Annotated in this window: 49 protein-coding genes (1 of these 49 running past the window's edge); 19 read left to right on the forward strand and 30 right to left on the reverse strand. The window is 57.8% G+C overall.

Translation table 11 applies throughout. The features are described from left to right. The first annotated feature begins 181 nt into the window (after nt 1-181). From ACXAG1_RS12915 to ACXAG1_RS12945, 7 genes are all read left to right on the forward strand, one after another. The gene (locus ACXAG1_RS12915) at nt 182-1,738 is read left to right on the forward strand and encodes a S1C family serine protease (RefSeq protein ID WP_475119910.1); all 1,557 of its coding nucleotides are present in this window, start codon (nt 182-184) and stop codon (nt 1,736-1,738) included. 45 nt (nt 1,739-1,783) lie between these two features. Next, nucleotides 1,784-2,245: a DUF4124 domain-containing protein gene (locus ACXAG1_RS12920; RefSeq protein WP_475119911.1), complete on the forward strand. Its 462-nt coding sequence runs from the start codon at nt 1,784-1,786 to the stop codon at nt 2,243-2,245. Between the two features lie 131 nt (nt 2,246-2,376). Beyond that, complete coding sequence (gene hslO / locus ACXAG1_RS12925) at nt 2,377-3,255, forward strand: Hsp33 family molecular chaperone HslO (protein WP_475091146.1); 879 nt, start codon at nt 2,377-2,379, stop codon at nt 3,253-3,255. A 362-nt stretch (nt 3,256-3,617) separates the two neighbouring features. Continuing rightward, a complete protein-coding gene (locus tag ACXAG1_RS12930; protein WP_475119912.1) occupies nt 3,618-5,177 on the forward strand; it encodes a phosphoenolpyruvate carboxykinase in 1,560 nt (519 codons plus the stop codon). Between the two features lie 166 nt (nt 5,178-5,343). Beyond that, nucleotides 5,344-6,024, forward strand: a complete 681-nt coding sequence (locus ACXAG1_RS12935; protein ID WP_475091148.1) for a D-Ala-D-Ala carboxypeptidase family metallohydrolase — start codon at nt 5,344-5,346, stop codon at nt 6,022-6,024. Nucleotides 6,025-6,064: 40 nt separating this feature from the next. After that, a complete protein-coding gene (locus tag ACXAG1_RS12940; protein ID WP_475091149.1) occupies nt 6,065-6,787 on the forward strand; it encodes a D-Ala-D-Ala carboxypeptidase family metallohydrolase in 723 nt (240 codons plus the stop codon). Between the two features lie 76 nt (nt 6,788-6,863). After that, a complete protein-coding gene (locus tag ACXAG1_RS12945; RefSeq protein WP_475091150.1) occupies nt 6,864-7,988 on the forward strand; it encodes an AI-2E family transporter in 1,125 nt (374 codons plus the stop codon). Here the strand turns inward: ACXAG1_RS12945 and ACXAG1_RS12950 are convergent, their stop codons facing one another. The 6 genes from ACXAG1_RS12950 to glnA form a co-directional block, all read right to left on the reverse strand. After that, nucleotides 7,989-8,786 (reverse strand): bestrophin-like domain, encoded by a 798-nt coding sequence (locus ACXAG1_RS12950; RefSeq protein ID WP_475091151.1) that lies wholly within the window; start codon nt 8,784-8,786, stop codon nt 7,989-7,991. Between the two features lie 92 nt (nt 8,787-8,878). Next, nucleotides 8,879-9,214: a zinc ribbon domain-containing protein YjdM gene (locus tag ACXAG1_RS12955; RefSeq protein WP_475091152.1), complete on the reverse strand. Its 336-nt coding sequence runs from the start codon at nt 9,212-9,214 to the stop codon at nt 8,879-8,881. A 138-nt stretch (nt 9,215-9,352) separates the two neighbouring features. Next, entirely contained in the window at nt 9,353-10,771 is a 1,419-nt protein-coding gene (gene glnG, locus ACXAG1_RS12960) for a nitrogen regulation protein NR(I) (RefSeq protein ID WP_475093902.1), read from the reverse strand. A 68-nt stretch (nt 10,772-10,839) separates the two neighbouring features. Further along, nucleotides 10,840-11,913 carry a nitrogen regulation protein NR(II) gene (glnL, locus tag ACXAG1_RS12965; RefSeq protein ID WP_475091153.1) on the reverse strand — a complete coding sequence of 358 codons (1,074 nt, stop codon included), beginning with the start codon at nt 11,911-11,913 and terminating at the stop codon, nt 10,840-10,842. Nucleotides 11,914-12,223: 310 nt separating this feature from the next. Further along, the gene (locus ACXAG1_RS12970; protein WP_475091154.1) at nt 12,224-12,907 is read right to left on the reverse strand and encodes a DUF4124 domain-containing protein; all 684 of its coding nucleotides are present in this window, start codon (nt 12,905-12,907) and stop codon (nt 12,224-12,226) included. Between the two features lie 227 nt (nt 12,908-13,134). Then, on the reverse strand, nt 13,135-14,538 hold the full coding sequence (gene glnA / locus ACXAG1_RS12975) for a glutamate--ammonia ligase (RefSeq protein WP_475119913.1): 1,404 nt from the start codon (nt 14,536-14,538) through the stop codon (nt 13,135-13,137). A 390-nt stretch (nt 14,539-14,928) separates the two neighbouring features. Here glnA and thiI point away from each other — a divergent pair, with 390 nt between their 5' ends. The 6 genes from thiI to ACXAG1_RS13005 all read left to right on the forward strand — a co-directional run bounded on the left by thiI (nt 14,929) and on the right by ACXAG1_RS13005 (nt 25,202). Next, nucleotides 14,929-16,395: a tRNA uracil 4-sulfurtransferase ThiI gene (thiI, locus tag ACXAG1_RS12980; protein WP_475119914.1), complete on the forward strand. Its 1,467-nt coding sequence runs from the start codon at nt 14,929-14,931 to the stop codon at nt 16,393-16,395. 191 nt (nt 16,396-16,586) lie between these two features. Next, nucleotides 16,587-17,195 carry a hypothetical protein gene (locus tag ACXAG1_RS12985; RefSeq protein ID WP_475091157.1) on the forward strand — a complete coding sequence of 203 codons (609 nt, stop codon included), beginning with the start codon at nt 16,587-16,589 and terminating at the stop codon, nt 17,193-17,195. Between the two features lie 133 nt (nt 17,196-17,328). Continuing rightward, nucleotides 17,329-17,706 carry a VOC family protein gene (locus ACXAG1_RS12990; protein ID WP_475091158.1) on the forward strand — a complete coding sequence of 126 codons (378 nt, stop codon included), beginning with the start codon at nt 17,329-17,331 and terminating at the stop codon, nt 17,704-17,706. A gap of 256 nt (nt 17,707-17,962) precedes the next feature. Next, nucleotides 17,963-19,771 carry a translational GTPase TypA gene (gene typA, locus ACXAG1_RS12995; RefSeq protein WP_475091159.1) on the forward strand — a complete coding sequence of 603 codons (1,809 nt, stop codon included), beginning with the start codon at nt 17,963-17,965 and terminating at the stop codon, nt 19,769-19,771. Between the two features lie 182 nt (nt 19,772-19,953). Next, complete coding sequence (locus ACXAG1_RS13000; RefSeq protein WP_475119915.1) at nt 19,954-24,330, forward strand: Lcl domain-containing protein; 4,377 nt, start codon at nt 19,954-19,956, stop codon at nt 24,328-24,330. Nucleotides 24,331-24,404: 74 nt separating this feature from the next. Continuing rightward, nucleotides 24,405-25,202 (forward strand): helix-turn-helix transcriptional regulator, encoded by a 798-nt coding sequence (locus ACXAG1_RS13005; RefSeq protein ID WP_475091161.1) that lies wholly within the window; start codon nt 24,405-24,407, stop codon nt 25,200-25,202. 14 nt (nt 25,203-25,216) lie between these two features. Here the strand turns inward: ACXAG1_RS13005 and ACXAG1_RS13010 are convergent, their stop codons facing one another. From ACXAG1_RS13010 to ACXAG1_RS13020, 3 genes are all read right to left on the reverse strand, one after another. Continuing rightward, nucleotides 25,217-25,783 (reverse strand): glutathione S-transferase family protein, encoded by a 567-nt coding sequence (locus tag ACXAG1_RS13010; RefSeq protein WP_475119916.1) that lies wholly within the window; start codon nt 25,781-25,783, stop codon nt 25,217-25,219. A gap of 127 nt (nt 25,784-25,910) precedes the next feature. Beyond that, the gene (locus ACXAG1_RS13015) at nt 25,911-26,657 is read right to left on the reverse strand and encodes a VIT1/CCC1 transporter family protein (RefSeq protein ID WP_475119917.1); all 747 of its coding nucleotides are present in this window, start codon (nt 26,655-26,657) and stop codon (nt 25,911-25,913) included. Between the two features lie 31 nt (nt 26,658-26,688). Further along, complete coding sequence (locus ACXAG1_RS13020; protein ID WP_475119918.1) at nt 26,689-27,204, reverse strand: macro domain-containing protein; 516 nt, start codon at nt 27,202-27,204, stop codon at nt 26,689-26,691. Nucleotides 27,205-27,312: 108 nt separating this feature from the next. On the opposite strand from ACXAG1_RS13020, the gene ACXAG1_RS13025 reads away from it, so the two are divergent. Next, nucleotides 27,313-28,404: a GGDEF domain-containing protein gene (locus ACXAG1_RS13025; protein WP_475091165.1), complete on the forward strand. Its 1,092-nt coding sequence runs from the start codon at nt 27,313-27,315 to the stop codon at nt 28,402-28,404. Nucleotides 28,405-28,434: 30 nt separating this feature from the next. Here the strand turns inward: ACXAG1_RS13025 and ACXAG1_RS13030 are convergent, their stop codons facing one another. Beyond that, on the reverse strand, nt 28,435-28,824 hold the full coding sequence (locus tag ACXAG1_RS13030; RefSeq protein ID WP_475091166.1) for an acyl-CoA thioesterase: 390 nt from the start codon (nt 28,822-28,824) through the stop codon (nt 28,435-28,437). 235 nt (nt 28,825-29,059) lie between these two features. Here ACXAG1_RS13030 and ACXAG1_RS13035 point away from each other — a divergent pair, with 235 nt between their 5' ends. Then, the gene (locus tag ACXAG1_RS13035; protein ID WP_475119919.1) at nt 29,060-30,739 is read left to right on the forward strand and encodes an NAD-dependent malic enzyme; all 1,680 of its coding nucleotides are present in this window, start codon (nt 29,060-29,062) and stop codon (nt 30,737-30,739) included. A 57-nt stretch (nt 30,740-30,796) separates the two neighbouring features. Here the strand turns inward: ACXAG1_RS13035 and ACXAG1_RS13040 are convergent, their stop codons facing one another. The 4 genes from ACXAG1_RS13040 to ACXAG1_RS13055 all read right to left on the reverse strand — a co-directional run bounded on the left by ACXAG1_RS13040 (nt 30,797) and on the right by ACXAG1_RS13055 (nt 36,994). After that, the gene (locus tag ACXAG1_RS13040; protein ID WP_475091168.1) at nt 30,797-32,683 is read right to left on the reverse strand and encodes a DUF885 domain-containing protein; all 1,887 of its coding nucleotides are present in this window, start codon (nt 32,681-32,683) and stop codon (nt 30,797-30,799) included. Nucleotides 32,684-32,785: 102 nt separating this feature from the next. After that, entirely contained in the window at nt 32,786-33,625 is an 840-nt protein-coding gene (locus tag ACXAG1_RS13045) for a mechanosensitive ion channel family protein (protein ID WP_475119920.1), read from the reverse strand. A 171-nt stretch (nt 33,626-33,796) separates the two neighbouring features. Then, on the reverse strand, nt 33,797-34,807 hold the full coding sequence (locus tag ACXAG1_RS13050; RefSeq protein WP_475119921.1) for an NAD-dependent epimerase/dehydratase family protein: 1,011 nt from the start codon (nt 34,805-34,807) through the stop codon (nt 33,797-33,799). A 48-nt stretch (nt 34,808-34,855) separates the two neighbouring features. Beyond that, a complete protein-coding gene (locus ACXAG1_RS13055; protein WP_475119922.1) occupies nt 34,856-36,994 on the reverse strand; it encodes a prolyl oligopeptidase family serine peptidase in 2,139 nt (712 codons plus the stop codon). Between the two features lie 96 nt (nt 36,995-37,090). Here ACXAG1_RS13055 and dtd point away from each other — a divergent pair, with 96 nt between their 5' ends. Beyond that, complete coding sequence (dtd, locus tag ACXAG1_RS13060; protein ID WP_475119923.1) at nt 37,091-37,537, forward strand: D-aminoacyl-tRNA deacylase; 447 nt, start codon at nt 37,091-37,093, stop codon at nt 37,535-37,537. Here dtd and ACXAG1_RS13065 read toward each other — a convergent pair. Further along, on the reverse strand, nt 37,468-38,553 hold the full coding sequence (locus tag ACXAG1_RS13065; RefSeq protein ID WP_475119924.1) for an aminopeptidase: 1,086 nt from the start codon (nt 38,551-38,553) through the stop codon (nt 37,468-37,470). The two genes, dtd and ACXAG1_RS13065, sit on opposite strands and share 70 nt — an antisense overlap. A 625-nt stretch (nt 38,554-39,178) precedes the next feature. Here ACXAG1_RS13065 and ACXAG1_RS13070 point away from each other — a divergent pair. Continuing rightward, nucleotides 39,179-41,326: an Ig-like domain-containing protein gene (locus tag ACXAG1_RS13070; protein WP_475119925.1), complete on the forward strand. Its 2,148-nt coding sequence runs from the start codon at nt 39,179-39,181 to the stop codon at nt 41,324-41,326. Between the two features lie 84 nt (nt 41,327-41,410). On the opposite strand, the gene ACXAG1_RS13075 is transcribed toward ACXAG1_RS13070, so the two are convergent. The 9 genes from ACXAG1_RS13075 to ubiE form a co-directional block, all read right to left on the reverse strand. Then, entirely contained in the window at nt 41,411-42,178 is a 768-nt protein-coding gene (locus ACXAG1_RS13075) for an alpha/beta hydrolase (RefSeq protein ID WP_475119926.1), read from the reverse strand. Nucleotides 42,179-42,317: 139 nt separating this feature from the next. Continuing rightward, nucleotides 42,318-43,058, reverse strand: coding sequence for a twin-arginine translocase subunit TatC (tatC, locus tag ACXAG1_RS13080; protein WP_475119927.1), 741 nt, complete (start codon nt 43,056-43,058; stop codon nt 42,318-42,320). Then, nucleotides 43,055-43,768, reverse strand: a complete 714-nt coding sequence (gene tatB / locus ACXAG1_RS13085) for a Sec-independent protein translocase protein TatB (protein WP_475119928.1) — start codon at nt 43,766-43,768, stop codon at nt 43,055-43,057. The genes tatC and tatB overlap by 4 nt, the downstream gene beginning before the upstream one ends. A 51-nt stretch (nt 43,769-43,819) precedes the next feature. Then, nucleotides 43,820-44,065: a twin-arginine translocase TatA/TatE family subunit gene (tatA, locus tag ACXAG1_RS13090; RefSeq protein WP_475119929.1), complete on the reverse strand. Its 246-nt coding sequence runs from the start codon at nt 44,063-44,065 to the stop codon at nt 43,820-43,822. A gap of 78 nt (nt 44,066-44,143) precedes the next feature. Then, nucleotides 44,144-44,491, reverse strand: a complete 348-nt coding sequence (locus ACXAG1_RS13095; RefSeq protein ID WP_475091179.1) for a phosphoribosyl-ATP diphosphatase — start codon at nt 44,489-44,491, stop codon at nt 44,144-44,146. 8 nt (nt 44,492-44,499) lie between these two features. Beyond that, nucleotides 44,500-44,907: a phosphoribosyl-AMP cyclohydrolase gene (hisI, locus tag ACXAG1_RS13100; protein ID WP_475119930.1), complete on the reverse strand. Its 408-nt coding sequence runs from the start codon at nt 44,905-44,907 to the stop codon at nt 44,500-44,502. A gap of 54 nt (nt 44,908-44,961) precedes the next feature. Continuing rightward, nucleotides 44,962-46,596: a ubiquinone biosynthesis regulatory protein kinase UbiB gene (ubiB, locus tag ACXAG1_RS13105; protein WP_475119931.1), complete on the reverse strand. Its 1,635-nt coding sequence runs from the start codon at nt 46,594-46,596 to the stop codon at nt 44,962-44,964. 1 nt (nt 46,597) lies between these two features. Beyond that, entirely contained in the window at nt 46,598-47,263 is a 666-nt protein-coding gene (locus ACXAG1_RS13110) for a ubiquinone biosynthesis accessory factor UbiJ (RefSeq protein WP_475119932.1), read from the reverse strand. A 220-nt stretch (nt 47,264-47,483) separates the two neighbouring features. Then, nucleotides 47,484-48,233, reverse strand: coding sequence for a bifunctional demethylmenaquinone methyltransferase/2-methoxy-6-polyprenyl-1,4-benzoquinol methylase UbiE (gene ubiE / locus ACXAG1_RS13115; RefSeq protein ID WP_475091183.1), 750 nt, complete (start codon nt 48,231-48,233; stop codon nt 47,484-47,486). Between the two features lie 381 nt (nt 48,234-48,614). Here ubiE and ACXAG1_RS13120 point away from each other — a divergent pair, with 381 nt between their 5' ends. Further along, a complete protein-coding gene (locus tag ACXAG1_RS13120) occupies nt 48,615-51,488 on the forward strand; it encodes a TonB-dependent receptor domain-containing protein (protein WP_475119933.1) in 2,874 nt (957 codons plus the stop codon). A 112-nt stretch (nt 51,489-51,600) separates the two neighbouring features. Here the strand turns inward: ACXAG1_RS13120 and ACXAG1_RS13125 are convergent, their stop codons facing one another. From ACXAG1_RS13125 to hslV, 4 genes are all read right to left on the reverse strand, one after another. Continuing rightward, nucleotides 51,601-53,214 (reverse strand): alkaline phosphatase, encoded by a 1,614-nt coding sequence (locus ACXAG1_RS13125; protein ID WP_475119934.1) that lies wholly within the window; start codon nt 53,212-53,214, stop codon nt 51,601-51,603. Nucleotides 53,215-53,317: 103 nt separating this feature from the next. Then, complete coding sequence (locus ACXAG1_RS13130) at nt 53,318-53,695, reverse strand: gamma-butyrobetaine hydroxylase family protein (RefSeq protein ID WP_475119935.1); 378 nt, start codon at nt 53,693-53,695, stop codon at nt 53,318-53,320. Between the two features lie 63 nt (nt 53,696-53,758). Continuing rightward, complete coding sequence (hslU, locus tag ACXAG1_RS13135) at nt 53,759-55,072, reverse strand: ATP-dependent protease ATPase subunit HslU (RefSeq protein WP_475091187.1); 1,314 nt, start codon at nt 55,070-55,072, stop codon at nt 53,759-53,761. Nucleotides 55,073-55,279: 207 nt separating this feature from the next. Beyond that, nucleotides 55,280-55,819 (reverse strand): ATP-dependent protease subunit HslV, encoded by a 540-nt coding sequence (hslV, locus tag ACXAG1_RS13140; RefSeq protein ID WP_010132036.1) that lies wholly within the window; start codon nt 55,817-55,819, stop codon nt 55,280-55,282. Nucleotides 55,820-55,939: 120 nt separating this feature from the next. On the opposite strand from hslV, the gene ACXAG1_RS13145 reads away from it, so the two are divergent. Then, a complete protein-coding gene (locus ACXAG1_RS13145; RefSeq protein WP_475091188.1) occupies nt 55,940-56,173 on the forward strand; it encodes a DUF2798 domain-containing protein in 234 nt (77 codons plus the stop codon). Nucleotides 56,174-56,183: 10 nt separating this feature from the next. Here the strand turns inward: ACXAG1_RS13145 and ACXAG1_RS13150 are convergent, their stop codons facing one another. Together ACXAG1_RS13150 and ACXAG1_RS13155 are read right to left on the reverse strand one after the other, a co-directional pair. Continuing rightward, nucleotides 56,184-56,750, reverse strand: coding sequence for an SPOR domain-containing protein (locus ACXAG1_RS13150; protein ID WP_475091189.1), 567 nt, complete (start codon nt 56,748-56,750; stop codon nt 56,184-56,186). An 80-nt stretch (nt 56,751-56,830) separates the two neighbouring features. Then, nucleotides 56,831-57,671 carry the final stretch of a primosomal protein N' gene (locus tag ACXAG1_RS13155; protein ID WP_475091190.1) on the reverse strand. The gene runs 1,403 nt beyond the window's last position, so the window shows 841 of its 2,244 coding nt (coding positions 1,404-2,244); its start codon lies off the right edge, out of view — the gene reads right to left on this strand; its stop codon occupies nt 56,831-56,833.

Here is a 57,671-nt window from a genome sequence, read left to right on the forward strand (position 1 = left end):
CCGCCGACGCAGCGTACAGGGATGTATTCACAGCGGTCCTGAAAAGGGTCACCCGGCGCCTGGCCGCCACCCAACTCCAAAAGAACGAACCCCACAACCCAATACCACCACAACAGAGCACAAACCCGCCAAAGTGCTAAACTGCCCCAGACCAACAAATAATCAAAGACCCGACGCCGTAATGAAACACCTGCTGAAACCCTGCCTGTTCAAACTGGGCCTGCTGATTCTCTGCTTCTCCCAACTCGCCCATGCCGACAGCCGCGAGCGGGAGCAGCTCAAGCGCTCGATCATCAAGATCTACACCACCGCCGCCGCCCCCGACTACTTCAACCCCTGGGCCCTGCTCAACGCCCAGCAACTGTCCGGCTCCGGCGCCGTGATCAAAGGTAAGCAAATCCTTACCAACGCCCACGTCATCGCCAACGGCAGCTTTATCCAGGTACAGCGCCACGGCGACGCGCAGAAATTTCGCGCGCGGGTCAAATTCGTCTCCCACGACGCCGACCTCGCACTACTCACCGTCGACGACGAAGCCTTCTTCGACGACACCCGCGCACTCACCTTTGGCAGCCTTCCCGAGCTGCAGGAAGAAGTCACCGTCTACGGCTACCCCATCGGCGGCAAATCCCTGTCCATCACTCGCGGCGTGCTATCCCGGGTGGAACACCAGTATTACGCCCACGCCGAAAGCTACCTGATGGCCGGCCAGATCGACGCCGCCATCAACCCCGGCAACAGCGGTGGCCCGGTGATCTCCAACGGCAAAATCGTCGGTGTCGCCATGCAGACCAACAACAGCAACGGCGCGGAAAACCTCGGTTACTTTGTTCCGCCGAGTGTCATTGACCATGTTCTGGAAGACGCCAAAGACGGTGTACACCAGGGCTTCCCGGAACTCGGCGCGGTAACCCAGAGCCTGGAGAGCCCCTCCATGAAGGCCGCCGCGGGTCTGGCGCCGGATCAGGAAGGTGCACTGGTGGTGCGGGTTTTTGAAGATGCCCCGGCAGCGCAGGTCTTGAAGCCCGGGGATGTACTGCTGCAGGTAGACGGTTTCGATATCGCCGCCGACCGCACCATCGAGTGGCGCGAGCACCAGCGCACCAACTACCACTACGCGGTGGACAAGTACCATGTAGGCGACCAGCTGCCGGTGCGCTTTGCCCGCGACGGCAAGATCTACAACGAAGAAATCACCATCGCCGCCACACCGCCCTCGCGCTCACTGGTACAGGGCGAAAAGTTCGATCAGCGCCCGCGCTACTACATCTATGGCGGCGTGGTGTTTGTGCCGCTGAATATGAACCTGATCAAGCGCTGGGGGGGCAACTGGCACTCCAAGGCACCGATCGAGTACCTCTACTCGCGCAATCAGTGGTCGAGCCCGGAGCAACGGGAGCTGGTAGTCGCGCTGAAAGTGTTGCCGGCACCGGTCAACCTCGGCTACCACGACTGGAAAAACTGGATCATCGAAACCGTGAATGGTGAGAAAATCCGCGACTTCCAGCAGTTTGCGCAGTTGATGGAAAGCAGCGAGCGTGAATATATCGAACTGAAGGACGGCGCCGGCTACCGCATGGTGCTCGACGGCGCGGCAGCGCGGGAGCAGCAACCGCTGATCCTGCAGACTTACCAGATTCCCGAGCGCCACTCTCTCGGGCTGTTTGGCACCCTGGCGGATGCCAATGACAATGGCGAAGTCGCTTCCGATGAAGCGGAGCTGGGCCAGGTTCAATAACCACAAGTACCGACAGATCAGATAGCAACTGGGGACGGGGACGCGATGAACTGGCGAGGCACTGGATTAATCCGGCTGACACGGGGCGTCATCCTGCTGGCCATGCTGGCAGGTCAGCAGGTATTGGCCGGCGAGCTATACCGCTGGGTCGACAAGGACGGCAAGGTGCACTTTGGCGACCGCCCGCCAGCCGCGGCCGAGGCAGAATCTCTGGACAGCCAGTTAAAGCCGGTCAACGGCGCCGACCCTACAAGGCGTCAGGACTTCCCCGAAACCCGCCGCAGCAACCAGATCGATCAGGAATACGCCGCGCGCAAGCAATCCGAGCAGGCCCAACTGTTGCGGCAGCAGCAGCTCGCCTGCCAGCGCGCTCGCAAGCAGCTTTCCATACTGCAGGGGCCGGTGTACTTCGTAGATGCGGAGGGCAAGGAATCCACCATCAGCGAGCGCCAGCGAGTGGCGGAGGCGCGCAAGCTGGAGGCGCAGATCCGTCAACTGTGTGGCTAGGCACCGCCTGTGCGGTTGTCCAGATCGCGCACTACCATGGAAGGCTATCGCATTTCCGCTGGGCAGCCCCTAAAATCGCCTCCCCCCGTACCCCACCCCATACTCCACCGATAGTCAGCGAGGCACACATCATGTCGGATCAGTTGGAACGCTTTATCTTCTCCAAGCACGATATCCGTGGTCAGCTGGTCACGCTTACCGATGCCTACCGGGAAGTACTGACGCAAAACCAGCTGCCGCTGCCGGTACAGAAACTATTGGGCGAATTCCTCGCCGCTTCCTGCCTGCTCGCCACCACGCTCAAGTTCGAAGGCATGCTGATGCTGCAGGCCCGCGGCGAGGGCGATGTGCCCCTACTGGTGGCCGAGTGTACCCATCAAAGTGACGTGCGCGGCCTGGCGCGTGTGGCCGACGGTGCCGAGATCAAGGAAGGCGCCACCCTGCGCGAGCTGGTGGGCAACCGCGGTGCGCTGGTGATTACCGTGGATCCGCAGGACGGCGAGCGCTACCAGGGCATTGTGCCGCTGGAGAAGGATACCCTCGCAGAGTGCCTGGAGGACTACTTTACCCAGTCCGAACAACTGCAAACCCGCTTCTGGATCGAGTCCAGTGCCGATACGGTGGGCGGGATCATGCTGCAGGTACTGCCGGGAAACAACGCGGCGACTGCCGTGGAGAATGAAGATGCCTGGGAGACCGGGGTGCAGCTGGCTTCGACGGTCACCGCCGAGGAGCTGCACAACCTGCCCCATGACGAGCTGCTGTTCCGCCTGTTCCACCAGATGGAGCCGGCGAGCCTGGGCACGGCGAATATCCGCTTCAAGTGCAGCTGCTCTGCGGAGCGCAGTGCGCGGGCGCTTATTGCGATGGGACCGGAGGATGTCTACCAGTTGCTGGAAGAGCAGGGCGGCGAGATTACCGCGGACTGCCAGTTCTGCAATCAGACCTACCGCTTCGATCGCGACAAGGTCGAAGAGCTGTTTAACGCCCCGCCACATACTCTGCACTGAATCTAAAACGCGCCAAACGGCGCGTTTTTTGTGCCCGCCGGTCCAGCCAAACGGCAACCGTCTCGGATAATCCGACTGTAGTAAAAACTACAGAACACCCAATATTCCCCAAAATTATGAAGTAAAAAAACTACATCATAATTTTGAATAAATTTCCGCGAAAAAATTCCCATATAACCCCATTTTTGCTCAAACTTTATACACACATTCCTGTGATCGGGATTTGAAGTTTGTAATAATGCGCGCGCCAGCAGCCTGGGGCGCCAGTTTTATCGCGGTTCCATCTCGCATCTGTTTAGCAACTCCGGGCGGCACCCCCTACTATTTATTTCAGTGATACAACTTTCATGGGTAATAAGCGAATGGCACAGCAAAACGAGTCGGTGCAGGCGTTCTCCAACCTTTCCGCGGCACAACTGGTCGAACAGGCGCTGCAGCGCGGTGAAGGTCACCTCACTCACACCGGTGCACTTCTGGCGGTAACCGGCGCGCGCACCGGTCGTTCTCCTGCGGACCGTTTCGTGGTGGAAGAACCGTCCACCGCCGACAGCATCGAATGGGGCAACGTAAACCGTCCTTTCCCCGCGGAAAAATTCGACGCTCTGTGGAGCCGCGTTGAAGATTTCGTGGCCAGCCACGACCGCTTCGAGCAGCAACTGCACGTGGGCCAGGATGAAGACCACTATATCCCCGTGAAAGTCACTACCCAGACCGCCTGGCATAACCTGTTCGGTCGCAACATGTTTATCCGCGCAGAAAAGTACAACCCCAAGGGCAAGGAAGAGTGGCGCATCCTGCACGCGGCCAACTTCGAGTGTGACCCGTCCCGCGACGGCACCAACTCCGAGGGCTGCGTGATCATCAACTTTGCCCAGCGCAAGGTGCTGCTGGCGGGCATGCGCTACGCCGGTGAGATGAAGAAGGCCATGTTCTCTGTGCAGAACTTCCTGTTGCCGGAAAAAGACGTGATGCCGATGCACTGCGCGGCCAACGTGGGCAAAGAGGGCGATGTGTGCCTGTTCTTCGGCCTGTCTGGCACCGGCAAGACCACCCTGTCTGCGGACCCGGATCGCTATCTGATCGGCGATGACGAGCACGGCTGGGCCAAGGGCGGCGTGTTCAATATGGAAGGCGGCTGCTACGCCAAGACCATCAATCTGAGCCAGAAGAACGAACCGGTGATCTGGGATGCCATCCGCTTCGGTGCCATCGTGGAAAACGTGGTAACCGATGACGCCGGCGTACCGGACTACGATGACACCAGCCTCACCGAGAATGGCCGCTGCTCCTACCCGCTGGAGCACGTGGAAATGCGCCAGCTGGAAAACCGCGCTGGCGAGCCGAAAAATGTGATCTTCCTGACCTGCGATGTCACCGGCGTTCTGCCACCGGTTTCCGTCCTGTCCAAGGAAGCGGCCGCTTACCATTTCCTGTCCGGCTACACCGCCCGCGTGGGCTCCACCGAGCTGGGCGCGGAAGCGGGCATCCACCCGACCTTCTCCACTTGCTTCGGCGCACCGTTTATGCCGCGTGCACCGCGCGAATACGCGGACCTGCTGATGAAGCGCATCGAGGACTTCGGCTCCAAGGTGTACCTGGTCAATACCGGCTGGACTGGCGGCTCTGGCGGCTCTTCTCAACATCAGGGCAAGCGCTTCCCGATCCCGGTTACCCGCGCGGTGGTTGCGGCGATCCAGAGCGGCGCGTTAGAAGGCGCCCAGACCGAGAAGCTGGACACCATGAACCTGGAAATCCCCACCGAAGTACCGGGTGTGGATAAGTCCTACCTGAATCCGCGCAACGCCTGGGCGGATCAGGATGCCTACGACGCGGCCGCCAAAAAACTGGCCGGCCTGTTTGCCGAGAACATCGAGAAGTTCGCGGTAAGCGACAGCATCAAAGGCGCCGGCCCCAAGGCATAACTGCCGGCCAGAGTGTTTGATCCACGGCGGTGTCGCGACCGCCCCCCAGTAAAAGGCGATCTTCGGATCGCCTTTTTTTGTGCCTGACATACCGATACCAGCAGCCTGAGTAGAGACGGCTATAGTCAATAAAGGATCAGTTTTTACGGGCGAGCGGCTAGCGCACATGCCATCGGGCAATCCATTTTCCAAGGCAAAACGTCAGTACGATCATCTGCCACCGGACCAGCAAACCAACTGGTGGGTAGTGGCGGGGGTTGTCGGCTTGCTGCTGGTGCTGCTAGTGGCGCTGTGGTTGTATCTGCAGTACAAGGCCGCAGAAAAGCCCTACTACGAACTCAAGGGCTATCGGGTCGCCACCCACGCTACTCTCAATCAGTTTCTGCGCCAGGGGCGCAACCGGCGTGAATTCGGGAAGCTGGCACGCTTCCTCAAACAGGCGGGCGTCGCCGACGCCACAGAGCCCGAAAACCTGTTGCGCCAGGGTTCTGATTGGCTGGATATCAACGAGCCTCCCTTCGCTATTCCACCCGAGGAATACTGGCCGAATATGGTCGCCACCCTGAAGCTGATCCGCGACGAACTGGTGCCCGCCATCGGTCCGGTGGACATTGTCTCCGCCTTTCGCAGCGATGAATACAACCGCAAGGCGGGTGGCTCCAAGAAAAGTAAGCACAAGACATTTTGCGGGGTGGACCTGGTGCCGCAATCAAATATCAGCCGCAAGGAATTGATTGAGGAGCTGCGCAGCCTGCACGCTCGTCTCGGACCCAAAAGCCATATGGGCCTCGGGATATACAGTGGTGTGCGATTTCACGTGGACACCTGCGGTTTCCGCCGCTGGTGATTATTTAATACCTTTGTCTGTTTAGTAGTAAGTCGATTCTATGGATATCAAAGAAAGTGAAGACCACGAATTTATTGACATCCATATCGAGCGACGGCGGGTCATATGGATTGTCGCACTGGTTCTCGCTGCTTCACTGGTGCTGGTAGTGCTCACGGTTGAAAAGGTAAAGCAGCTGGCCGAGCGCATCGTCTCTCCGGTCGCCCATATCGAGCCGGAACCCGTCGACCCGGACGTCCCGCTGATCTACCGCATCAAAGGGTATACCGCAGCAACTCCGCTGGCGTTTGAGAAATTTCTCGACGAGGGGGACAACCGCGCGAAGTTTGAAAAGCTCGAACGCTTTCTGGAAATCAACCACGTAAATGAAGTGGTGCCGCCGTTTGAACTGATGCGCCAGGGCACCGACTGGCAAGAGATCGACGAGCCCCCCTTTGCCATTCCTCCGGAGGACACCTGGGAGACCATGGTGGATACCCTCAAGGTCTTAAAGGAATACATCATTCCGGCCATTGGCCCGGTTATCGTGCTGTCCGGCTGGCGCACCGCCGGTTACAACGCCAAGGCAGGCGGCGCGCGCACCAGTAAACATATGCACTTCTGTGGACTCGACATGATCCCGGAGGACGAATACACCCGTAAACAGCTGCTACCCAAATTGCGCCGTATTCACAAAAAGTACGGCCGCAAGTGGAACATGGGGTTGGGTATCTACAGCGGCATCCGCTTCCATGTGGATACCTGCGGCTATCGACGCTGGTAACCGCTGGCAAAGCGCCAGTCTATCTGTTTTCATTGCGCCTAGATTCTTTTGATAACAAGAAAGCAGGGACTCCCAGGTGCAGGAAAGACTGGAAAGACGCTCGTTCATATTTACCCTGGCGATGGTCACCGTGGCCTTTGCCTTTCTGCTCAAGCCATTTTTTACCGCCATCTTCTGGGCCTGTGCGGTCGCGCTGATTTTTCATCCGCTGTACCGCTATCTGCTGAACCGCTTTCCCAAGTGGCCCAACCTCACCGCTTTGACCACGCTGATCCTGTGCATCGTGGTGGTGGTGATTCCGGTGCTGCTGGTGGCCAGTTCGTTTATCAGTGAAGTAGCCGCCCTGTATCAGAAGGTCCAGTCCGGTGAAGTCAATCTCGGCGCCAAAGTAGAACAGGTACGCCAGGCGTTTCCCGGTGTCAACGCCGCCCTCGAGCGCTTCGGGCTGGATTTCGATGGATTGAAAGAGCGCCTGCTGGGCGGGCTGATGACCGCCGGCAGCCTGATCGCCAAAAACGCGCTTGCGCTGGGTCAGAACACCCTCAATTTTTTCGTCAGCCTCGGCCTGATGCTGTACCTCACCTTCTTCCTGATCCGCGACGGCAACTCACTGGTGGCGCTGCTGATTCGCGCCCTGCCACTGGGTGACGAACGTGAAAAACTGCTGCTGGCAAAATTCGCCGAAGTGACCCGCGCCACCATCAAGGGCAACCTGGTAGTGGCGGTAACTCAGGGCACTCTGGGCGGTCTGATTTTCTGGGTGCTCGGGCTGCCTGCGCCGCTGCTGTGGGGGGTGGTAATGACGGTGCTGTCACTGCTGCCGGCAGTGGGTGCCGCAATCATCTGGTTCCCCGCCGCGCTGTACCTCTACGCCACCGGTGATTCCGTCAAGGCAACGGTGCTGATGATCTACGGTGTCGCGGTAATCAGCCTGGTAGACAACATTTTGCGCCCGATCCTGGTAGGCCGCGACACCAAGTTACCGGACTATATTGTGCTGTTTTCCACCGTTGGCGGCCTGTTGATGTTTGGCATTAGCGGCTTTGCGATCGGGCCTCTGTTGGCCGCGCTGTTTATGGCGTTCTGGGAAATCTTTATGCGGGAGTTTATTGCCGAAGATGAGCCCTTGCTGCCTCCGGACGACGAGTCTGCACTGACACTGGATGAGCCGCAAAACCTCAGCGACAAACCAACCGGTTAGTCAGCGCAGGGCCTCCGACGCGCGCAGGATATCCCGCATTTCCGCCATGGGAGTCTGGTCGACGATGATCACTCCCTCCAGCGCGCGGTCCAGATCGGCAATTAAAAGAATCACGGTGCCGAAGGTCAGCCCCAGAGTCACCGCCAGCTGCACCGAGCCGCTGCGGCTGACGCCAAACTGGAAGCCAATCGCCAGCATCGCCAACCCGGTCAGAAAGTAGAGTGCCAGCCAGATGGGGCCGGGAATCCGATACTCCATCCCGATAACCACGCGTGCGTTGTGCGCATTAATGATATCGGTCACCGGATCTACAAACTGCCGCAAATACGCGCCCTGGTAACCCTCTGCCACGTGCGCCCGCACCTGCGCCCACAGCGCCTCGTGAATCACCACACTCCTGTCCAGCACCTTCTGCGGTACCCCCTCCCGTTTCGGGTCGAAGTACCGCAGCGTGGCGTATTCCAATAGCAAGTCCTGTGTTGCGCGCGCCGCCTGAGGCTTGAGAAAGTCGGCGTGCAGATACGCGGTGTGAATCGCATTGACCTCATCCAACAGTAACGCTTTGCGCTTGTTGTAACGGTCCGCGGTCATATTGAAGGTAAATGCGAGTAGAAAGGCCAGAAGCCCCAGTGTTGCGGTAACGGCACTGCCAATGGAAGGCTCTTTATCAGAACCCAACCGTCGGATATATCGCCGCCCCAGCGCCAGCCCCAGCCATAGGGCAGCGATCACCCAGAACACGGTAAAGAAGTAAACCGCTGGCAGAGGTATGGCGTGGAAGAAGTTGTCGGCTAACATCGGCTGACCCCAGAACTTTCACTAAGTCTGGTCCAGAATGCCATCGCCGACCATGGAGGGAATGCGGGCGCCGCCGGTGGCGCCCGGTCGCATCACGCTTTTTTGACGAACTCCGACTTGAGCTTCATGGGCCCGATACCATCGATTTTGCAGTCGATATCGTGATCGCCCTCCACCAGGCGAATGTTTTTTACTTTGGTACCCACTTTTACCACCGCGGACGAGCCCTTCACTTTCAGGTCCTTGATCACGGTAATGGTGTCGCCATCTGCCAGCGGATTGCCGTTGGCGTCCTTGATATTCAGCCCCTCCTCTTCCACTGGATCACCAGCGCTCCATTCGTGGCCACACTCGGGGCAAACGAACAGGTCGCGGTCTTCATAGGTATACGCGGATTGGCACTGGGGACAATTGGGCAGTTCACTCATGGTTCTGGACACTTAATGGTGGCAGCGGTGATAGGTTTGGCGGCACCCCTGGCTGGGCGCTGTCGCCGGGAATCAGAACCAAGTATAACCAAAACGGGCACCTAGTGGCGCCAGTTATAACCATTTTTCTATGAATGCTCAGTCGTCAGCCCCGTTCATACCCAATTCCTTGAGCTTTCGGGTCAGGGTATTGCGCCCCCAGCCCAACAGTTCCGCGGCATCGCGCTTGCGACCGGCGGTATGCTTTAGGGCGATTTCGATCAGTGCACGCTCGAACGCGGGAACCGCTTCGCTGAGGATCTCCCGCTGACCGGTAGCCAGCGCCTGATCCGCCCACAATCGCAGGGCTTTCTGCCAGTCCTGGGGTGCTTCGCTGGTGGCGCCCTGCTGGTGAAGCTCGGGCGGCAGATCGTCGATGTGCACTTCGCGGCCGGAAGCCATGACGGTGATCCAGCGGCAGGTGTTTTCAAGCTGGCGCACGTTGCCGGGCCAATCCAGACCAGACAGATATTCTTCGGTTTCTTTGGTAAGAATTTTGGGCTCGACGCCCAGATCTTTGGCGGCGCTGTTGAAGAAGAATCGCACCAGGCGCGGGATGTCTTCGCGGCGATCTGCCAGGCGAGGGATGTGAATACGGATGACGTTGAGGCGGTGGAACAGGTCTTCGCGGAATTTGTGTTCTTCTACCAGGCGCTCCAGGTCCTGGTGGGTAGCGGCAATAATGCGGACATCGACTTTAACCGGGGTGTGGCCGCCCACCCGATAAAACTCCCCGTCTGCAAGCACCCTCAGCAGACGGGTCTGCGTCTCCGCGGGCATATCCCCGATTTCATCCAGAAATAGAGTACCGCCGTTGGCCTGCTCGAAACGGCCGGCGCGTTGAGCGCTGGCGCCGGTGAACGCGCCTTTTTCGTGACCGAACAGCTCGGACTCCATCAGGTCCCTGGGAATGGCGGCCATGTTCAGGGCAATAAACGGCTGGTTTTTACGCGGACTGTGGTTGTGCAGCGCCGCTGCGACCAGTTCTTTACCGGTACCAGATTCGCCATTAATCAACACCGTAATATTGGAGTGCGACAGGCGACCGATCGCCCGGAATACCTCCTGCATCGCCGGCGCTTCACCGATGATTTCCTTGTTGCCGGTGCCGTTCTCGATTACTACCGGCTCTTCCGGCTGCTGCTCGTTGGCCAGCGCCAGAGCTCGGCGGGTAACCGCCACCGCTTCATCGACGTCGAATGGCTTGGGCAGATATTCAAAGGCACCACCCTGGTAGGCGGCGACCGCACTGTCGAGATCCGAGTGTGCGGTCATGATGATGATGGGCAGCGACGGGCGTTCCGCCTGAAAACGCTGGAGTAGCTTAAAGCCATCGGAGCCGGGCATGCGAATATCGCTGATCACCACATCCGGTGATTCACTGTAGAAATCGTCCAGGGCGCGATCGCCGTTCTCATAACAGGTGGTATCGATCCCGGCGCGGGATAGCGCGCGCTCCAGTACCCAGCGGATGGAGCGGTCGTCATCAATGATCCAAACGCGATTGTTCATAGTAATTTTCCGGCCTGCGTTTTAATTCAACTCGTTCTTTCGGTCTTCAACCTGCCCTGGTAAAAACGTCGCGGCTAGTCCGTGGCCAGCGGCAGATAAATCTGGAATTCGGTCTGTCCCGGCTGGCTCTCACATTTAATGAGCCCCCGGTGTTGGTTAATGATGTGCTGGGAAATAGAAAGTCCCAGTCCGGACCCTTCTGCTCGTCCGGAAATCATCGGATAAAAAATCCGCTCACGGATGTCTTCCGGAATCCCCGGGCCGTTGTCGACGATGTCGATTCGGCACACCAGCGAGCAGTGGCGGCGGCCAATGGTGAACTGGCGCTGCACCCGCGTGCGAATGGTCAGACTGCCCTCCGCCAGGCCAATATTTTCTTCGATGGCTTGCATGGCGTTGCGCGCGATATTCAATACCGCCTGGATCAATTGCTCGCTGTCTGCCGGAATATCCGGTATCGAGGGATCGTAATCCCGCTGGATAATCAGCTCGCCACTGCACTCGGCTTCCACCAATTGCGCGACGCGCTCGGTGATGGTGTGCACGTTCACCGGCTCCAGCCTTACTGGAATCCTTGGCCCCAACATGCGGTCCACCAGATTACGCAGCCGATCGGCTTCTTCGATGATGATCTGGGTGTACTCCCCAAGCCCTTCATCATCCAGCTCACTCAGCTCTCTTTGCAGTAACTGTGCCGCTCCGCGAATACCACCGAGGGGATTTTTGACTTCGTGCGCCATGCCACGCACCAGATTGCGGGTGGTCTCCTGCGCAGAGATCAGTGCATCCTCGCGCGCAATGCGCAGCAGGCGGTCCATCGACTGTACTTCCAGCAACAGCAGCCCCAATTCGGTAAGCGGGGTTACCGAGTAGTCGACGGTGCACTCTTCCAGGTTGTGCAAAAACCACAGGGCGCGACGCACGGTGTATTTCTCACCACTGGCCAGTGACGAGCGCAGCGCCTGCAGGGCCGCGGGGTTTTCCCGTACCACCTCCTCGAGGGGCTGGCCACAGGCGCGGGCGCTGGACGCCGCCACCAGGTCTTCCGCGGCGGAGTTCAGATAGCAGAGGGACAGGTTTTCATCGAGCACCAAAACGGCCGAGGTGAGGTTGTCCAACAGCAGGCGCAACTGGCGGTCATTGAGCATTCGCGGTTCCGAAGTAATTCACAAGTCCGGTTCGCTTAATGGCAGTGCAAGAAGCAAACCAAAATGGCGCAAAAAATCGGGCCCATATGAAGATTTACGAGCCACTGGCGGCTGCAGCCAATATCGATCGCACCATTATTGTGCGCAGAGCAAAAAATGGCCAGCGCCGAAGCACATTGTGGGGCGTGGGTACGGGCGAGTGAGTCAGTGCGGGGCGCAACTGCAAACCGAGAACAAACCGAGAAAGAATGAAGCCCCCGCTGCGGACGCTGGCGAGGGCTGTGTCGGAGGGGCAGGTATTGTGCCTGCCTCAGCGCGGCTGGGGCTTGATTGGCTTCGCCACTCCGGGGGCCTGCGGCAAGCGCGGCATCTGTGGGGCCTGCTCGGCGGGGAAGTCCGGCACCTGACCGCCGGGGCGCTTAACGTGTACCTGGATGGTCTGGGACTGCGCCAGGGGCTCGCCGCTGGCACCGAGCAATACTGCCTGGATGGTGTGAGTGCCGCGTTCCAGCGCCGATATATCCAGGCTGGTACCGGAGGAGCTGCCGGACCAGCGCTGGCCATCAATGACCGCAAAAAACTGATATCCGTCCCGCGGCACCGGGTTCAGCGCCACTTCGAGCACAATAAAGCGCTGCCCCGGGGGAATAGTCGCATCGTTGGCTGGGCTGACAATGGCAAAATTCACCGGCCCCAGTTCGGCGCGCTCACGCTCTGCTTCACTGCGCGGCGACAGTTTGCGCGTGGGGAGACCCTCCCCGGGGGTGGCCGGCTGGACATTGATAGGGCCGATTTCCACTTTTTCGGCCTTTTCTCCAGCGGGAGGGTTGTCGCTGAATGTCACGCGCCCATCGGGGCCGACAATCTTGTAGACGGCGCTACCGGAGGAATTCCCCTGGGCGGCGGATTTGTCGTCACTGTGCTCCTGGGCCAAACCCGGCATTGCCAGTAGTGCAAGCCAGAGTATGGACAACTGCGCGGTGGATCTGATCATGGGCGCTCCCGCAATCTTCTTTGCAACATTCCGTTCTCTAAAGGCTAGTGTACTCGCGAACGATATAACCGCATAAATACTCCAGCCATATACCACCGAGTTCGGCGCATAAAAAAAGCCCACACCTGTCGGTATGGGCTTCTCGTCATCTTTGCACCTTCTCATCGGCCCTTCAAAAGAACCGGCGGGGGCGCAGAGATGATACCTGCTAATTGGCAGGACTTACATTAGCAAGAGTAGTAAAGCTCGAACTCAACCGGGTGCGTGGTCATCTGCAGACGCTGTACTTCTTCTTTCTTCAGTTCGATGTAGGCGTCGATGGCGTCGTCAGTGAATACACCACCTTCGGTCAGGAAGGCGCGGTCCTGATCCAGTGCTTCCAGGGCCTGATCCAGGCTGGCAGCAACGGTCGGGTACTCGGCCAGCTCTTCCGCCGGCAGGTCGTACAGGTCTTTGTCTGCAGCGTCGCCAGGGTGGATCTTGTTCTTCACGCCGTCGAGGCCAGCCATCAGCAGTGCAGCGAAGGCCAGGTACGGGTTGGCGGTCGGATCCGGGAAGCGGGTCTCGATACGCTTGCCTTTCGGGCTCGGCACGAACGGGATACGGATGGACGCAGAGCGGTTACGCGCGGAGTAGGCCAGGATTACCGGCGCTTCGAAGCCCGGAACCAGACGCTTGTAGGAGTTGGTAGACGCGTTACAGATCGCGTTCAGGGCGCGTGCGTGCTTGATGATACCGCCGATGTAGAACAGGGCAGTTTCAGACAGGCCAGCGTAGGCGTCGCCCGCGAACTGGTTTACGCCGTCCTTGCTGAAGGACTGGTGTACGTGCATACCGGAACCGTTGTCACCTACCAGCGGCTTGGGCATGAAGGTGGCGGTTTTGCCGTAAGCGTGCGCTACGTTGTGTACCGCGTACTTCAGGATCTGAACTTCGTCAGCCTTTTTGGTCAGGGTGTTGGCGCCAACGCCGATTTCACACTGGCCAGCGGTGCCCACTTCGTGGTGGTGTACTTCGATCTCCAGGCCCATGGCTTCCATGGCGGAACACATGGCGGCACGGATGTCGTGCAGGGAGTCGACCGGCGGAACCGGGAAGTAGCCGCCCTTAACGCCCGGGCGGTGACCCATGTTGCCTTCTGCGAAAGAGGCGCCGGAAGACCAGGCCGCTTCTTCAGAGTTGATTTTGTAGAAGGCGCCGCCCATTTCGGCACCCCAGGTGATGTCGTCGAATACGAAGAACTCGGGCTCCGGGCCCATCAGCACGGTGTCGCCCAGACCGGTGGACTTCAGGTATTCCTCGGCGCGCAGTGCGATGGAACGCGGGTCGCGCTCGTAGCCCTGACCGGTGATCGGGTCAACGATGTTACAGCGAATGATCACGGTCGCTTCGTCGGTGAACGGGTCAATGAACGAAGTTTCGTCATCCGGCATCAGGATCATGTCGGATTCGTTGATGCCCTTCCAGCCAGCGATGGAAGAACCATCGAACATCTTGCCTTCTTCGAAGAACTCACCGTCAACTTCCTTAGACGGAATGGAAACGTGTTGTTCCTTACCTTTGGTATCGGTGAAGCGCAGGTCTACCCATTTGGCTTCGCTCTCTTTGATCAGGTCGAGCGTCTTTGACATTACAGTCCTCCAAGAATGAAAAGTTATGTTCGCGCCGATTCGCTTTATCTTGTGGCAACAGTAAAAGCAAAGAGTGTGCCAAATTGGGGCAAACCGGTAACAAAGTGATTCGGGTCGTAAGAAATGGCCACCCGGGGGAGCAATCGGGTGCAAAACAACCAAACCCCACGGCTTTTTGAGCGCCAGCACTCCCTCTCGGATCACGATAGTCCCAATATTGGTGCTCTCAAACCTCTATTTGCACTATTTTGGGGCCGAAAGGTCACAGTAGGCACCAACTTGGTGCCACAAGCAAATTCCTGATAGCGAGTTTATAATTCGCCACCTTTTCCGGGAAGCCGACAAACGGGCTCCTGGCCTCCAATTCAACCGCGGTTCCGGCACACGTCTATGCACTTCGTCGTCAAGTTTTTCCCAGAGATCACCATCAAGAGCAACCCCGTGCGCAAGCGCATGTCGCGCCAGCTCGCCGATAACCTGCGCAAGCTGATGCGCCAGCTGGATGACCGTATCAAGGTGCAGAAAGACTGGGAGAAAATCGATGTGATCGCGCCAGATGCAGTATCCCACCTTTCCGACCGTATCGAAGAGGTACTGGCGCACACCCCGGGCATCGCCAACTTTGCCCGGGTACAACAGTTTCCCCTCGGTGATCTGGACGATATCTACCAGAAGACACTGGCCATCTGGGGACCACAGCTCGCGGGTAAAACCTTCTGCGTGCGGGTAAAGCGCACCGGCAAGCACGACTTCCAGTCCCTCGACGTGGAACAGTATGTGGGCGGCGGCCTGAACACTAATACCCAAGCCGCCGGGGTAAAACTGAAAAACCCGGATATCACCGTCAAGCTGGAAGTCCGCCACGACAAGCTGAACGTGATCGAGGAGCTGCACCAGGGCCTCGGCGGCTTCCCGCTGGGCACACAGGACCCGGTGATATCGCTGGTGTCCGGTGGCTTTGACTCCACCGTGGCCAGCTACCTCACCATCAAGCGAGGTATCCGTACTCACTTTCTGTTCTTCAACCTGGGCGGGCGCCAGCATGAACTGGGGGTAAAAGAAGTCGCCTTCTACCTGTGGGACAAATACGGCGCCTCTCACCGGGTAAAATTTATCACCATTCCGTTCGATGAAGTGGTCGCAGAAATCCTGGAACAGGTGGACGACTCCTATATGGGTGTGACGCTCAAGCGCATGATGTTGCGCGCGGGCTCCATCATTGCCAAGGAGCTGGAAGTGGATGCACTGGTCACCGGTGAAGCCATCGCCCAGGTATCCAGCCAGACCCTGAAAAACCTGTCGGTGATCGACAGCGTCACCGATACCCTGGTACTTCGCCCGCTAATCACCTCGGACAAGACCGACATCATCCGCACCGCGCGCGAGATCGGCACCGAGGAATTTGCCGCAAATATGCCGGAATACTGCGGCGTGATCTCGGTAAAACCCACCACCCGCGCAAAAATGGAAAAGATCGAACACGAGGAAACCCGCTTCGACTTCACCGTCCTCGACCGCGCCATCGGCAACCGGGTGATGCAGAATATCGATCAGGTGATGGACGACCTCGGCGAGGATGCACCGCCGGTGGATATTTTCAGCGAGCCCGGCGATGCCATCATCATCGACATCCGCCATCCCACCGAAGAAGAAGTGAACCCGTTGGAGCTGGAAAATGCAGAAGTGGAAACCATCCCCTTCTATCGTCTCAGCACCGCCTTCCAGAAACTGGATAAGGAAAAGCAGTACCTGTTGTACTGCGCGCGCGGGGTAATGAGCCAGTTACATGCTTCGCATCTGCTGGATGAGGGTTATCGGAATGTGGGGGTTTTTCGGCCGCAGAAGCTCAAGAAGTAGGTCGTGCATATTCCAAACGCAAAAAATGCGCCACTTGAAAGACCGCTCCCTACAACAACCAGGCACATACAATCACAAACTGCTGCAGACAAACAATTCACCCTGCCTCAATTTATTTTGTCAGCTGTTTCTTTCTAATGCTGCATAGAGTCGTGCACTATTAGCTTAGATAAAAACCAGAGGGAATTGACATGCCACAAGCACGACCGCAGTACTATATAAATCCATTTTTGCAAAATATTGATAACGTTCTTGCAACGAGTCTCACCAAATACAGGTTGAAAACCAATTGCACAACTGTAGATACCACAGCGTGGCACTGTCTTAACAACGTGGAGAGGGAGGCAACAGTCCTGATCAGTGGGCACGGTGCGCAAGCTGGCTTTAACCAACCTGTCAGTGGAATTAGCAATGGCCTGCGTGGTGAGCAACGGATTTATTGCAGCCCCGCTCAGCTCGCAAACTGGCTGCATAGTTTCTGGGCCCTGCCTGTATCTCACGTGAAAATTCGCTTGCTGGGATGTGAACTGAACCATGTCGCTCAACAGTTGGCGATAGAACTCGGTCATTTGGGTTATGTAGACATTGTGGTGGGAGGGTATATTGACTCTGTGATATATGATGGATTCGACGCGCAAACCGGTCGGGGCTCTGCATACTCTTTGGTTGACCTAAACACTGATAAAAAACTTTTTCACAAATCTGCGCTAGCGGCAGCAGGAGTAGAGCGGTTAGAGTGGTACAACGCAAAAGGTAAAAAAGTGACCAAACCCTTTTTCGATAAAAGATTCACCGTATAGAGTTTTCAACAATACCCGGCCTAGTGACCTCGTAAACAGGAGGCCTGTACAGCCCCCATGGTTTATTTTCCTTTACGCCTCACAGTGCAGGGCATGTATACCGCCCTTACATATAATGCAAAAAGGACTAAAGATGTTCAGCCACATCATGCTCGGCGCCAACGATATCCAGGAATCCAAAGCCTTTTACGATGCCATCCTCGGCGAGCTCGGCTACAAGCCCGGTGTTATCGATCAAAAAGGCCGCTGCTTTTACTTCACCGACACCGGGGTATTTGCGATTACCAAACCCATCGACGGCCAACCGGCGAGCTGTGGCAATGGCAGTACCATCGGCTTTGCGGTGGAGAGCCCGGAACAGGCCGACCGCTGGCACGCAACCGGTCTCGCCAACGGCGGCGCTCCCTGCGAGGACCCGCCCGGGGTACGTGAGGGCGGCGGCTTGAAGCTGTATCTGGCCTACCTGCGTGACCCGGCGGGCAACAAAATCTGTGCGATGCGCCGCCTGTAAAGTCTGAATTCCACGGATAAGTGCACCGGTTTACCCGCTTCAAACCGCCTTTCCAGCCGGGCCAGGGCCCGGCAGCCCTCAAAACCGCACAAATTTCCGCCAATCCGACTCCCAATTGCCACACTTCACCTCTATAATGCGCGCGCTTTGGCCGGATAGCCGCTGTTTTACCTCTCAGCCCAGCCCCCGCCTGACCTAATTCTCTGGTGCGACCCACTGGTCGCACCCAATCACGCATTACGCCCAGAGGCCCCCAGTGATAGACAATCTTCGCAATATCGCGATCATCGCCCACGTTGACCACGGCAAGACCACCCTGGTGGACAAGCTGCTGCAGCAGTCCGGCACCCTCGACCGCCGCAGCGCCGACTCCGAGCGCGTGATGGACTCCAACGATCAGGAAAAAGAGCGCGGTATTACCATCCTCGCCAAGAACACCGCGATCCGCTGGAACGACTACCGTATCAACATCGTGGACACCCCCGGGCACGCCGACTTCGGCGGTGAGGTAGAGCGCGTACTGTCCATGGTGGACTCTGTACTGCTGCTCGTAGACGCGGTAGACGGCCCCATGCCGCAGACCCGCTTCGTCACCTCCAAGGCCTTCGAGCAGGGCCTGAACCCGATCGTGGTCATCAACAAGATCGACCGTCCGGGCGCCCGTCCGGACTGGGTAATGGACCAGGTGTTCGACCTGTTCGACAGCCTCGGCGCTACCGAAGAGCAGCTGGACTTCCCGGTGATCTACGCCTCCGCCCTGAACGGCATCGCCGGTCTGGACGAAACCGATATGGCGGACGACATGACTCCGCTGTTCCAGATGATCGTCGACAAGGTCAAGCCGCCGCAGGTGGACAGCGACGGTCCTTTCCAGATGCAGGTTTCCGCACTGGACTACAACAGCTACGTGGGCGTGATCGGTGTTGGCCGTATCACCCGCGGCACCCTGAAGCCGAACCAGCAGGTAGTGATCCTCGACCGCGACGAAAAGTCGCGCAAGGCGAAGGTCCTGCAGGTCATGGGTTACCTCGGCCTGGAACGCGTGGAAGTGGAACAGGCCAGCGCCGGCGACATCGTGTGTATCACCGGTGTGGGCGAGCTGAACATTTCCGATACCCTGTGCCACCCGGACCACCCGGAAGCACTGCCGGCACTGTCTGTGGACGAGCCCACCGTGAGCATGACCTTCCAGGTGAACGATTCCCCGTTCGCCGGTAAAGAAGGTAAGTACGTGACCTCGCGCAACATCAAGGACCGCCTGGACCAGGAGCTGATCCACAACGTGGCACTGCGTGTGGAGCAGGGCGATTCCCCGGACAAGTTCAAGGTATCCGGCCGCGGTGAACTGCACCTGTCGGTGCTGATCGAATCCATGCGCCGCGAAGGCTTCGAGCTGGGTGTATCCCGCCCGGAAGTGGTACAGAAAGAAGTCGACGGCGAGATCCACGAGCCCTACGAGCAGGTGGTGATCGACGTTGAAGAGCAGCACCAGGGTCCGATTATGGAAGAGCTGGGTCTGCGCAAGGCCGACCTCACCAATATGGAACCGGACGGCAAGGGCCGAGTGCGCCTGACCTTCATTGTACCGTCCCGCGGCATGATCGGTTTCCGCAACCAGTTCCTGACCATCACCAGTGGTTCCGGCATCATGACCAGCATCTTCGACCACTACGGTCCGGTGAAGCTGGGTGATGTGGCCAAGCGCATCAACGGCGTACTGGTGTCCATGACCAAGGGCAAAACCCTGGCCTACGGCCTGTTCGCCCTGCAAGACCGCGGCCGCCTGTTTATGGGCCACGGTGAGGAAGTGTACGAAGGCCAGGTCATCGGCATTCACTCCCGCGGTAACGACCTGGTGGTAAACCCCACCAAGGCCAAGCAGCTCACCAACGTGCGCGCTTCCGGTACCGACGACGCGCTGACCCTGTCACCGCCCATCCGCCACACCCTGGAGCAGGCACTGGAATTCATCGAAGACGATGAGCTGGTGGAAGTGACTCCGGAAAGCATCCGGATTCGCAAAAAGATCCTGCAGGAAAATATGCGCAAGCGCGCGAAGAAGTAATTCTTCGCAATCAAATAAAAAACGGGGCCATTGGCCCCGTTTTTTATTTGCCGCCAATGTATTTTAAACTCCACATTCCCGCTTATTCCCCACGCAGTACCTGAATAGGGAATGGACACTTCGCGACCATCTGATAGTTTCCCGCCGAAAAGTATCGCTAGATATATAAATTTGGGGAACGCATGTTCATTCGCAATTGCCTTGTTCTACTCCTGTTGGTCCTGACGCTGCCCGCCTGTGATCGCGGGCTGAACTTCGACAGCCGCCGGTATCTGCCTCCACCGACATCCGACTCTTCTCCGGAAGCACCTGATGACGGCGAGGAAGACGCAGCGGAAGACGACGAGGAAGACCAACAGGAAGGGGAGGGCGATCAGGAAGAAGCCCCTGGAGAAGAACAGAAGGAGGATCCGGTCGAGGAGGATATCCCGCCTTCCCAGCCCGCGAATCTGATCAAGCTCACCGCCAGTGGCGCCCCCTTACAAACCCAGACCGAGCCCTGGAGTGATACCGGCAGTGAAACGGAAGGCACTCAATGGGCCTGTATTGAAGACCGCGAAAGCGGGCTGGTGTGGGAGGTAAAGCGCCCCGGCTCTGGCCATCACCATGCCGCCGACAGCAGTTTCAGCTGGTTCGACCCAGAAAGTGATACCAACAGTGATGCCAACGGCCAGGGGCAGTGCTACGTCGACGGAACTCTCACCAGTGGTGCCGACTGCAACAGCCGCGCATTCGCAGATCGCGTTCGCGCGGAAGGGCTGTGTGGCCGCAGCAACTGGCGGGTTCCCAGTGCGGATGAACTGCACACTCTGGTGGAGCAACAGGCCGCAGGACAATACCACCACACAGGTATCGGGGTATTCCCCAGCGTGGAGGCCAAAGGAGGCACCCCCTATTGGAGCGCCGACAGCGCCGACGCACAGACCGCCTGGGCTCTGGACTTTGCCAGTGGCGAGGCCGTCGCGACAGTCCCATCGACCGCATTGAACCTGCGGCTGGTCAGTACGAATCAGGTTCCCCAGGCAAACGCCCAACGGGTGGACCGTGCGGTGGAAGAAATTCCCAGCACCGATGCCGGTGATCAGTACGTTGTCAGCGTCACCCTTACCGGAGAAGACCCCGAAAGCGACGAACTAACCTACTCACTGGCCACCGCACCAACAAATGGTGTACTTGTTGGCGATCCACCCCATCTTGAGTATCGCGCCGCACTCGACTTTACCGGAGAAGACGAGTTTACCTTTACCGTCAGCGACAACTACCAGACCTCCGCGCCCGCCACCGTAACCATCGCGATAGCGCCCGGAGTCAGCAGCGATCCGGTAAACCCCACCGCGCTGACACCGGAGCAGCTCAGCGGCGACAAACCTCAGTCTTTTATCCTCAAGGACCTCAAACCCGACGATGGTCAGGTAAACGGATACTGGCAGATCGCGCTGCCGCAGAACAACGATCTTATGCGCGACCTGTATTACACCGTGCGGCTTCACGGTTCGCGCTCTGATCAGCCTTCCCCATTCCGCTTGGGACTTTTTGAATCACCAGAGTTTGCCGGCGCGCCGGTTTACGAGGTTACCGCCTCCGGAGAACTGCAGCTGAAAGCCGCACACCACAGCGAAAAAAACCTGTACCTAAGCATTTTCGCAGATGTCGATACACCTGCACCGGTGTATTTTGAAATTAACGGTTCCCGTCATCTTCAGGAAAATACCCTGCATCAATACTGTGAGAAATTCGAGCACCCTGAGCTTTTGCCCGATGTACTGTGCAATGGGGATACGACGTGGGAAATCAGTTGCGACGACGATTCCTGTAGCGCGGTCAATTACTCGGAGTCGGTAGATCTCAAGTTCGAGTGCGCCTATCGAGACTCGCCAGAACCCGGGCAGGTTATGCGCTGCCACGCCTACGAAGCTTCCAGTAATGAATTCCTGTATGAGATATGCCCGGCACCCCATGATTGCCTGATCCCTCCTGAGGATCCGCAGGATCCAGATCCCGTCGACCCCGAAGACCCTATAGCTCCGGGAGAGGCACACCTGGTGAAGCTTGGCGCCGACGGTTTACCACTGGCAGTGCAAAACCTCGCCTGGAGTGACTCGGGCAGTGAAGCCGACGGCAGCCAGTGGGCCTGTGTGCAAGACACCACTACCGGTCTGGTCTGGGAGGTCAAACAGCCCGGCGTTGAAGAGGGGCTACACGCTGTCGCGAGCACCTTCAGCTGGCACAATCCAGACAGTGAAACCCTGAGCAAGGGCACAGGTGTAGGGCAATGCAATGTAGACGGGAACTTGACCGGCGGATCCGACTGCAACACCCGCGCTTTTGCCGAGCGCACCCAAGAGGAAAACCTGTGTGGTTTAAACGACTGGCGTGTTCCAGGTAAGGATGAACTGGCAACTCTGTTCAGCCAGGATGACAATGGCAGCGGCCAGCATATTGGTGCGTCCGAATTTCCCGGGCTAAACGAGGTGCCCGGATCGCAGTACTGGAGCAATGACGGCGGCGACAAATGGCACGCCCAGGCATTGGACTTTAGCACCGGACAGGCCGTACTCAGGAAAACCCACGAAGCCCTGAAACTCCGCCTTGTCAGCGGCAATCAGGCACCGGTAGCAATTCATCAACACTTAGGCACGACGCCAATCGACGAATACTTTGGTTTTGGTCAGCTGGATATAACCCTCACCGGTAAAGATCCCGAGGGTAACGAGCTGACCTATACCGTGGTTTCTGACCCGCAACGTGGAGAACTGAAGGGCACTCCACCGAATCTGGAATATTCCTACCGTGGACAAAGTGGTGAGGACAGCTTCAGTTTTACAGTAAGTGATGGCCACTACACCTCAGAGCCGGCTACAGTGAGGATCAGTATTGGGGCGATGATCAGCACTAACCCGGCGACCCCAACACCGGTCGACCTCAGTGAACTGGTTACAGGCTCACCCGTACTTGCGGGACCACCTGTTCAGCCCTTCCTGCTGGAAGACATCATTGCCAACGACGGTCAGGTACAGGGCTACCTGAGTATCCGGGTGCCAGCGAACCCCATTCTCAAGCAGGACCTCCGGTTTCTACTGACAGCGCAAAATATCCGTTCAGAATACGCTACCCACTACACCTTCGATCTGTTCACCGAAGCTGACTTTTCAGGCGCTCCGCTAACACAGGCCACCGCCAGCGACGGAGCATCTTTCGAAGCGGCAATCCGCGAGGAAAAAACGCTGTATGTCCGACTGCGGGCAAGCTTCGACGAAAAGGGACCTGTTTATCTAGAGCTGGCAGGCAGTAGTGAGGCGCAGAAAAATCGGCTAGATCACTACTGTCGTGAATATGAGTATCCAGAATTGGTCCCCTACAATCTGTGCAACTGGGAGTTTGGCTGGGATATCGGATGTGATGAAGAGCGATGTATTGCGGTCAACAGCGCCCCGGAGGTCGACCTTAAATACGAGTGCGATTACCGGTTCGCCAGTCTCGACTCGAAAATCATGCGTTGTCGTGCTTACACAAGTTCAACGGGTAGATTCCTGCACGAAATATGCCCGGAGCCACACCGCTGCCTAAGAACATTTCCCGATCCGCCCGACACGGTGCCTCCAATCACTATTCCAGATCCAATCGAGATTACCTTTAATACGCCGGGCATCGTGGTTGAAGTGCCCCAAACTCCGGCCTACGGCGTCAATCTTGATTGGCCACGATTACGTCGCGTGATTGAAAGCCCCACCAGCCAGCAGATAATCAATGATTTTCTGGCAAGTTTTCACAACAGTTTGGAATCTGGCGCCGCCGAAACTCCCGAACTTGGGCCGCTGTTGGAATATATCGATGCACCGCTCGGCTCAGAAGAGCCTCCCGCTGAAATTTTTACACAATTGATAGAAGACACCCGCAGCGGAAGTGAAATTGCAGGTGCCATTCTGCTGGCCACCATGAATAACCTGATGTTTGAGCTTGCCAAACAGGATCACACCGTGCTAAACAATGACGAAATCTGGCTACTGACCATCCTTATGGCGCATATCAATGATCGTCGGGCGCTGCTGGTAACTACCGGCGAACAGAAACTGGAGGAATATTTCAACAATATTAACTGCATCAGTTTTAGTTGCCTGTTTACCACCGCAGGCTTTCCCGATGTCATTCTGACATCCATTTCTGAAACAGATGCCGATCTCGCCGCACTGGGAACCGCTGGGGGAACGGCGGTAATCACTGGCGCCGGCACCTATTTCGCCGCTACATCCTCCGCGGTACTGGCTGTGGTCCTTCCCCATGGTGGCGCAGCAATTGCCAGCGGGGCCGCGATTGCAACGGCCGCCAGCCTGGCAGCGTTACCGGTCGCGGTTATCGGTATCGCCGTGATTTCCACCGTCATGACGGTTTCAAATTTCATGGAAGCGAATGACAACAGGGCGGCCTACGACACCTTCATTTCAGAAAACCTCGAGCGCTTCGAAACCGTGGAGACCTTTACCAGCACCGAACATAGCGACCGTGTTCAGGGTGAAATTCTGAATGCCTCCATTAAAATGATTGACGAAATGTTCCGATAAACCCAACCTGTTCCCTGTGCTAAATTAGCCGGCTGACTCTCCGAATAGCCAATTCCTACACAGGGAACAGGACTGTGACATCGACTTTATCTATTGAAGCTGGCAAGCAGCGGATCTGGGATCACCTCGCTGAATTTCCCGCGTCCCGGTTTCCCACTGAAGGGTTGCACTTTCTCCTCGAATCCATCAGCACCCTGATCGGCGCCGACCACGGTTACTGGCTGAGTGCGGTGTGCCTGGAGCACCTGAATCCCGAGCGGGACTACATGCTCGGGTGGCGCCCGGGGCCGGTGTTTTTTTACCGGGAGCTGCCCTCTGATCGCCAGCTGCACAAGCACTACACCAGAGAGGTGACGGCGGGGAAATATGAAGTGGATGAGAGTACCCTCAATCACATTCGCCAGGCGGGTCAATTTCGCGGCACACTGATGCGCGATCACGTATCTGCAGCCTTCTACGACACCGCGCACTACCAAGAATTTTATCGGGAAAAGCGAGTGACCGATACGCTGTTTGTGGTAGCGCCTTCTGGCGGGGATGCGGAATCTTACTACTGTTTCAATCGAATGGATGGTGAGCCACCTTTTGCAATGGCAGACTTGCTGCTGGCGATGGAAATACTGCGCCCCCTCGGCTGGTTCCATCGCAAGCTGCTACTGGTCCACGGCCTGCTGGTAGCGGAAAACCCAGTGACCCCCACTGAGAAGAAAGTGCTGCACTGGCTCCTGACCGACCTGACGGAAAAAGAGATTTCCTCCAGACTCGACCTGAAGCCAGACACCACCCACAAGCACGTAATGAATATCTACCGCAAATTCAATGTCACCAGCCGCGCAGCGCTAATGGCGCTGTGGCTGGGACACAACGGCTGAACCTCCCTTCCCCCCTAGGCGGAAGGGGGAGCTGTCTTGGCAAAGGCGGCATCGTTACCGGCAATGGCCAGTAGCTGCTGCAGATTTTTGTGGTCATCGATGGAGAAGCGATTGCGGAACACACCCCAGGCCACGCCGACGGCTACACGATAATCCGCATCGTTCATTTTCCCCGACTCTGGCAGTGGCGCCGAATCCAGCTCACTGAGAATTCGCTCTACCCGAGCCTGCTGGCGACGGGTGTAGACATTTTCCTCGATATCCAGACCGCTGCGCTCCAGCAGGAACAGGTTGATTGCCGTATCCAATAGCGTATTGGCAAGGCAATAGCGGTCCATATCCTGTGCACTTGAAATAAAGACCCCTCCGGATTTCTCACGTACGTACTGAACGATAGAAGTGGAATCCGTCAGTTTTACCTCGCCGTCTTCCAGAAAGGGGACACGCATGGTGGGGGTATCCGGATTTTGGCTGCTGTGGATATCCAGCTCTACCATTTCCCAATCGAGGCCAGATTGCATAAGCGCCAAGCGGCAGTGGCGAACAAATGGTGAGGTCAGGCTGCCGAAAAGTTCTATCACGTGGCTGCTCCCTTGTTTTAGCTGTTTTCGCTTGCCATCCGCACACGCTGGCTGATGGACTGACGCCAGTATACAGGCGCGGGCAACCAGGCACAGTCGCGGCGAGAGTAACCAGTCACACCAGTGGCTACACCAGTGCGCCCAACAATTTGCCGACAAAATAGGCCACCGCGGCGGCGAAGATACCTAGGGCAAAGGTGCGTATTCCGGCGCGCAGCAGCGAGCTGCTGTGTACCCAGCCTTTCACCAGGCCGATCAGGAAAAATACCAACGCCGCCAGCAAGGTACTCAACAGAAATTGCCGCGGCATGGATAATCCACGGAACAGGAAAGGCAGCAGAGGCACCATGCCCACGGCAACAAAGGAGCCAAAGGTCCAGCAGGCAGATGCCAGAGGGTTCGGTGGGATGTCGGACAGGCCGTACTCCTCTCGCAGCATGGTCTCTATCCACAGTGTGCGGTTGGCGGTAACGGTGCTGACGATATTTTCCAGGTTCTCGCCGCTGAACCCCTTTCTGGCGAAAATCTGGCGAACTTCTTCCACCTCCCCCTCCGGTACCAGACGAATATGCTGCTCTTCCGTGCGCCGCGCGTGTTCTACCTCGGCCTTCTGCGCATTGACCGCTTCATAATTACTCACCGCCATGCTGACACCGTCCGCCAGCAGGTTTGCGGCGCCCATAACGAGCACCACTACCGGCGAAAAGCCGGCGCCAAAGGCACCGGACACAATGGCAAAGGTCGTTATGCAGCCATCAATGGCACCGAGTACCGCGTCTGACAAGTGACTGGGTGCCGGTGGTTGATCGAGCCGGCGGGCGATATTGCCCGGAAGGTGATCGCGTAGCAGTTGCCGCCGACCCGGGTTTGGCATGGCCTTTACTCCTGTGCTTCCTCGACAAGTATTATCCGAAAAAGCGCTGATCCACCTTTTGCCAGGTTGCCAGGGCCGTCGGGGAATGGAGGCACACTGTCAGCAGGGAAAAGTCACCCAGCGCTTCGCGCAAAACCTCCAGCCCCTGGTGAGCAGCGATTTCATGAGGGAATCGATTGGTGCCGGCTCCCAGGGCCGGGAACAGCAGGCGCTGCAGGTTTCCCTCTCGCGCCAGTGCCAGCACGCTCTCGTAGCACGCTCGCAACTGCGCCACCCCCTTAGCCCCCCACTGGTCACCACTGCTCCACTGAGGCGTGACTGTATGGATCAGATAGTTCACCGCCAGATTGGGCGCGCTGGTGATCCGCGCTTCGCCCACCGGGCATTCTGGCAGCTGCGAGCACTCACTCACCAGCGCCTCGCCGGCCTGCTCGAAGACCTGTTCCGACAGCCCCCGCCCTCGAATCAGGTGTTTATGCGCCGGGCACACCAGCGCATCCGCCTTCAGAGTGAGAACATCATCACAAATTAGTTGCAGCTTTCCCATGGGCCTCTCCGCGCCTAAGGCATTCGCCATTACTATAGCCCGCTCGACCCCCGCTACCGGCGGGACAAAGGGCTGATGGACCAGGCCACCTAGAAAAACGACAAAATCATGGATATCACCACACCACAAGTTCCGACCGGAAGCTCAGATCCGGTCACTCAAGCTCGCACCCTGGAACTGCGCCGGCGCATCCAGGCATCCGGCTATATGCTGATCTTCGCCCTTGCCATCACCGGTGCCATGGGTGTCATCGCACTGATGGCCGCGGACCTGTTTCTGTCCGCCAGCCTGTTCGCCGTGGCCGGCGTGATTCTGCTGTCCTACGTGGGCGTCAATATCGCCGGCCCCAGCAGCAAGACACCGCTTCTGGTGGGTGCTCTGTTGCTGGTGTTGTATTTCTACCTGTTGCTGTCCGGCGGAGTGAACAACACCGGCCTGATGTGGGCGGTGATGCTGGTGCCCGGGTTTATCAATCTGTACGGCTACAAATGGGGCACGGTCACGCTCGCCGGCATCGGCGGCGCCACCGCGCTGATTCTGTTTTACCCGGATTTCCCCGGCCTGCTGGCGAGCTACGACACCGCCCACCGCGCGCGCTTCATCGCCGTATTCGGTGCACTGACGGCGCTCACCGCGATTCTCGACAGCAGCCGCCACCAGACCCAGCAGATGCTGCACAAGCTCACCGCGGAGCTTGAGAGCCATGCCAGCACCGATGCGCTGACCGGGCTGGCAAACCGCCGCGAGGCCTACCGCGCCATCGACGAACTCGAGCGCCGCAACCGTGAACTGGCAGGGCGCTACACCGTGCTGATCGGTGATCTGGACAGCTTCAAGGCAATCAACGATACCTTTGGCCACGGCTTTGGTGATCAGGTACTGCGGGATGTGGCGGAGGTGCTGCGCAACAACACCCGCGCCGATGACATAGTCGCGCGCTGGGGCGGGGAGGAGTTTCTGATTCTGCTGCCCAATACCGATGTGCAGGGTGGCGGTATCCTCGCCGAAAAGCTACGCCACAAGGTGGAAGCACTGAGTGCGCGCTACGAGGAAGAGGTGAGTATTTCCATCAGCTTCGGCGTTGCCGAAGGTGGCACCAACGCCGCTCTCACAAGTGGTCAGAGCCAGCTGCTGGCGGAGGCGGATTCGCGGCTTTATCGCGCCAAGGGCGCGGGCCGCAACCAGGTGATCAGCGCCTGACGGCCAATGATCACCTGATTCGGTTAGCCGTCACACCAAATGCTGCAACAGCTTCTCTTTCACCTCCGGCGGAATCGGCGCTTTGGCCTGCTGCTCGTAGTCAAAGTGCACCATCACACAGTCTCCCTGCGCCACCAGCTGATCCTTTTGCCACACCTCTTGGTGAATGGTCATCGAGGTATTACCCACCGCACTCAGGCTGGTGCGAATCTCTACCGGTGAGTAGAGGTAAATCTGTGCGACAAAATCCACATCCATTTTTTTCAGGATGAGATTCCACTGATTGAGGTTCAGATTCGGGTTGAACAGCTGAAAAATTGGCGTGCGTCCCTGCTCGAACCACACGGGTACCACTGTATTGTTGATATGCCCCAGGGCATCGGTCTCGCTGAAGCGCGGCTCTATCTGGTAAGTGAACATCGAATTTTTCTCTCGCCTAATCGAAATAAAAGCGCCAGCGCAGATTTAATCAGCTGGCGGGTCCAGCATCCAGATATCATCGGCCATAAATTGCGGATACCCCGGACTATTGTTTGCATTTGCAATCTAGTGCGGCATATCTGGTCAAGTGCGCGTAAAATCTGCGCCGAAATCCGCTACGCTGTGTTTTTGGTCCACATCCAGTCTGCAGCACACAACAGACCAGAATCGATTTATGAGTCAAAAAGATAAACGTCCCCTGTATATTCCCCACGCCGGCCCCTCCCTGCTGGAAATCCCGCTGCTCAACAAGGGCAGTGCCTTTACCCTGCAGGAGCGCATTGAATTCAACCTGATCGGCCTGCTGCCCACCAATGTGGAAACCATCAGTGAACAGGTGCGCCGCGCCTATCACCAGTACCAGCAGTGCAATACCGACCTCGAGCGCCACATCTACCTGCGCGCCATTCAGGACGACAACGAGACGCTGTTCTTCCGCCTGATCGAGCAGCACATCGAGGAGATGCTGCCGATCATCTACACCCCGACGGTGGGGGCCGCCTGCGAAGAGTTCTCCAATATCTACCGCAACCACCGCGGCCTGTTTGTGTCCTACGCGGACCGCAAGCATATGGACGATATTCTGCGCAGCGCGACCAAACAGAATGTAAAAGTCATTGTGGTTACCGACGGCGAACGGATCCTCGGTCTCGGCGACCAGGGCATCGGCGGTATGGGAATTCCCATCGGCAAACTGTCCCTGTACACCGCCTGTGGCGGCATCAGCCCGGCCTACACGCTGCCGGTGACGCTGGATGTGGGCACCAACAACCGCACCCTGCTGAATGACCCCATGTACATGGGCTGGCGCAACGAGCGTATCTCCCAGGAGGAGTACGACGAGTTTATCGAAGAGTTTATCGCCGCGGTAAAACGACGCTGGCCCAAGGTATTGATTCAGTTTGAGGATTTCGCCCAGACCAATGCCATGCCGATTCTGAACCGCTACCGCGACAAGGTGTGCTGCTTCAATGACGACATCCAGGGCACTGCTTCCGTGGCACTGGGCACCATGCTGGCGGCCTGCAAGGCGAAAGACGAGAAGCTCTCCAAACAGAAAGTGCTGGTAGTGGGCGCCGGCTCCGCCGGTTGTGGCATCGCCGAGCAGGTGGTGGCGGCGATGGTGAATGATGGCCTGAGCGACACCAACGCCCGCGAGCGTATCTTCATGTTCGACCGCTACGGCCTGGTCACCAATGACATGAAAGGCCTGCACGACTTCCAGGAAAAGCTTGCTCAGAGCACCGATAAATATCCGCAGGCGCCGGAGTGGGACCTGCAAACCCTGATCGAACAGGTGAAGCCCACGATACTGATCGGCGTATCTGGCCAGGGCGGCCTGTTTACCCAACCGGTAATCGAAGCGCTGCACAAGGGCTGCCAGCGCCCGCTGGTTATGCCGCTGTCAAACCCCACTTCCCGCGCAGAGGCAACCCCTCAGGAAGTACTGCAATGGACCCAGGGCGAAGCCATGGTGGCCACCGGCAGCCCGTTCGAGCCGGTTGAACTCAACGGCAAGCAGTATCCGATTGCCCAGTGCAACAACGTGTATATCTTCCCCGGTATCGGCCTCGGGGTCATCGCGGCCAACGCCAACCGGGTAACCGAAAATATGCTGATGGCGGCATCCAACGCGCTGGCAGAAAATGCGCCGGTGGTGCAGAAGGGCAGTGGCGCTCTGCTGCCGTCGCTATCGGATATCCGCGAAGTGGGCAAAGCCATCGCCATGGCGGTGGGACTGCAGGCACAGGAAGACGGCGTGGCCCCGGGTATCACCCGGGAAAAGCTGGAAAAGAATATCGAAAAGAATTTCTGGTCGCCCAACTATCGGCGCTACCGTCGCGTGGCATTCTGATTCACGGGCAAAAAAATAGCGGGCACCAGGCCCGCTATTTTTCGAATGCCGGATAGATCAGTTTTTTACGCTTTCTACCCAGGCATTCACCCGCTTCTCCAACAGCGGCAATGGCAGCGCGCCGCCACCAAGAACCGTGTCGTGGAAGGCGCGAATATCGAATTGATCGCCCAATTCTTTTTCTGCGTTCGCGCGCAGCTCTTCAATTTTCAGCATACCGATTTTGTAGGAAGTCGCCTGTCCGGGATAAGTCAGGTAACGACGTACCTCTGAGCGTACCGCGCCCTCCGGAATCGCAGAATTCTCCAGGAAGTACTCCACCGCCTGCTCCTGGCTCCAGCCTTTGGAGTGCATGCCGGTATCCACTACCAGGCGAATCGCACGCCACATTTCTGCGGTCAGGCGGCCAAAATCGCGATAGGGGTCTTTAAACTGTCCCATTTCCTTGGAAAGTTTTTCCGAGTACAGCGCCCAGCCTTCGATATACGGCGTGAAATGTGCCTGGGTACGGAATTGCGGAATATTTTCCAGCTCCTGGGCGATGGAAATCTGCATATGGTGACCAGGGTTACCCTCGTGATAGGTCACCGTCTCCATATCCGCCTTGGACAGCGCACTCATATCGGACATGTGCACGTAGTAAGTGCCCGGGCGGGAACCATCCGGCGTCGCTGACGAGTAGTGCTGTGCACCACCGGGAACTTCGCGGAAAGGTTCAACGCGTTTCACTACCAGATCCGCCTTGGGCAGGGTGCCAAAGTATTCCGGCAGCTTGGCTTCGATGTCGGCGAGGTAGCCTTCGACCTCTTCAAGATATTCCTTGCGACCCTCATCGGTGTTGGGGTAATAGAATTCGTCGTCGGTACGGATATAGGTAAAGAATTCCTGCAGGTCGCCGTCAAACTCTACCTGGTCCTTGATCGCTTCCATTTCCTTGCGGATACGTGCCACCTCCTCCAGGCCGAGCTGGTGCACCTCATCGGCAGTCATCGGCAGGGTGGTGTAATGGGCCAGGCGGTTGGCGTAGTAGTTGTTCCCGTCGGGCAGGCTGGAAACGCCTCGCGGCTCCTCGTCGGCGTTTACCCGGTCTTCCTTCAGCCACGCGATATAGGCATCGTAGGAAGGTTTCATTTTACTGGTCAGGGCTTCCGCGGCCTGTTCCTGTAATTCCTTCGCAGTGGCATCATCGATGGTGCCGGCCTCTTTCAGCGCCGCGATCTTTTTCTTCGCATCGGCCATCAGCGGCGCGTCTTCGCCATCGCTGAATGGTTGCCCCGTGGTGACTTTCTCGGCACGTTCGATGGCCAGATCATAGGCAAATTGCGGCGGGCGGATGCCTTTTTTCGCCGATCCCTGGGCACGTTCCAGCAGCTGGCCGAGGGCGGTGCTGATACCGCCGATACGCGCTATGTAATCGCGCATATCCTGTTCGGTTTCCACTTTGTGCTGGTTGATCATAAAGGTCGGCAGCTGGGCTTCCGGCCCACCCAGCTCACTGGCGAAGTAGCTGTGGTCTGCGAAGGGCTGGTTTGCCTTTTCCTGCTCGTATTGCTGAATCCACAGATCGTAGGACTCTTTGCCCTCGGTGGAGAGCTTGTCGTAATCAAACTGCTTTTTCATTTCCTCGACGGTCGCTTTCTTCCACGCCAGCTCGCGCTCGTCTGCGGCCTTGGTCATATCGTCGATCTTGCTGTACTGCTCCTTGCGGCCCAGGTAGCTGAGCTTGATCGGGCTGAACTGCAGTTCCTCTTCGAATTTGGCATCAAACCACTCGGTGAGACGCTTGGTTTCGTCCTGTTGATCTTCCGGTGTCGCCGGCAGCTGGGTAGCCTGCTCGCCGGTTTGTGCCGCAGTTGCCTGCTCAGACTGTTTCTTCGGGTCTTCATTCTGCTGGCAGCCGGCCGCAGCCGCTGCAATCACCAGACTCAGGAGCGCTTTGCGCATAATTTAGCCTCTCGTAAAAGCGTTTTAAGAATGTGGAATCGATCAGAATTCAACATCAGGGATGGGATATCGAATGTAACAATACCGATTCTTTGCAAAATATCAGCCGATTTTGGGCACTTTCTTCTCATCGCCATGGACGATGTGCAGTTCGCGCTGCGGGAAGGGAATGGAGAGGCCTTCGGCTTCCAGTGCCGGCTTGAGTTTCTTCATCAGTTCCCAGTACACGTCCCAGTATTCATCGGTCTTGGCCCAGGCACGCAGGTGCAGATTCACCGAGCTGTCCGCCAGTGCACGCACCGCGTAGGCAGGCTCCGGGTCAGTGAGAATCCGCGGCTCCTGTGCCACCAGATTGCGCAGTACGCGCATACCGGTTTCGATGTCATCGCCATAGGCGATACTGGCGATGATTTCGATCCGCCGGCTGGAATTACGGGTGAAATTGGTCAGAGTCTCGCCCCACACCTTGTCGTTGGGAGCGGAAATGCGCAACCCGTCCGGGGTGTCCATCTCTGTGGTAAACAGGCCGATCTTGCGGACTGTGCCGATGGTGCTGCCAAACTGAATGGTTTCACCTACGCGAAACGGACGCAGCCCCAAAAGCACAAATCCGGCGGCAATGCTTTGCAGGGTGTCTTTCAATGCGAGGCCCACCGCGAGACCGGCGGCACCCAGCAGCGCCACCAGCGAGGTGGTATTGGCACCGAAAATGTCCAGCACCACCAGGCCACCCACCACATAGGTGCCCCACACCGCGAGGGTTTCCAGTACCGGTACCAGAGTCTCATCGATACCGCGTTCGGTCAGACGGTTCACTGCGCGGGCGACGATTTTTGCCGCGATCCAGGTCACCAGCAGGGCCAGTATTGCCCAGAGTACGTTCAGGCCCACGTCCATCAACACTGGCCACAGCTGTTCCATTTGCGCTTTCAATCCGTCCACAGCGAAATCTCCCGATTCAAAATTCAGTGCGAAGCATAAGACAGGGAAGGCCCCGAGGGCTATGGGGCCCCGGAGAAGAAATAGTGCTGTACCAGCTGCAATACGAGCAGGGTGAGTACCAGAATAAAAATAAGATTTTGGCGATTCATAACCGATATCTGAAAATAATTGTCAACCTGAAGCGGGCAGAGTCAGCAGGCCTTCGGCTACCAGCCAGTCCCGGGATTCGCGCAGCATATCCGCAAGCGGCATCGCATTGCGATAGCCCAGTTCACGCTCCGCGCGGGTGGAGTCAGCCAGCGCACGACTGGTCAACATACTCGCCTTCTGTGGTGTTACCGCAGGTTCGCGGCCACTGATTCGGGATACCGCATCGGACACGGCAGCGATACCATGAATGAGCAGCGCGGGGGTGGTGCGCCGTGGGGCCGGCACTCCCACCAACTCGGCAATGGTGCGGAAGAACTCCAGAAAGCTCGCATCGGTGCCGGCGAGAATATAGTTCTCACCGCTGCGACCGCGGTGGAACGCCTCGATGTGCGCCCGCGCCACGGCACCCGCGTGGCAGAACGAACCGGCGCCAGGCGGCACCCCCGGCAACCTGTTATCCGCCAGCAGGAAAAAGGTCTGCGCCCAGCTGGACACATCGTACTTGCCCACAATGGCACAGGGGTTGAGAAGCACCGCGTCGAGACCGCGCGCAATCTCGTCACGCACCGCAAGCTCCGCGTGCAGTTTGGAATAGTGGTAGTGGTAACGGGGATTGGTGGCCAGTTGCGGACTGGCCTCGCTGATGACACCTTGCTGGTGGCCGTAGGCCGAGATGGAACTGGTGACGATCATGCGCCCCGGTTTGCTCTGGCGGGCAAAATGCTGCCGCACCGCCTGCGCGAGGTTGGCAGACCCCACCACGTTATCCTGCCACTGTTGCGCATCGCCACCACGCCACATACTGGTATTACCGGCGAGATGGAACACCGCATCCAGCTCCGCCGGCAAGGCATTTTGCAGGGACTCCAGACTGTCGAGAGAGGCCTGCACCGGAGTGGCCCCCAGCATCCGCAGACGCCGGGTGCTGGAGTCGGGACGGTGCATGGCGGTGACTTGCCAGCCATCGCCAATCAGCTGTTCGATCAGGTTGGCGCCGAGAAACCCGGTGCCACCGGTTACAAATGCGCGCATCGTGTCTTCCGATTCCGGGGCGCGGAATGCGCCCCTGGATAACAGAGACTACTTGATCTCCAGCCCCAATTCATGGGCAAGAAACGCATACTGGTTGGTAAAGTCTTCCACCTGCATCCACACCGGCTTGCCGGCACCGTGGCCCGCGCGGGTTTCCACTGCTAGATAGATCGGGTTGTCACAACCCTGGTCCCGCTGCAGTGCCGCGGCGAACTTGTAGCTGTGCCAGGGCACCACACGGTCATCGCGGTCCGCGGTAGTAATCAGAGTGGCCGGATAGCAGGTGCCCTTTTTGGTGTTGTGCACTGGGGAGTAGGCGTAGAGCGCTTTGAACTCGTCCTTGTTTTCCGACAGGCCATAGTCGCTCGACCACTGGCGCGCATTGGCCGAGGCCGTGTGATAACGCAGCATATCCAGCACGCCGACGATGGGCAGGGCTACCTTGAACAGTTCCGGGCGCTGTACTTCGGTGGCACCCACCAATAGCCCACCATTGGAGCGGCCCATGATGCCGAGCTTTTCCGGCGAGGTGATCTTTTCATCAATCAGCCATTGCGCCGCGCCGATAAAGTCATCAAACACATTCTGTTTCTGCAATTTGGTACCGGCCTTGTGCCAGTCGCCACCGTATTCACTGCCTCCGCGCAGGCTCACCATGGCAAAGGTACCGCCCATATCCAGCCAGCCGGCAAAGCGGGTGTAGAACTGGGGCAGCTGCGCCGCATTGAAGCCGCCGTAGCCGTACAGCAGCGTGGGATTTTCACCGTCTTTTTTCAGGCCTTTCTTGCTCACCAGGAACAGGGGCACACGGGTACCGTCTTTACTGGTGAAAAAGTGTTGGCTAACGGTGTAGCTGGAAAAGTCCGCCGGGTATTTCGGCGCTTTGACCTTTTCGCTTTTGCCACTGGCCACATCCAGCTTGTAAATGCTGGGCGGGGTCAGGAAATTGCTAAACGCATAGTAAGTTTCGCTGTCTTCCGGATCGCCGTAGAAGCCTTCCACGGTGCCCATACCGGGCAATTTCAGTTCGTACTGCTGCTTGCCATTCAGATCGGTTACCAGCACCTTAGATTTCGCATCCTCCAGGTAGTGCAGCACAAAGCGACCACCGATCAGACTGGCGCCCTGCAGGGCGTTTTTCTGCTCTGGCACCAGGGTTTTCCAGTGGGCTTTTTCCGGCTTGTCCAGATCGATGGCAACAATGCGACCATTGGTTGCGTCGGCATTGGTTTCGAAAAAGAACGTTTTGCCGTCGTTGCCGAGGAAGGTGTAGAGAGCGTCCCAGCCGTCCAGTAGTTTGACGACTTCGGCCTTGGGATCGGTCAGATCCTTGTAGTACACCCCGTTGCTGTCATAGCCATCGAAAATACCGAGGATCAGGTATTTGCCGTCATCACTGACTTCTGCGCCCGGGTTGCGGGTGGGATGATCGGTAATCTGGTAAACCAGCTGATCCTTGCTCTGGGGCTCGCCGATTTTATGGAAGTAGACGGAGACCTGCTTGCTGTCGTCGGCACTGCCGTCCTGGTTAAACGGGTAGCGGCTGTAGTAAAAACCAGACTCGTCCTTGGCCCAGCTGGCGCCGCTGAATTTGATCCCGGTCAGGCGATCCGGAATCAGGCGGCGCGTTTTCAGGTCGCGCACATGGTAATCGGTCCAGTCAGTACCGCCGTCGGAGGTACCATAGGCGAGGTAGCGGCCATTGGGGCTGACCGAATAACGTTTAGCCGCAATAGTGCCATCCTCACTGAGTGCGCGGGGATCCAGTACCACGCCGCCATCCTTATGGATATCGCGGGTGCAGTAAAAAACGCTCTGGTCCCAGGTACCATCGTTGTACTCGTAAAAAACCTGTCCCGCTTTCTTGTAAGGCACTCCGTACCGTTCGTACTGCCACAGCTCGGTAAGACGCTTGTTGATCTTGTCCCAACCGGGCAGTGCCTTGAGTTTGGGCAGCGAGAAGTCGTTCTGGGCGGTTACCCAGTCTTTAACCGGCTTGGATTCCTGGTCTTCGAGCCAGCGGTAGGGATCGCTGACGCTGGTGCCAAAGTAATCATCTTTCTGCGCGACGGTTGCGGTTTCGGGGTATTCCAGCGCGGGTTTATCGCTGTGCGCGGCGATGGCAGCCACTGCGGCCAGCACGGGAATGGCAGCTCCGGCTATGAGAGTCAAAGCGGTCTTGTTCATGGAGACTTCCGGTTTTTTATTGGCGATCAGTGGGCTAATCTAGAAAATTCACCGCCAAGCATCCAGCGGGCAACAGAATTTTAGAAGAGGTTATCGATGAAAGGCCTGATTCAGCGGGTAAAACACGCGAAAGTGGAAGTCGGCAGTGAATCCGTCGGTGCCATTGAGCACGGAATCCTGCTGCTGCTCGGTGTCGAGGCCACCGATACGGAAGCCACCGCAGACAAACTGCTGCACAAGGTATTGCACTACCGGATTTTCAGCGACGACCAGGGCAAGATGAATCTGAATGTGCAACAGGCCGCTGGCGGACTGCTTGTGGTCAGTCAGTTCACGCTTGTGGCAGACACCGCCAAAGGGTTGCGCCCAAGTTTCAGCCGCGGAGCCAGTCCAGAGCAGGCCAATGATCTGTATGAATACTTCCTCGCCGAGGCGCAGAGCAAAATTGCCGACGGCTGCCCTGTCGCCGGTGGTCAGTTCGCTGCGGACATGCAGGTATCACTGTGTAATGACGGGCCCGTGACCTTTTTGCTGGAGGCGTGAGCCTCGATCGATGCCTGGGCACGCTTACTCAGTGCATCCAGTCGCGTTTTGCGCTCGTCCTTCGGCAGCGCACCGAGCTGTTCAACCGCTCGATAGAAAGCTTCCCAGTCGCTGCCGCTATCTTTGTACAGCTGCACGAAAGCCGGCACTTGTGACTGATATTCGCTAACCAGAGCGAGGGTGGCGTTGTTGGTTTTCTCGATCATCTGGGCGAATTTTTTGTCCTGAGTCCAACCTTCAGACTCTTTGCGATAGCAGTGGCGCAGTCGCTGCAGGGTATTGGCCTTGCGCTCGCGCTTCTCGTCACCGGTCAAATCCGAACGGTAAATTTCCTGCAGTTGCCTGCGCGCACTTACCATCAATCCGTTTACCCGCCGCGCCTGCTCCACGTTCGCCACCCTGGGCGCGGGAATGCCATTGCGCTTGCGCCACGCGGGCAAAGCAATACGCGACACCGCCGTAGCAAAACTCTCGTTAAACTGGGTATCCCCAGCAATGTATAGCCGGCGGTGCGCCAGTTCATGGAACAGTAAATTGGCCAGCCGATCCGGTTTCCAGTCAACAAAACTCGAGAGCACCGGATCGTCAAACCAGCCGAGGGTACTGTAGGCTGGCACCGGCCCCAGATACACGTCGTAGCCCTGGGCCCTCAGCTGCCCCGCCTGGGTCTGGGCGTCGCGCTTATCGAAGTAGCCGCGGTAACTGGCGCAGCCCGCGATGGGGTAGCACCAGCGTTTGGGAGACAGGGAAAACTCCGGCGCAGCCACGACGTTGTATAGCACGTACTCGTCTTCCAGCTGGGTAAAGTCGCTGTAAGCAGTACCCACCGGCAGGTGCAGCTCACCGGCCGCATAGGCGCGAATGGATTGAACCCACTCCAACTGCCGTCGCAGTTTCGGGTCCGTCTGTTCGTCCACCACCAGGCGATCGATGGGTTTGCGACCCGCGAGAACCTTGAGCTGGCCGGCGGCAGCCTGGGAATAGAAATGTACGGTTTCACACCCACTGATCGCCACTGCCATCACCACTGCCGAAAGGCGCAGCAGGAGACGCCTCCGCGCCCACCGAAGGGTGATGTGCCGGGGTTGAACAGCTAATTTAATTCTATACAGGAAAGATTTAATCAGGGAGTCGTCCATGCCGCCCGTTGCCGCTGTTTCACTGGTATTTTTGCTGGTGCTCAGTGCCGTGTTGTGGATTTATCTGATACGGGTTTCTGCCAAGATATCCTCGTGGATGCTGGTTACCGCAGTCCTGTTTCCACCCTTATCCCTGATGTTGGCACTATCTCAACCCGCCCACCGAAATACGCTAATTACACTGTGCCTATTCATCACCTTGCTTTCCAGCATAGTCGCTGCTGCGTACTGAAAGACAACCGGAAGTCTCCTGCGAAATAGCTGCGGACCAGCCTCCCCCGGATCCCCGTCGAGGATCTGACTGCCCATCCAGACAAATCCACAGGAAAAACTGTTTCTCCAAGAATCATTGGGGTAGTGTTCCACAGTTGACTTAAGCGCCAGCCTATCTGACTGGCAGCACCAGAATAACGCCATAATAATCGTCTTTGGGGGCTCCCATATGCCTAATCGGCTACCTGGCGTGCTTAACAGTACGCTCAAACAATTTGCATACTTACCATTGTGCCTGACCATCGCCGCTTGTGGCGGTGGAGGTGGCGGAAGCGATACTCCCCCTGACACAGGCACACCGCCGGCCCCGAGCAATTCCGCCCCGGCAGCCGCTGACGACACGGTCAGCGCTGACAACCTCGCGACAGACATTGTGATCGATGTGCTTGCCAACGATTCAGACAGCGATGGTGACACGTTGACCATCGTATCCGTCAGTCAGTCCGCACAGGGTATCGAGCCTGTGATCGAAGACGGCAAGATCCGATATGCGCTCAATTCCGGCATCTACGGTATGGACACTTTTACTTACACCATCAGCGACGGTGAAGAAGAATCCCAGGCCACGGTCACCATCAATATCGATTACCTCCTCACCATTTCCGGCGTGATTGGAGAACAGGTATCGGGCAACGCCAGTGTATCGATAAAGGTCGGCACGGAAACGCAACAGGCCCAGCTGGATGGCAACCGCTACAGCCTGCAGGTCCGAAATGGCGACGACGATGCCGTGGTATCGGTGACATCCACCCACCAGAATACCGCGATCGGCAAAGGCATTGTTCTGAAGGCGTATGCCGGCACACTCGGCGATCTGCGTGACAAGGCACAGGCCGGGGAAGTGGACGAAAGTGACGCGCCGTCACTATATTTATCTGCGCTGGGTACCAGTGCGACTGCCTATCTGGAAATGGCGGCCGGTGGCGAGATTTCTTCCAGGGACGCACTGATCAATGCCGCACAAACCCTGCCTCAAGCACTGATCGTCGAGGGCGCCGTGGCACTCAAATCTGTACTGGCGGGTGACAACTGGAGTGCCTTTACCCAGGCAGATACCTACTCGCTTTTGACCGCGCATCCCACCGCGGTCTCCATCGCCGAACAGCTGGAAAGTGACGATCCGGATGCCTACACCCTGCACCACAATGCGGTAACCGGGAATCAGCAGCAGTTCAGCGCACAAGAATTTCAGTCGGGCCAGGAACTCTACTTTGTCGGTATCGACTCCGATGGCGGTGGTCCCGGCGGCTTTGCGATCCAACTTCCGGCAGAGGGAGAAACCTCTGGATACTTCGCCGATTTCAAAACCCGCGTAGATAGTGATAACCAGCTTGAGTTTTCAGTGACAGACAGCAGTATTGCTTACGCACTGGAAACGTCTGATCCTACGACTTTTTACGATGGCCGCACAGCCTGTACGAACAACTCTGGTACCGTATATTCCGCTACGCCGACACACACCCATTTAACCAAGTACCTGGACACGCCGGTATATTCAGCATACATGCGCGAAACCGAGTACCAATGTGACGACACCGCCGCGACCTTTATCGGTGCGCCGATGTTCTACCAGATCAATAAGGCAGGCTACGGCGATTTTTCGTCAATTGTTCAGGGAAGCTTTGCCATCAGCTCTTACCTGGAAAAAGATCCGGAAATTTTTCAGGGCTTATACCTGTGGCAGGCGACGCTTATCTCCGCCAACAGCAACGGTTCGATTACCCAGCGCTTCGATTTCAATAGTGGTTACTCTGACAGCGGCGCTATGGAATTGACGAACTCCGGCACATTGAAACTTAGTATGAATCGCGGGGTAAACCTTGAGCATATTGCGATCGGCACCGAAGGTGATGTGATAAAAGCGCTTGTTCTGGTACGCCGGGCAGATGGCTCACTGGCAGGGGCTGCGGGAAGCTATATGGTTCCCGTAACCCCGGGCATCAACCTGCCACTTCCGGCAACACTGGCAAGTGCACACCCGCAATTTCCGGTACACGACGCGAACTCGAAGTATCATGCGGGAGGCTTCGGCTTTGAATTTCTTGCTGACAGTACCGGGTATCAACTGTACCGCCCGGGCGATACTTATCAACGCACCGCAACCGGTTTCCAGTGGAGCGATGCCAGTGGATTTATTGATATGCGGTATTTCCACCACAGCACCGATAACAGCGACCCGTTTCCTACGCAGTGTAGTGAGGGGGATACGGACTGTGTAGAGCACCGGTTCCGGGAGTTGGAACCGCTGGCGCAGGTGGGTGGTGATTACTTTATTCGCATTTACCAGGAAATCGATTACTCCAAGCAGTACGGTACCGGTGAGGGCGAGGAAGTCTGGATTTCCAGCTATATTGATCGCTATACCGTAGAGCCCTGAACAGAGCTCTAAGTAGACCCCTGAATTTCACTCTACAGGAAGGTGATTATTAACGGCGTACCTCGCAGCAGGTACGCCGTTTTTTTATTTGGTTCCTTCAGTCTCTTTCAACGACGCACAGTAAAACTCTTCCACTTTACTCCCCGTAAAAGTCTCCGTTTCCAGAAACGCCACCACCTGTCTGATTACTCTAGCATCGCCTGTAAGGCCATTGTGCGTCAACGGATACGCCACGCGTGCACAGGTACCCTCCACATAAGTACTCGGCAGTCCCACGATTCCATCGTCATCACCACTGATAATCGCTGAAAAAAATGGATTGAATGAACGCGTGCCAGCAATGACGCCCAGCGGAAACTTTACCGGGCCCAATCGACTGGGCAGACTCCGCTCATCGATACCCATCTGTTTTCCCGCGGGTCCATTTACGTCCTTGATGACGGGGATGCAGGAGAGAAAATTGCCAAGGCGGCTACCCTGGTTCGGAGGGCCGAGCATGACGGCGCGAGTGATCTCACTGGCATCCCGCTGCTCGTAGTACTGTCGCAAGAGCAGCCCGCCCATGGAGTGGGTAACAAAATAGAGTGGTGCGGCGCCCGCCTGCTTGCAGGCGGAAATACCCCGGGGAATCGTCATATCCGCGAGAGTTTCTATAGGATACTTTTTCGATGGGTAATCAAGGTTCACCGTGTGGAAGCCGGCCCCGCGCAATGCAGTTGCAATGGCTTCCATGGAAGTAGAGTCTTTGGTAATTCCGTGTAAGAGAATAGCGCAGGGCTTGTCAGCGTCGCCGATTCCGTCAGTAGCGGCTAAGCCCTTGGTAGCCAATACCGTACACAGAACAATTGCCATAGCGGTTAATACCGCCGTGGGGCCTGCCACAAAGTTTTGCCGCGCCCTGATCCAACTAACCACCCTCGATTGCTCCTTTCACGCTCGCAAAGCTACATATCGCTTTAGAAACATACGTGAGCACGACGGCTTCAGATTTCTACTGGGCTTCGATTTCTTCCGGCTTGCCGCGCTTGACCCATCGCCCGAAAAAGATGCCGACCTCAAAGAGAATCCACATGGGCACGGCGAGCAGGGTTTGTGAAATGACATCCGGCGGCGTCAATAGCATGCCCATGGCGAAGCAGGCGACGATAACGTAGGGACGCTTCTTGGCCAGGTCTTTTGCGGTTACTGTGCCGCTCCAGATCAACAGCAGGGTCGCTATAGGGATTTCAAACGCGAAACCGAAGGCAAAAAATAACTTTAACGCGAGATCCAGGTAGCTGCGGATGTCTGGCATCACCTTGATGTCTGCATGAGCGGAGCTGATGAAGAACTCGAAGATCAGGGGAAAAACCACAAAGTAGGCGAATGCCATACCGGCATAAAACAGAAAAATACTGGAAATCATCAGGGGCGCAATCAGGCGCTTTTCATGCTTGTACAGACCGGGCGCAATAAAAGCCCAGAACTGATACAGCACAAACGGTATGGCGACAAAAAAGGCCAGCACAAAAGTGGTTTTGAATGGTGTCAGGAAAGGAGAGGTGACCTCGGTGGCGATCATGCCGGCGCCTTCGGTCAGACGCGCCTGCAACGGATCGGCGACGAAATTGTAGATGTCGTTGGCGAAGGGCACCATACAGGCAAAAATCGCCACCACCACCAGCAGGGTTTTCAGCAGGCGATCCCGCATTTCGATCAGGTGTTCGATAAACGGCTGGTCTTTTTCACTCATTGACGCTTGTCTTCCGGATCGGTGGGACTGTCACTGCTCGGTGCGTTGGTTGGCGGTACATCGTCTTCTTGCGAAGCCACCGTCTCTGCCTTTTCAGGGCTGGCCGGATCCAAACGATCCACTTCCGCCCAGGCGTCGTCTTCTTCGTGCTTGAAATGGTCGGGGTGGTGCGGGTTGTGTTCCGGATCACCGTGGTCGTGCAGGTGCTCGGGATACTCGGGATCTTCCAGATCCTCGTCGTCCTCGTCCTCTTCGGGCAGGTAATCTTCTTCAGGCTTTTCGTCTACAGGCGCGTTGCGATCTTCTTCGGGAAGATAGTCCGCAGCGCGGCGGCGCTTGTCGGCCTCCGGATCAGGCTCTGAAAGGGGTGATGTGGATGTACTGTCACCATCCTCTTTCAGGGCTTGCGCCTGCGCTTCTACGGATTTCAGATCCTGTTCAAACTTGCGCTCGGCCTCGCTAAAGGTGCGCTCCATGGCCTGCTGGCTTTCGCGTAACTCTTTCAATACCCGCTCATTGTGCAGCTCGCGGCGGATATCGTCGGCACCAACTTCCCGCTCCAGCTCTTCCTTGGCACTGCCCAGGGTCTGCTTGATCTGTGTCCACCAGCGCACGGTGGTACGCACCGCGTCGGGCAGGCGCTCGGGACCGATGACCACAAGGCCAACGACACCGATCAACAACAGCTCAAAAAATCCGATATCAAACACGCGCGACTCGCTCAGTTAACCACGGACGAGACCAAAACGGTCTGCCGGGACTTATTTGTCCTGGGACTGTTTTTCTTCGGTAGAAGTTTTCTGCTGCGGCTTGGCAGTTTCGTCTTTTTCCAGCAGCTCCGGCTCTTTGTCTTCGTCTTCGCCTTTTTTATCTTCTTCTTTCATGGCTTTTTTGAAGCCCTTTATGGCACCGCCCAGATCACCACCGAGATTGCGCAGGCGCTTGGTACCAAAGATCAACAGTACGATGACCAGCAGAATCAGTAGTTGTTGCCAGCTAATACCCATGAGAAATGCTCCTGATTAAATTCTTTCACTGTTCGCCCAGCGCTTGTGCTGCGCTATTAATTGCAAAGTTCCCGCCGCTCAGTCTTTGCCGCGGGACGCTTTTTCATCCAGCCCGGAGAGCCCGAAACGGCGCCCCAGTTCATCCAGTACCTCGCGGGAATCGGCACCCAGGTGGTTGAGCATCACCAGCGAGTGAAACCACAGGTCTGCGGTCTCCGAAATCATTGCGCGGTGCTCATCGCTTTCCGCGCCCTTGCCCTCGGCATCCTTTGCCGCGAGCACCAGCTCGGTGGCCTCTTCGCCCACCTTCTCCAGAATTTTGTTCAGGCCCTTGCGATGCAGACTCGCCACGTAGGAAGACTCTGCGTCACCCTCGTGCATGCGCATCCGCAGCACCCGGTCCAGTTGTGTCAGCATGTTACTCATGACGCGGCCTATTTCTCCCCTGAATAGATCTCTTTCGGGTCGGTAATCACCGGCTGGCGGATATGCCACTGGCCATCTTCCAGAACCTGATAAAAGCAGCTGGTGCGTCCGGTATGACACGCGATGCCACCAAGCTGTTCCACTAGCAGCACAATGGTATCGCCGTCGCAGTCGAGGCGGATCTCGCGCACCTGCTGCACATGCCCGGAGGACTCGCCCTTGCGCCAGAGCTTGCCGCGAGAGCGCGACCAGTAGACCGCGCGCCCCTCTTCTGCCGTCAGGCGCAGGGACTCTTCGTTCATCCACGCCATCATCAGCACCCGACCGGACTTGAAGTCCTGAGCAATGGCGGGCACCAACCCGTCACTGTTCCAGCTGACTGCCTGGGTAAATTTGGTTTCGCTCACGCTGTGCATCCTTACTGCATTCGTTATTGTAGGCTCACGGGTACGCTTCAGGGCCCCGGCGGCTCAAGGCCAGAGCAACAGGGCCAAGGCCGTCGCTCCCAGCACCCAGCTGGCAACCGGAATCTGTGCCAGCAGTCCCGGAGAAGCCACCAGTGCGGCCCCCGCGGCCAACAGACCACCCACAATCATACGCGCGTAACGAGCCCGGCCCCGCCGCTTGCTACCCGCCAGTTGCTCACTCAATTGCTGCAGCTGTGGTCCCAGCTCCCGGCCCTGCTCCAGGGCAGAAAACGCCAGTTGCGGTAGTTGCGGGAATTTTTCCAGCCATTCCGGCCCATATCGACGGATTTCGCCGACGATGGTCTGTGGGTGAATGCGCTCCCGCATCCACCCCTCGAGAAACGGGTGAGCAGTCTTCCACAGATCCAGTTGAGGATACAGCTGTCGCCCTAACCCTTCTATATTGAGTAAAGTTTTCTGCAAAAGTACCAGCTGGGGCTGCACTTCCATATCGAAGCGCCGGGCGGTCTGGAACAGGCTGATAAGCACCCGCGCAAAGGAGATTTCCCCCAGGGGCTTTTCAAATATCGGCTCGCACACCGCACGGATCGCCGACTCGAAGGCATTGATCGGCGTATCCCTGCGCACCCAGCCACTCTGCACATGCAGCTCCGCCACCATGCGATAGTCGCGCCGGAACATGGCCAGCAAGTTGCGCGCCAGGTAGTACTGGTCCTCACGGGTCAGGCTGCCGACGATGGCGGTATCAATGGCGATGTATTTGGGCCGATCCGGGTGTTCGCGAGAGACAAAGATATTCCCCGGATGCATGTCCGCGTGGAAGAAGTTGTGCTCGAACACCTGCTTGAAGAAGATCTCCACCCCGCGCTCGGCCAGCAGCTGCATATCGGTATTCTGCGCGCGCAACTGTTTCAGATCGGTAACCGGGATACCGTCGATACGCTCCAGCACCAGCACATTCTCACGGGTGTAGTCCCAGTAGACCTCGGGGACATAAAGAAGAGGGGAATTGGTGAAATTGCGCTTCAGCTCAGAGCCGTTGGACGCCTCACGCACCAGATCCAGCTCGCCCTCGATGGTGTGGCGGTAGTCTTCCACCACCTCCACCGGGCGCATGCGGCGACCATCCGGCAGATAGCGCTCAATCCAGCGGGCAATAAAGCCCAGCAGCTCGAGGTCCTGCTGAATGATCTTGTCGATGCCCGGGCGCAACACCTTCACCACAACCGACGCGCCCGGCTCACCGTTTTCACCCTTCAGGCGTGCTCCGTGCACCTGGGCCACGGAGGCAGACGCCAGAGGCTCGCGCTCAAACTCCGCAAACAGCGCATCCACGGTCGCACCCAGCGCCGCCTCGATACGCGCAATACACTGCTCCGCCGGGTAGGGCGGCACATTGTCCTGCAGCCGGTTCAGTTCCAACACCATATCCGGCGGCAACAGGTCCGGGCGGGTGGACAACAACTGCCCAAACTTCACAAAGATCGGCCCCAGATCCTCCAGGGCGCGACGCAACCGCTCACCGCGGCCCATGTTTTTCGCAGCACTGGCTGGCAACAGCCTCGCTGGCGCCCACAGGGTGCGCAGCCACAGCGGCTGGTGTTCGGCCGGGATCAAATCATTCAGACGGTAGCGCAGGAACACCCGCGCAATGGTCAGACTTCTCGCAATCGGCACGTCAGCTTTTCCCCCGAGCGTCCGGCTTTGCACGCCCCTCTATCTTTGCTTGCAAAAGGGCAATACGCGCCTCCAACCGGTCCACTCCCTGAGTAAACTCCGCCACATCGTCCGCAAACGCCTCAAACTGCGCCTGCGGCGGCGTCATCCGCCACTCCTCACTCACCGCTTCCGCCGCTGCCTGCGGCGCAGTCCCCAGCGCATCCTTCAACCAACTCGCCGCCAGTCGCACACCGGTACCGAGCTGATGTGCCGGAGAGTCCCCAATCAGCTTCGCCAGCGGCTCCTCCCAATCGATATCCAGGTCCCGCAGGATCGACTGCAGCTCCGCCAAAAGAGCGCTGGAACCCCGCACCGTCACCTCCAGTTTGGCCGGGGTGGCATCGCGGTTTCTCAAGAGTTGGATAAACGCCAGCGCGGAACCGGACAGCTCCGTGGTCACCTCACCACTCCAGCGGCTGTGCACTTCTATATAGCCACCTTCTTCACCATCCTCGTCATCAATTACCAGAAACAGCGACAGGGTCGGCGCAGTCAGATTCACACCCAGAACCTTGCCCGCCAGCCTGGCCAGGCGCGCGCGGCTGCCCGGATCGTAGCGCAGGGCGGTATTGATGGCGGTTTCCAGGGTGGCGTCGAAGCCGGCGCGGAAGGTGGGATCGGTCATTATTTTCTGAATTCGTCCATGTCCGAATCGTCGCTGTACTTCTCATTGTGCATTTAGAGCACTGAAGTCACATGCGAAGGCGTCGATACCGGGGTCTGTTTGCGGGACCGTCTGCGGCCTGGATGGCCGCAGCCGAGCCCCCATGGATGGGTTTACGGCGTGTCCCGCGAACAGGCACCGGTAGCGGCGCCGCCACAGAACAAGGGCCGAAGCCCAAGCGTTATGGCTTGATGCCCTTATGCAAAGCCACAATGCCACCGGTCATATTGTGGAACTCACAGTCCACGAAACCGGCCTCGCTCATCATGCCTTTCAGGGTTTCCTGATCCGGGTGCATGCGGATGCTCTCGGCGAGATAGCGGTAACTGTCCGCATCGTCCGCTACCAGCTTGCCCATAAACGGCAACAGGCGGAAAGAATACTGATCGTAGACCTTCTCCAGCAGCTTCGACTCCGGCTTGGAAAACTCCAGCACCAGCAGCCGGCCACCGGGCTTCAACACCCGCAACATCGAGCGCAGCGCCAGATCCTTATCCGTCACATTGCGCAGGCCAAACGCAATGGTAATGCAATCAAAGGTATTGTCCGGGAAGGGCAGGTACTGGGCATCCGCCTGTACCGTCTCCACATTGCCCGCTATACCGCGATCCAGCAGACGATCGCGGCCCACCTTCAGCATCGACGCATTGATATCCGCCAACACCACCTTGCCGGTTGGGCCGACAATACGGGAAAAACGCGCCGTCAGATCCCCGGTACCACCGGCAATATCCAGAATCGCCTGCCCCGGACGCGCCGCGGACAGCTCGATGGTAAAACGCTTCCAAAGGCGATGGATGCCAGCAGACATCAGATCGTTCATCACATCGTAGCGGGCCGCCACCGAGTGAAAAACATCCGCCACCCGTCCGGCCTTCTCATCCACCGGCACCTGCTGGTAGCCGAAATGGGTTGTTTTGCGTTCCGTCATTGTGAGCCTGTGCCTGCCGCTGCGGGAAAATTAGGGACGATATTGTACATGGGCGCCGCTGGAAAGGGATATGCCGCACGCAGGTCGACAGCCCACACCCAAGTTTCTGCAGGTGTGCCATCCGCTTAAAAAAAGAACGCCCCGCGAGTAATCAGACAGCAAACAGCAAGATGAACTACCCGCCACACCCCAAAATCTTTAGCAGGAAAATCAAAATATTACCGAAATCGGACAACTGTATAACGATTTTATTGCATCACGCGCAATATATAATTTTGCGGAATTTTCTCATGAAGGAACTTTCCTCCCATTCGTTACAGGTATACGGCAAATAACTCTAAATGCCGATTTCTGACCAAGTAAATGCCCTAAGGGGGAATAATGAAAACAAATGCATTGTCCATGGCCATCCGCGGCGCCATTCTGGCCGCTGTGGGTGTTTCACCCGCTTTTGCTCAAGAAGACACCCAATCGGTAGACGCATCCCAGGCGGACGACGGGATGATCGAGCAGGTCACCGTTACCGGCTCCCGTATCGCGCGCCCTAACGCGGTAAGCCCGACCCCGGTTACCTCGCTGACCGCTGAAGATATCAGCCTGAGTGGTGAGACCAATCTGGGTGACTTTCTGAACACCATGCCCGCGCTGCGCTCTACCTTCTCCGGTCAAAACTCTGGCCGTTATATCGGCACCGTGGGTCTTAACCTGCTGGACCTGCGCGGCCTGGGCACCTCCCGTACCCTGGTGCTGCAGGACGGTCGCCGCCACATCTCTTCCTCCGTAGGCACCTCTGCGGTTGACGTGAATACCATTCCAGAAGACCTGGTAGAGCGTGTCGACGTGATCACCGGCGGCGCTTCCGCTATTTACGGTGCCGACGCGGTCTCCGGCGTGGTCAACTTTATTCTGAAAGACGACTTTGAAGGCGTAAAAATCAGCGCCTTTGGCAGCGACACCGAGCGTGGTGGCGCGGAAACCACAGAACTGTCCGTAACTTTCGGTCAGAACCTTTTCGACGGCCGCGCGAATATCGCCGGTAGTGTGCAGCACACCACCCGCGGCGATGTCTACGGTACCGATCGCGACTGGATCACCAAAGGCTACGGGTCACTGGTCAATCCGGACAACATCGACCCGGAAACTGGCGCGGTTATCGCTGACGATAATATTCCCGACCGCATTTCCGTGGAGGACTACCGGATTCCTTTCCTGAGCGACAACGGCATCGCGTTCCTTCCCTACGGCGACTACACGTTTAACAATGACGGCTCGGCGCGCCCGGTCGTTCCCGGCGAGGTCTGTGATATCGATGGCCGCTGTTCAGGCGGTGACGGCTATGCCTTTGTCGGTCAGTACCAGATGTACCCGCGTATGGAAACATCGAATGTGTTCGTAAAGGGTCACTTCGATATCAACGACTCCATGCGTCTCTTCGGCGAAGCCAAGTACGTCAATCACGAAGCGGAGAGCTGGGGCCAGGGAAGCTTCAGTTATAACGTCTTCTCATCCACCAACCCGTTCCTGGACAAAGAGCTGTCCGATCGCTTGGTCGCGGACGAGGTGCCGGCGTTTGGCATGTACCGCATGCACTCCGACCTGGGCTATCGCGGTAATCTCGCCGAACGTGAAACCATGCGTTTTGTCACCGGCCTGAAAGGCGAACTGGGCGGTGGCTGGAGCTATGAGACCAGCCTTGTCTATGGCGAGTACAACGCGGATATTTACTACATCAATAACAAGCATCTGGAGCGCTACTCCCAGGCAATCGACGCTGTTGAGATCGACGGTGAAATCGTCTGTGCCGATGCCGATGCCCGCGCCGCCGGCTGCCAGCCTTTAAATCTGTTTGGATTTGGCCTGAATTCCGCAGAGACAGTTGACTGGATCATGCTGGATGACACCGGCTCCGAAGAGAAAATGACCCAGACTGTCGCTTCAGGCTTTGTTACCGGCGACCTTATCGATCTGCCTGCGGGCCCATTGTCCGTCGTGGGCGGCTTTGAATACCGTGAAGAAACCAGCGCTGTTGATTACGACGATATCATCAAAAATGGTGAAACCTTCATGAACGCGTTGGCAGCTGCCGAAGGTGAGTACGACGTAACAGAAGCCTATATCGAAGTATCGGCTCCGTTGCTGTCTGACTTGCCGGGTGTGCAGAGCCTGGTATTCGACACTGCTTACCGCGCAGCCGACTACTCCACGATCGGCAGCACCGGCGCCTGGAAAGCGGGTCTCGACTGGGCCATCATCGACGATGTGCGCGTCCGAGCTACCACATCTCAGGCGGTGCGCGCCCCGAATATTGATGAGCTGTTTGCACCGCTCGGCGAAAACTTCTACAACGTCAACGACCCCTGTGACTATCGTGAGTTGGGCAGCGCGCCTGACCCCGATTTGCGTCGCGCCAACTGTGCAGCACTTGGCCTGAGCCCCGACTATGAGTCCCCCTGGAACGGCGGCCCCACTCTGCCAGGCTTCAGTGGCGGCAACCCCACTCTGCAGGAAGAAACCGCATCCACCCTCACCTATGGTGTCGTGATTACCCCGCGTTTCGCCGATGGGTTGACCCTGACCATGGACTACTGGGATATCGAAATCGAAGATGCGATTTCCTACTATGACGGACAGACCATTCTCGATAAATGTGTGGACGGCGCCTCCATCGAGAACGCTTTCTGCGGAAACATTTCCCGCGCGGCTAATGGTGACCTGACCTCCCTGACCAGTTCAGCGCTCAACGCGTCAAAGCTGACCGCTCGCGGCATCGACTACGAAGTTCGCTACGATCTGGCGCTGGCTGACCTGTTCAATTCCGAACTGGGCAACCTGACCTTCAGCCTGCAGGGAACCCGTCTGCTGGAGCGTGACGACTACTCCTTCCAGAACGAACCGGATAGCGTTGACCCGATTGCAGGCGAAATCGGTGACCCTGAAGACGCTTACAACCTAAATGTGACCTACCGCTATGGCGACCTGTCCGTAAACTGGGGCCACCGCTATATTGGCGATCAGGCACTGTACGACATCGGTCAGGAATCCAAGTACGCGGTCGCAATTCCCTATACCGGTGAAGTGCGCTACAACAGCCTGCGCACCAGCTACCTGTACCAGGACAACATGGAAGTTTACGGTGGTATCAACAACCTGGAAGACAAAGCACCGCCTGCACGTCTGACGGGCACCGGCGAAGGCTCCGGCATGTATGACACCATGGGTCGCAGCTTCTACCTGGGCGTGAACTACACCTTCTAACAACAACTCTTGATCGAGGCTGCATCCGCAGTGATAAAAAGGGGCCATCTGGCCCCTACCGATTGGCCGCACTCCAGAGTGCGGCTTTTTTGTGCCTGCCTGTTTGGCCTGGCTACTGGTTACCTTCCAGCAGCCCACCCGCATGCGCCATCACATGAAAAATCAGGCTCTGCTCATTGGTGCCAGATAACAGATGCGCCCCGGGGCCGCGGGCCCATACACCCACATCTTCTCCCGCATGGGTTTCACTTCCCAGTGGTACCAGTGCTTCCTGGTGGTAACCGGAAGATTCGGTATCGCTAGCAGCAATGTCGTGGCGTCCGGCACTGACGGGGTCTTCGTAGCGATCATCTGCGTCGGTGCTGTCTCCGTAGTGTGCATGGCCGAGACCGTTGGCGTAGGTAATGGTGGTATAGGGCTTGCCGTCAGCGGCGAGCGCCACCGCCGGTTCCGGAGCGCCCTCACTATTGTTGGTGACCACCTTGCCGAGAATCGGATTGCCACGGGTGGGGTAGCCGGCGATGGTCATCACGTGACTGTGATCTGCGGTGACAACGATCAGAGTATCTTCGGCGCTGGTAGCGTCCATCGCGACCTGTACCGCTTTGGCCATTTCGACGGCATCGGTCAGCGCATTAAACGCGCTGCCGGCGTGGTGCCCGTGGTCGATGCGACCTGACTCGACCAGCAGGAAATATCCGCGCTCTGATTTGTTCAGTAGTTCTATGGCTTTGCCGGTCATCGCCGACAGGGAAGGCTCACCGGCCTTGTCGTTTTTACGATCCGCCTCATAGCGCATATGGGAGCTGGCAAACAGGCCCAATAATTTGTCGGTGCCGGTTACATCGATTTCATCAAAGCCCGCCTGGTCTTCGATGTATACCGCATTGCCGCCCTCGCGACCGTAGCGCTCCCGCCAGGCGTCAATCAGGTTGATGCCGTCTTCACGTTTGCCGTTTTTCCCCTCGATATCGGTGACGTCCTTTGGCAGAAAACTGCGACGGCCACCGCCCATGATGACGTCCACGCCGTCACCCGACGCGAACTCCACCATCTGGGTGGCGATATCCTTGCACTCTGCGGGCGCAGCATGCTCCCAGCCGCGCTCCGGTACTTTGGCATAGGCGGCGGCGGGGGTGGCGTGGGTGATGCGCGCGGTGCTCACGATACCGGTGCGTTTACCCAGTTCTTCCGCAAGCTCCACCGCGGTGGTCAGCGGTCGCTCGAGACTGCCCGCACAGTCGCCGCGGGCCACGGTTTCATCGACATTGAGGACACCCGCTTTGGTTTTCACCCCCGAGAGCATCGCGGTAGCAGTACCGGCGGAGTCCGGGGTCTGCTGATTGGTGTTGTAGGTCTTGATCAGGCCCGCAAACGGCATTTTCTCAAAGCTGAGCTGGTACTCCTCACCAGGCTTCCCTTGCAGCTGCCCCGCCAGAATCCGTGCGGCGGTCACCGTGGAAATACCCATCCCATCACCGACGAACAGAATGATATTTTTTGCCACACCGGGCTGGTTGTTGACAGTGACTGCGCTCGCCCTGGCGATCGCGTCGCGAGCACCCTCGAACCAGCTACTGTTGCGCTGATTATCCGGCAGTCTGGGTGCGGCGGGTTTGGCTGAAGAGCTGTCGGCGGCGACTGTTTCAGATTTTCCGCTGTGGCAGGCGGCCAGTGTGACGCCAAAGGCGAGCGCGAAAGCCAGTGTAAAGCGGTTCAATTGCACGAGTATTCCCCCGGGTGGCAATTTAGAAGATGATCAGCGCCCGGCGTGGCCGGGTGATTGGGGTGGGAGGATACCGGAAATATGCGTCAGATTTGCTTCGGATTCAGCCAATCAGTTTGACTGGGCTTTCGTCAGGGTCACGGCCCTGACCGGCGTTTTCCAGGCGCTCAAGATAAGCCTGCCACTTCTCCTGCCGGGTTTCACACAGCTCCCGCAGATACGCCCAGGTGTAGATACCGCTATCGTGACCGTCATCGAAAAAGATCTGCAGGGCATACCGACCGGCGGCAGCTACCCGCTCGATTCCCACATGCAGTTTTCCGGTCACCAGGGTGCCTTCGCCGGCGCCGTGACCGCGCACTTCGGCACTGGGAGAGAAAACGCGGAGGTACTCGGCAGGAAGATCGTAATCTGCGTCCGGGTAGTGGAGGATGAGTGTCTTGTCGGCTTTTTGCAGACGGATTTTTTGCGGTGGGGGCATTGTGTGTCCGGAAAGATTAACCCTGCAGGAGCCTGCTTGCGGGCTCCTGCAGGGTGTTGTACGTCAGAGAATAAAACGAGACAGGTCTTCGTCTTTACTGAGCTCGCCCAATTGCCTGTCCACATAGGCTGCATCAATGGTGATCGCAGTATCGCCATCGCCACCGGCAAAGGAAACTTCTTCCAGCAACCTTTCCAGTACGGTGTGCAGGCGGCGGGCGCCGATATTCTCGGTGGACTCATTCACCTCAAACGCCACTTCGGCAATACGCTGGATACCGTCGTCGGCAAATTCCAGATTGACACCTTCGGTGCCCAGCAGCGCTTTCTGCTGCTCGGTAAGCGATGCGCTGGGTTCGGTCAGGATACGCTGGAAATCTTTGGAGGTAAGCGAGCTCAGCTCCACGCGAATCGGCAAACGGCCCTGCAGCTCCGGAATCAGATCGGAGGGCTTGGACAGGTGGAAGGCGCCGGAGGCAATAAACAGGATGTGGTCTGTCTTGATCATGCCGTACTTGGTGGTGACGGTGCAGCCTTCGATCAATGGCAGCAGATCGCGCTGCACGCCTTCGCGGGACACGTCGGCGCCGCCGCTTTCCTGGCGCTTGGCGACCTTGTCGATTTCATCGATAAACACGATACCGTTCTGCTCGGCAGACTGGATCGCTTTGGTTTTGATTTCTTCGTCATTGATCAGCTTGGCGGCTTCGTCGTCGGTCAGTTGCTTGAGCGCCTGTTTGACGGTGAGTTTGCGCTTCTGGGTTTTGCCCTTGGACATGTTGGAGAACATGCCCTGCAGCTGATTGGTCATTTCCTCCATGCCGGGAGGTGCCATGATTTCCACACCCATTGGACCGGCGGAGACTTCGATTTCGATTTCTTTGTCGTTCAGCTCGCCTTCGCGCAGTTTTTTGCGGAAGACCTGGCGAGTGCTGGAATCTTTTTCGCTGGGGTCGGTGTTGCGTGCCGGCGGCAGCAGGGCGTCGAGGACGCGGTCTTCGGCGGCGTCCATGGCGCGCTGCTTTACGCCTTCGGTGGCGCGCTCGCGTTCGAGCTTGATGGCCATTTCGACGAGGTCGCGGACGATGGATTCCACATCGCGACCGACGTAGCCGACTTCGGTGAATTTGGTGGCTTCGACTTTGATAAACGGTGCGCCGGCGAGTTTGGCGAGGCGGCGGGCGATTTCGGTTTTACCGACGCCAGTGGGACCGATCATCAGGATATTTTTCGGGGTGATTTCCGCGCGCAGTTCTTCGTTGACCTGCATGCGGCGCCAGCGATTGCGCAGGGCGATGGCAACGGCGCGCTTGGCGTCGTTCTGGCCGACAATATGGCGGTCGAGTTCGTGGACGATTTCTCTGGGGGTCATGGACATGGTCTTTACTCGGATTCTTTTCGCTTCGTTCCAGCTTCGAAAGTTCTATCGCTGGTTCGGTGGCGGGCGGTCACCGGGAATAGGTTTTCAGGACCGCTGTGAATACATCCCTGTACGCTCTGTCGGAAACATCCCTGTTTCCGACAGTCCTGAAAACCTATTCCCGGCGCCCGCCCTTCAATTCGCAATTCGTTACTTCGACAAGCTCTAGTAACTCAACTCTTCAATCGTGTTGTTGTGGTTGGTGTACACACAGATATCACCGGCAATCTTCAATCCCTGCTCCACAATGGTTCTCGCATCCAGCTCGGTATTGTCGAGCAGCGCGCGCGCTGCGGACTGGGCGAAGGGGCCGCCGGAACCGATGGCGATGAGGTCGTCTTCGGGCTGAATCACGTCGCCGTTGCCGGTGACGATCAGGCTGGCGGTTTCGTCGGCGACGGCGAGGAGGGCCTCTAGCCGGCGCAGGGCGCGGTCGGTGCGCCAGTCTTTGGCGAGTTCGACGGCGGCGCGGGTGAGCTGGCCGTTGTGGGCCTGGAGTTTGGCTTCGAAGCGCTCGAACAGGGTGAAGGCGTCGGCGGTGCCGCCGGCGAATCCGGCGATGACTTTGTCGTTATACAAGCGGCGTACTTTGCGGGCGTTGCCTTTCATGATGGTATTGCCCATGGAGACTTGCCCGTCACCGCCGATTACGACTTTGCCGTTTCGGCGGCAGGAGAGGATGGTAGTGCCGCGATATTGTTCCACGTGTGCCTCGGTGTTTTACATTTCGAGAGCACTAAGTGTGGTCGACGGGGCTGGATTTCAACTAAGTGGGAGCGGCTTTATACTCAAGGCCATCTTTCAGAAGTACCGAGAGGACTGCCTGTGGCCCGTATCAAGCGCCGTTATTACACCCTGGTTTTTGCGCTTTTCATGTCGCTACTGATGTCGAGTGTGATGTCTGGCGTGGTGACATTCATCAATACCGGCCTGACGGAGGGGTTTCTCGAACGCTGGCTGCATGCGGGTATTGCGGCCTGGGTCATTGCCTTCCCGCTGGTTTCTTTATTTGCGCCGCTGGCGCACTGGCTGACTCGGAAGTTTGTGGAGACCGAGTAGTCTCGATCAATTAACCCTGCGCCGGGCGCTTGAGCACCAGCGGCATTAGCCGGTGTTCGGCGAGCACACCGCGCGCGGCGGCCATTTTGGATCGATTGGTGTATGGGCCGACGAGAACCCGGTGCCAGGTGCCGCGGCTATCGGTGGCGGATTCCACTTTGACGTCGAGGTTGGCCAGCATCAGCTGGGCGCGCAGTCGCTCGGCCTCTTCCTTTTCGCGGAAGCTGGCGGCCTGAAGGATATACACCAGGTCGGACTTGGGCTCATTGCGCACCGCTGTTTCTGCATCGGAGCCGTTCTCATTGCGGACCCGCACCTGCTGATTCTTCGGCTGAGGCACTTTCACCTCATTCTCTTCCAGCAACTTGTAAAAATCGAAGCGCGGTTTCGATTCCCCCGGCGCGGGCTGCTCGGCAGCGGGCTTTTCGGTGCGCTTGACCACCTGGGTCTGCCCGGTTTTGAGGTCGTTTAGCAGAAATACAAATACCGCAAAGCCACCCACAAAGTTGCCCAGCACAAACCAGACCCAGGCGGGTTTGCCGGTGGATTGTTGGCGGCGGGTATTGCGGCGGGCCATGGGCGTTCTCTCGGTCTTGTAAATCGTGATTGCTACAGGCGGGAAATTGTACCGCCTGCGCGCGGCGCTGTGGGTGGAATTTAGGACAGCTCCTGCGCATCCATATCCACCGCCCAGCGCAGACGACGGTTTCGGTTCCCTTCCGCCCACTGGCTGAATTGTGCCAGCAGCTTCTGCAACAGGCCGCGTTTCTCCGCAGTGACCTGAAGGTAAAAGCGGAAGCGGCCGGACTTGCGCTCAAGTAGCGCGGGCACTGGCCCCAGATACTGAAGCGCCGGGGAGGGCGGTGCCATCGCCTGCAGATAATCCCGGGCATTGGCCAGGAACTCCTCGGCCCAACGCGGCTCCTCGCACTCGGCACGCACCAGTGCCATGGCCCGCAGCGGCGGCAGCTGGGCGATCTTGCGCTCTTCCATCAACTGGCGGGCGAAAGCGCCGTAGCCCTTGTTGAGCAATAACTGAAGCAGGGGGTGCTCCGGGTACCGGCTCTGCACCAGCACATGACCGCGCAGGTCGCCGCGGCCGGCGCGGCCGGCGACCTGCTCCAGCAGCTGCCCCATGCGCTCGGGAGCGCGGAAGTCGGCGCTGAACAGGCCGCCGTCGGCGTCCTGGATCACCACCAGGGTCACCTTGGGCAGATGATGCCCCTTGGCCAGCATCTGGGTGCCAAGCAACAGGCAGGGCTCGCCGTTGCGTGCCGGCTCCAGCAGTTTGTCCAGGGCCTGCTTGCTGGCGGTGGTATCCCGGTCCACGCGGATCACCGGGAACTGGTTGAAAGTATGAGTAAGGAAGTCTTCGCTGCGCTCGGTGCCCGCGCCCAGGGCGTTGAGGTTGCGGCTGTGGCATTGCGGGCAGCTGTGCACCTCCGGCATGCGGTAGTCGCAGTGGTGGCAGCGCAGATGGCGCTGGCGCCGGTGCAGG

Source organism: Microbulbifer sp. ABE4_465, from assembly GCF_056160765.1.

Coding starts and splice junctions, on each gene's coding strand:
- ACXAG1_RS12915 (WP_475119910.1), top strand. CDS start 182: ATGAAACACCTGCTGAAACCCTGCCTGTTCAAACTGGGCCTGCTGATT.
- ACXAG1_RS12920 (WP_475119911.1), top strand. CDS start 1,784: ATGAACTGGCGAGGCACTGGATTAATCCGGCTGACACGGGGCGTCATC.
- hslO (WP_475091146.1), top strand. CDS start 2,377: ATGTCGGATCAGTTGGAACGCTTTATCTTCTCCAAGCACGATATCCGT.
- ACXAG1_RS12930 (WP_475119912.1), top strand. CDS start 3,618: ATGGCACAGCAAAACGAGTCGGTGCAGGCGTTCTCCAACCTTTCCGCG.
- ACXAG1_RS12935 (WP_475091148.1), top strand. CDS start 5,344: ATGCCATCGGGCAATCCATTTTCCAAGGCAAAACGTCAGTACGATCAT.
- ACXAG1_RS12940 (WP_475091149.1), top strand. CDS start 6,065: ATGGATATCAAAGAAAGTGAAGACCACGAATTTATTGACATCCATATC.
- ACXAG1_RS12950 (WP_475091151.1), bottom strand. CDS start 8,786: ATGTTAGCCGACAACTTCTTCCACGCCATACCTCTGCCAGCGGTTTAC.
- ACXAG1_RS12955 (WP_475091152.1), bottom strand. CDS start 9,214: ATGAGTGAACTGCCCAATTGTCCCCAGTGCCAATCCGCGTATACCTAT.
- glnL (WP_475091153.1), bottom strand. CDS start 11,913: ATGCTCAATGACCGCCAGTTGCGCCTGCTGTTGGACAACCTCACCTCG.
- ACXAG1_RS12970 (WP_475091154.1), bottom strand. CDS start 12,907: ATGATCAGATCCACCGCGCAGTTGTCCATACTCTGGCTTGCACTACTG.
- glnA (WP_475119913.1), bottom strand. CDS start 14,538: ATGTCAAAGACGCTCGACCTGATCAAAGAGAGCGAAGCCAAATGGGTA.
- thiI (WP_475119914.1), top strand. CDS start 14,929: ATGCACTTCGTCGTCAAGTTTTTCCCAGAGATCACCATCAAGAGCAAC.
- ACXAG1_RS12985 (WP_475091157.1), top strand. CDS start 16,587: ATGCCACAAGCACGACCGCAGTACTATATAAATCCATTTTTGCAAAAT.
- ACXAG1_RS12990 (WP_475091158.1), top strand. CDS start 17,329: ATGTTCAGCCACATCATGCTCGGCGCCAACGATATCCAGGAATCCAAA.
- ACXAG1_RS13000 (WP_475119915.1), top strand. CDS start 19,954: ATGTTCATTCGCAATTGCCTTGTTCTACTCCTGTTGGTCCTGACGCTG.
- ACXAG1_RS13015 (WP_475119917.1), bottom strand. CDS start 26,657: ATGCCAAACCCGGGTCGGCGGCAACTGCTACGCGATCACCTTCCGGGC.
- ACXAG1_RS13020 (WP_475119918.1), bottom strand. CDS start 27,204: ATGGGAAAGCTGCAACTAATTTGTGATGATGTTCTCACTCTGAAGGCG.
- ACXAG1_RS13025 (WP_475091165.1), top strand. CDS start 27,313: ATGGATATCACCACACCACAAGTTCCGACCGGAAGCTCAGATCCGGTC.
- ACXAG1_RS13030 (WP_475091166.1), bottom strand. CDS start 28,824: ATGTTCACTTACCAGATAGAGCCGCGCTTCAGCGAGACCGATGCCCTG.
- ACXAG1_RS13035 (WP_475119919.1), top strand. CDS start 29,060: ATGAGTCAAAAAGATAAACGTCCCCTGTATATTCCCCACGCCGGCCCC.
- ACXAG1_RS13040 (WP_475091168.1), bottom strand. CDS start 32,683: ATGCGCAAAGCGCTCCTGAGTCTGGTGATTGCAGCGGCTGCGGCCGGC.
- ACXAG1_RS13050 (WP_475119921.1), bottom strand. CDS start 34,807: ATGCGCGCATTTGTAACCGGTGGCACCGGGTTTCTCGGCGCCAACCTG.
- ACXAG1_RS13055 (WP_475119922.1), bottom strand. CDS start 36,994: ATGAACAAGACCGCTTTGACTCTCATAGCCGGAGCTGCCATTCCCGTG.
- dtd (WP_475119923.1), top strand. CDS start 37,091: ATGAAAGGCCTGATTCAGCGGGTAAAACACGCGAAAGTGGAAGTCGGC.
- ACXAG1_RS13075 (WP_475119926.1), bottom strand. CDS start 42,178: ATGGCAATTGTTCTGTGTACGGTATTGGCTACCAAGGGCTTAGCCGCT.
- tatC (WP_475119927.1), bottom strand. CDS start 43,058: ATGAGTGAAAAAGACCAGCCGTTTATCGAACACCTGATCGAAATGCGG.
- tatA (WP_475119929.1), bottom strand. CDS start 44,065: ATGGGTATTAGCTGGCAACAACTACTGATTCTGCTGGTCATCGTACTG.
- ACXAG1_RS13095 (WP_475091179.1), bottom strand. CDS start 44,491: ATGAGTAACATGCTGACACAACTGGACCGGGTGCTGCGGATGCGCATG.
- hisI (WP_475119930.1), bottom strand. CDS start 44,907: ATGCACAGCGTGAGCGAAACCAAATTTACCCAGGCAGTCAGCTGGAAC.
- ACXAG1_RS13110 (WP_475119932.1), bottom strand. CDS start 47,263: ATGACCGATCCCACCTTCCGCGCCGGCTTCGACGCCACCCTGGAAACC.
- ubiE (WP_475091183.1), bottom strand. CDS start 48,233: ATGACGGAACGCAAAACAACCCATTTCGGCTACCAGCAGGTGCCGGTG.
- ACXAG1_RS13120 (WP_475119933.1), top strand. CDS start 48,615: ATGAAAACAAATGCATTGTCCATGGCCATCCGCGGCGCCATTCTGGCC.
- ACXAG1_RS13130 (WP_475119935.1), bottom strand. CDS start 53,695: ATGCCCCCACCGCAAAAAATCCGTCTGCAAAAAGCCGACAAGACACTC.
- hslU (WP_475091187.1), bottom strand. CDS start 55,072: ATGTCCATGACCCCCAGAGAAATCGTCCACGAACTCGACCGCCATATT.
- ACXAG1_RS13150 (WP_475091189.1), bottom strand. CDS start 56,750: ATGGCCCGCCGCAATACCCGCCGCCAACAATCCACCGGCAAACCCGCC.